Origin of the sequence: Streptococcus sp. WM07 (genome assembly GCF_004570525.1) — a bacterium.
Classification (GTDB): domain Bacteria; phylum Bacillota; class Bacilli; order Lactobacillales; family Streptococcaceae; genus Streptococcus.
In genome coordinates this window covers 57,672-115,342 of the sequence record NZ_SPPZ01000001.1, presented here as the reverse complement: position 1 = coordinate 115,342, position 57,671 = coordinate 57,672, and the positions used below count along the sequence as shown (strand labels likewise).

The 57,671-nt window shown below is 38.4% G+C and carries 55 protein-coding genes and 1 pseudogene (2 of these 56 cut by a window edge); 46 read left to right on the top strand and 10 right to left on the bottom strand.

The window, feature by feature from the left end; translation table 11 throughout:
- From E4T71_RS00560 to E4T71_RS00545, 4 genes are all read left to right on the top strand, one after another.
- On the top strand, positions 1-1,098 hold the 3' portion of the coding sequence (locus E4T71_RS00560; RefSeq protein WP_135035283.1) for an SbcC/MukB-like Walker B domain-containing protein. Its footprint begins 2,007 nt before the window's first position; the window shows 1,098 of its 3,105 coding nt (coding positions 2,008-3,105); its start codon lies off the left edge, out of view; it ends in the stop codon at positions 1,096-1,098.
- Positions 1,099-1,208: 110 nt separating this feature from the next.
- Positions 1,209-2,579 carry a H2O-forming NADH oxidase gene (gene nox, locus E4T71_RS00555; protein ID WP_135035280.1) on the top strand — a complete coding sequence of 457 codons (1,371 nt, stop codon included), beginning with the start codon at positions 1,209-1,211 and terminating at the stop codon, positions 2,577-2,579.
- Between the two features lie 240 nt (positions 2,580-2,819).
- On the top strand, positions 2,820-3,803 hold the full coding sequence (guaC, locus tag E4T71_RS00550) for a GMP reductase (protein ID WP_135035277.1): 984 nt from the start codon (positions 2,820-2,822) through the stop codon (positions 3,801-3,803).
- A 113-nt stretch (positions 3,804-3,916) separates the two neighbouring features.
- The gene (locus E4T71_RS00545; RefSeq protein ID WP_135035274.1) at positions 3,917-5,257 is read left to right on the top strand and encodes an MATE family efflux transporter; all 1,341 of its coding nucleotides are present in this window, start codon (positions 3,917-3,919) and stop codon (positions 5,255-5,257) included.
- Positions 5,258-5,332: 75 nt separating this feature from the next.
- On the opposite strand, the gene E4T71_RS00540 is transcribed toward E4T71_RS00545, so the two are convergent.
- Complete coding sequence (locus E4T71_RS00540) at positions 5,333-5,518, bottom strand: 4-oxalocrotonate tautomerase (RefSeq protein ID WP_135035271.1); 186 nt, start codon at positions 5,516-5,518, stop codon at positions 5,333-5,335.
- Positions 5,519-5,852: 334 nt separating this feature from the next.
- Between E4T71_RS00540 and E4T71_RS00535 the strand changes: the two genes are divergently transcribed.
- The 15 genes from E4T71_RS00535 (at position 5,853) to E4T71_RS00465 (ending at position 19,528) form a co-directional block, all read left to right on the top strand.
- Complete coding sequence (locus tag E4T71_RS00535; protein ID WP_135035267.1) at positions 5,853-6,440, top strand: thymidine kinase; 588 nt, start codon at positions 5,853-5,855, stop codon at positions 6,438-6,440.
- Between the two features lie 2 nt (positions 6,441-6,442).
- Positions 6,443-7,522, top strand: a complete 1,080-nt coding sequence (gene prfA, locus E4T71_RS00530; protein WP_135035264.1) for a peptide chain release factor 1 — start codon at positions 6,443-6,445, stop codon at positions 7,520-7,522.
- Positions 7,523-8,368: a peptide chain release factor N(5)-glutamine methyltransferase gene (gene prmC / locus E4T71_RS00525; RefSeq protein ID WP_135035260.1), complete on the top strand. Its 846-nt coding sequence runs from the start codon at positions 7,523-7,525 to the stop codon at positions 8,366-8,368.
- A complete protein-coding gene (locus E4T71_RS00520) occupies positions 8,349-8,948 on the top strand; it encodes an L-threonylcarbamoyladenylate synthase (protein ID WP_135035257.1) in 600 nt (199 codons plus the stop codon). The genes prmC and E4T71_RS00520 overlap by 20 nt, the downstream gene beginning before the upstream one ends.
- Entirely contained in the window at positions 8,945-10,201 is a 1,257-nt protein-coding gene (glyA, locus tag E4T71_RS00515) for a serine hydroxymethyltransferase (protein WP_135035254.1), read from the top strand. Before E4T71_RS00520 ends, glyA begins: the two co-directional genes overlap by 4 nt.
- A 1-nt stretch (position 10,202) precedes the next feature.
- Entirely contained in the window at positions 10,203-11,174 is a 972-nt protein-coding gene (locus tag E4T71_RS00510; RefSeq protein ID WP_135035251.1) for a nucleoid-associated protein, read from the top strand.
- Positions 11,174-11,779: a lysozyme family protein gene (locus tag E4T71_RS00505; protein WP_135035248.1), complete on the top strand. Its 606-nt coding sequence runs from the start codon at positions 11,174-11,176 to the stop codon at positions 11,777-11,779. The genes E4T71_RS00510 and E4T71_RS00505 overlap by 1 nt, the downstream gene beginning before the upstream one ends.
- A gap of 64 nt (positions 11,780-11,843) precedes the next feature.
- Positions 11,844-12,344 (top strand): dihydrofolate reductase, encoded by a 501-nt coding sequence (locus tag E4T71_RS00500; protein WP_135035245.1) that lies wholly within the window; start codon positions 11,844-11,846, stop codon positions 12,342-12,344.
- Positions 12,345-12,538: 194 nt separating this feature from the next.
- Positions 12,539-13,771 carry an ATP-dependent Clp protease ATP-binding subunit ClpX gene (clpX, locus tag E4T71_RS00495; RefSeq protein WP_135035242.1) on the top strand — a complete coding sequence of 411 codons (1,233 nt, stop codon included), beginning with the start codon at positions 12,539-12,541 and terminating at the stop codon, positions 13,769-13,771.
- 348 nt (positions 13,772-14,119) lie between these two features.
- Entirely contained in the window at positions 14,120-14,707 is a 588-nt protein-coding gene (gene yihA, locus E4T71_RS00490) for a ribosome biogenesis GTP-binding protein YihA/YsxC (protein WP_135035239.1), read from the top strand.
- A 137-nt stretch (positions 14,708-14,844) separates the two neighbouring features.
- Positions 14,845-15,750 carry a UDP-N-acetylmuramate dehydrogenase gene (murB, locus tag E4T71_RS00485; RefSeq protein WP_135035311.1) on the top strand — a complete coding sequence of 302 codons (906 nt, stop codon included), beginning with the start codon at positions 14,845-14,847 and terminating at the stop codon, positions 15,748-15,750.
- Positions 15,747-16,904 (top strand): ABC transporter ATP-binding protein, encoded by a 1,158-nt coding sequence (locus E4T71_RS00480; protein WP_135035236.1) that lies wholly within the window; start codon positions 15,747-15,749, stop codon positions 16,902-16,904. The genes murB and E4T71_RS00480 overlap by 4 nt, the downstream gene beginning before the upstream one ends.
- The gene (locus E4T71_RS00475) at positions 16,885-17,691 is read left to right on the top strand and encodes an ABC transporter permease (RefSeq protein WP_135035233.1); all 807 of its coding nucleotides are present in this window, start codon (positions 16,885-16,887) and stop codon (positions 17,689-17,691) included. Before E4T71_RS00480 ends, E4T71_RS00475 begins: the two co-directional genes overlap by 20 nt.
- Entirely contained in the window at positions 17,688-18,461 is a 774-nt protein-coding gene (locus E4T71_RS00470) for an ABC transporter permease (RefSeq protein ID WP_135035230.1), read from the top strand. Before E4T71_RS00475 ends, E4T71_RS00470 begins: the two co-directional genes overlap by 4 nt.
- Positions 18,458-19,528, top strand: coding sequence for a PotD/PotF family extracellular solute-binding protein (locus E4T71_RS00465; RefSeq protein ID WP_135035227.1), 1,071 nt, complete (start codon positions 18,458-18,460; stop codon positions 19,526-19,528). Before E4T71_RS00470 ends, E4T71_RS00465 begins: the two co-directional genes overlap by 4 nt.
- A gap of 154 nt (positions 19,529-19,682) precedes the next feature.
- On the opposite strand, the gene E4T71_RS00460 is transcribed toward E4T71_RS00465, so the two are convergent.
- A complete protein-coding gene (locus tag E4T71_RS00460; RefSeq protein WP_135035224.1) occupies positions 19,683-20,663 on the bottom strand; it encodes an L-lactate dehydrogenase in 981 nt (326 codons plus the stop codon).
- A 240-nt stretch (positions 20,664-20,903) separates the two neighbouring features.
- Here E4T71_RS00460 and lctO point away from each other — a divergent pair, with 240 nt between their 5' ends.
- The 6 genes from lctO to radC all read left to right on the top strand — a co-directional run bounded on the left by lctO (position 20,904) and on the right by radC (position 28,435).
- A complete protein-coding gene (lctO, locus tag E4T71_RS00455; RefSeq protein WP_135035221.1) occupies positions 20,904-22,040 on the top strand; it encodes an L-lactate oxidase in 1,137 nt (378 codons plus the stop codon).
- Positions 22,041-22,213: 173 nt separating this feature from the next.
- Positions 22,214-22,687, top strand: a complete 474-nt coding sequence (gene tnpA, locus E4T71_RS00450) for an IS200/IS605 family transposase (RefSeq protein WP_135035218.1) — start codon at positions 22,214-22,216, stop codon at positions 22,685-22,687.
- 310 nt (positions 22,688-22,997) lie between these two features.
- A complete protein-coding gene (gene gyrA, locus E4T71_RS00445; RefSeq protein ID WP_135035215.1) occupies positions 22,998-25,451 on the top strand; it encodes a DNA gyrase subunit A in 2,454 nt (817 codons plus the stop codon).
- Entirely contained in the window at positions 25,438-26,172 is a 735-nt protein-coding gene (locus E4T71_RS00440; protein WP_135035212.1) for a class A sortase, read from the top strand. The genes gyrA and E4T71_RS00440 overlap by 14 nt, the downstream gene beginning before the upstream one ends.
- A gap of 59 nt (positions 26,173-26,231) precedes the next feature.
- Complete coding sequence (locus tag E4T71_RS00435) at positions 26,232-27,644, top strand: HlyD family secretion protein (RefSeq protein WP_135035209.1); 1,413 nt, start codon at positions 26,232-26,234, stop codon at positions 27,642-27,644.
- A 110-nt stretch (positions 27,645-27,754) separates the two neighbouring features.
- On the top strand, positions 27,755-28,435 hold the full coding sequence (gene radC, locus E4T71_RS00430) for a DNA repair protein RadC (RefSeq protein WP_135035206.1): 681 nt from the start codon (positions 27,755-27,757) through the stop codon (positions 28,433-28,435).
- A 42-nt stretch (positions 28,436-28,477) separates the two neighbouring features.
- Here radC and E4T71_RS00425 read toward each other — a convergent pair whose 3' ends face one another.
- The 7 genes from E4T71_RS00425 to E4T71_RS00395 form a co-directional block, all read right to left on the bottom strand.
- Positions 28,478-29,131, bottom strand: a complete 654-nt coding sequence (locus E4T71_RS00425) for a redox-sensing transcriptional repressor Rex (RefSeq protein WP_135035203.1) — start codon at positions 29,129-29,131, stop codon at positions 28,478-28,480.
- Between the two features lie 146 nt (positions 29,132-29,277).
- Positions 29,278-31,053 carry a pyruvate oxidase gene (gene spxB / locus E4T71_RS00420; protein ID WP_135035199.1) on the bottom strand — a complete coding sequence of 592 codons (1,776 nt, stop codon included), beginning with the start codon at positions 31,051-31,053 and terminating at the stop codon, positions 29,278-29,280.
- Positions 31,054-31,322: 269 nt separating this feature from the next.
- Positions 31,323-31,538, bottom strand: a complete 216-nt coding sequence (locus E4T71_RS00415; RefSeq protein WP_135035197.1) for a DUF4649 family protein — start codon at positions 31,536-31,538, stop codon at positions 31,323-31,325.
- Between the two features lie 70 nt (positions 31,539-31,608).
- Positions 31,609-31,956 (bottom strand): cysteine desulfurase, encoded by a 348-nt coding sequence (locus E4T71_RS00410; protein WP_135035194.1) that lies wholly within the window; start codon positions 31,954-31,956, stop codon positions 31,609-31,611.
- Positions 31,956-33,071, bottom strand: coding sequence for a cysteine desulfurase family protein (locus E4T71_RS00405; protein ID WP_135035191.1), 1,116 nt, complete (start codon positions 33,069-33,071; stop codon positions 31,956-31,958). The genes E4T71_RS00410 and E4T71_RS00405 overlap by 1 nt, the downstream gene beginning before the upstream one ends.
- Positions 33,068-34,045 carry a ribose-phosphate diphosphokinase gene (locus E4T71_RS00400; RefSeq protein ID WP_135035188.1) on the bottom strand — a complete coding sequence of 326 codons (978 nt, stop codon included), beginning with the start codon at positions 34,043-34,045 and terminating at the stop codon, positions 33,068-33,070. Before E4T71_RS00400 ends, E4T71_RS00405 begins: the two co-directional genes overlap by 4 nt.
- A 66-nt stretch (positions 34,046-34,111) precedes the next feature.
- Entirely contained in the window at positions 34,112-34,672 is a 561-nt protein-coding gene (locus tag E4T71_RS00395; RefSeq protein WP_135035185.1) for a CYTH domain-containing protein, read from the bottom strand.
- A 111-nt stretch (positions 34,673-34,783) separates the two neighbouring features.
- Here E4T71_RS00395 and E4T71_RS00390 point away from each other — a divergent pair, with 111 nt between their 5' ends.
- From E4T71_RS00390 to E4T71_RS00370, 5 genes are all read left to right on the top strand, one after another.
- Entirely contained in the window at positions 34,784-35,455 is a 672-nt protein-coding gene (locus E4T71_RS00390) for a GTP pyrophosphokinase family protein (protein WP_135035182.1), read from the top strand.
- Positions 35,439-36,263 (top strand): NAD kinase, encoded by an 825-nt coding sequence (locus E4T71_RS00385; RefSeq protein WP_167758448.1) that lies wholly within the window; start codon positions 35,439-35,441, stop codon positions 36,261-36,263. The genes E4T71_RS00390 and E4T71_RS00385 overlap by 17 nt, the downstream gene beginning before the upstream one ends.
- Entirely contained in the window at positions 36,260-37,150 is an 891-nt protein-coding gene (locus tag E4T71_RS00380; protein WP_135035176.1) for an RluA family pseudouridine synthase, read from the top strand. Before E4T71_RS00385 ends, E4T71_RS00380 begins: the two co-directional genes overlap by 4 nt.
- Positions 37,151-37,160: 10 nt before the next feature.
- Positions 37,161-38,135, top strand: a complete 975-nt coding sequence (pta, locus tag E4T71_RS00375) for a phosphate acetyltransferase (RefSeq protein ID WP_135035173.1) — start codon at positions 37,161-37,163, stop codon at positions 38,133-38,135.
- 240 nt (positions 38,136-38,375) lie between these two features.
- On the top strand, positions 38,376-39,074 hold the full coding sequence (locus E4T71_RS00370) for an XRE family transcriptional regulator (RefSeq protein ID WP_135035170.1): 699 nt from the start codon (positions 38,376-38,378) through the stop codon (positions 39,072-39,074).
- 196 nt (positions 39,075-39,270) lie between these two features.
- Here E4T71_RS00370 and queG read toward each other — a convergent pair whose 3' ends face one another.
- On the bottom strand, positions 39,271-40,404 hold the full coding sequence (gene queG, locus E4T71_RS00365) for a tRNA epoxyqueuosine(34) reductase QueG (RefSeq protein WP_135035167.1): 1,134 nt from the start codon (positions 40,402-40,404) through the stop codon (positions 39,271-39,273).
- 276 nt (positions 40,405-40,680) lie between these two features.
- Between queG and E4T71_RS00360 the strand changes: the two genes are divergently transcribed.
- From E4T71_RS00360 to E4T71_RS00285, 16 genes and pseudogenes are all read left to right on the top strand, one after another.
- The gene (locus E4T71_RS00360) at positions 40,681-41,814 is read left to right on the top strand and encodes an aldehyde dehydrogenase family protein (protein ID WP_135035164.1); all 1,134 of its coding nucleotides are present in this window, start codon (positions 40,681-40,683) and stop codon (positions 41,812-41,814) included.
- A gap of 396 nt (positions 41,815-42,210) precedes the next feature.
- Positions 42,211-42,990, top strand: a complete 780-nt coding sequence (locus E4T71_RS00355; RefSeq protein ID WP_306766713.1) for a MurR/RpiR family transcriptional regulator — start codon at positions 42,211-42,213, stop codon at positions 42,988-42,990.
- Between the two features lie 14 nt (positions 42,991-43,004).
- A complete protein-coding gene (locus E4T71_RS00350) occupies positions 43,005-43,724 on the top strand; it encodes an N-acetylmannosamine-6-phosphate 2-epimerase (RefSeq protein WP_135035161.1) in 720 nt (239 codons plus the stop codon).
- Positions 43,721-44,638: a dihydrodipicolinate synthase family protein gene (locus E4T71_RS00345; RefSeq protein WP_135035158.1), complete on the top strand. Its 918-nt coding sequence runs from the start codon at positions 43,721-43,723 to the stop codon at positions 44,636-44,638. The genes E4T71_RS00350 and E4T71_RS00345 overlap by 4 nt, the downstream gene beginning before the upstream one ends.
- Positions 44,639-44,682: 44 nt before the next feature.
- Positions 44,683-46,224 (top strand): annotated as a pseudogene (locus E4T71_RS00340) (sodium:solute symporter).
- A gap of 17 nt (positions 46,225-46,241) precedes the next feature.
- Entirely contained in the window at positions 46,242-46,715 is a 474-nt protein-coding gene (locus tag E4T71_RS00335; protein ID WP_135035155.1) for a YhcH/YjgK/YiaL family protein, read from the top strand.
- The gene (locus E4T71_RS00330; RefSeq protein WP_135035152.1) at positions 46,702-48,942 is read left to right on the top strand and encodes an exo-alpha-sialidase; all 2,241 of its coding nucleotides are present in this window, start codon (positions 46,702-46,704) and stop codon (positions 48,940-48,942) included. Before E4T71_RS00335 ends, E4T71_RS00330 begins: the two co-directional genes overlap by 14 nt.
- A 15-nt stretch (positions 48,943-48,957) precedes the next feature.
- Positions 48,958-50,067, top strand: coding sequence for a Gfo/Idh/MocA family protein (locus E4T71_RS00325; protein WP_135035149.1), 1,110 nt, complete (start codon positions 48,958-48,960; stop codon positions 50,065-50,067).
- Between the two features lie 114 nt (positions 50,068-50,181).
- Positions 50,182-51,072 (top strand): ROK family protein, encoded by an 891-nt coding sequence (locus E4T71_RS00320; protein ID WP_135035146.1) that lies wholly within the window; start codon positions 50,182-50,184, stop codon positions 51,070-51,072.
- A gap of 17 nt (positions 51,073-51,089) precedes the next feature.
- Positions 51,090-51,413, top strand: a complete 324-nt coding sequence (locus E4T71_RS00315; RefSeq protein WP_135035143.1) for a hypothetical protein — start codon at positions 51,090-51,092, stop codon at positions 51,411-51,413.
- On the top strand, positions 51,403-53,406 hold the full coding sequence (locus E4T71_RS00310; RefSeq protein ID WP_135035140.1) for a V-type ATP synthase subunit I: 2,004 nt from the start codon (positions 51,403-51,405) through the stop codon (positions 53,404-53,406). Before E4T71_RS00315 ends, E4T71_RS00310 begins: the two co-directional genes overlap by 11 nt.
- Positions 53,407-53,886, top strand: coding sequence for a V-type ATP synthase subunit K (locus E4T71_RS00305; RefSeq protein WP_135035137.1), 480 nt, complete (start codon positions 53,407-53,409; stop codon positions 53,884-53,886).
- Positions 53,887-53,913: 27 nt separating this feature from the next.
- A complete protein-coding gene (locus tag E4T71_RS00300; RefSeq protein WP_135035134.1) occupies positions 53,914-54,495 on the top strand; it encodes a hypothetical protein in 582 nt (193 codons plus the stop codon).
- Between the two features lie 40 nt (positions 54,496-54,535).
- Entirely contained in the window at positions 54,536-55,540 is a 1,005-nt protein-coding gene (locus E4T71_RS00295) for a V-type ATPase subunit (protein ID WP_135035131.1), read from the top strand.
- Positions 55,530-55,850: a V-type ATP synthase subunit F gene (locus tag E4T71_RS00290; protein ID WP_135035128.1), complete on the top strand. Its 321-nt coding sequence runs from the start codon at positions 55,530-55,532 to the stop codon at positions 55,848-55,850. The genes E4T71_RS00295 and E4T71_RS00290 overlap by 11 nt, the downstream gene beginning before the upstream one ends.
- Before the next feature lie 47 nt (positions 55,851-55,897).
- Positions 55,898-57,671, top strand: the 5' portion of a protein-coding gene (locus E4T71_RS00285) for a V-type ATP synthase subunit A (RefSeq protein WP_135035125.1). 8 nt of this gene lie beyond the right edge of the window; only the first 1,774 of its 1,782 coding nucleotides appear in the window; the start codon lies at positions 55,898-55,900; its stop codon lies beyond the right edge, outside the window.

The window sequence follows — 57,671 nt, the reverse complement described above, 5'->3', positions numbered from 1 at the left end:
TTCGGGAATCAGAGTCTTAGCGAACTTGAAGTGAAGCTGGAAACACAAAAAACTACGTTGAAAAACTTTCAAATAGCTAAGGAGAATCTTTCTCGCATAGAACTCAGGCTCGTAGCTCAGAGACAAGCTTATAAAACGAAAGTTAACCAACAGGCTGAGAATAGCCATCTTTACAAAGAAGCTAGCTCTAAGAACAATAAGGCCTTAGAACAATTACGGAATGAGGTCTTGCCTGAAGTAGAGATGCCTGAATTTTTGGTGGTTCTCCAAGAAATTTCCAAACGTGGCAAACTACGCCAGCAACTTACACAATTTGAAACCCAGCTTCAAGGGGTGAGACTTGAGATCAGTCGTTTGAAGGCAAATGAGCCTAAAATTATTCAAATGGATAATCCTCAGGAACGAGAAATCTTGCTTGCAACGTTAGAGTCAGCAGTCACACAAAAAAAAGAGAGTCTGGTTCTGATTCAGAGTCGAATCGATCATGCTCTAGCTATCGAGAAACAATTGGAGGAGCTAAACCAGGATCAGGTTGCAAGCAATTTACTATATAGCCAATTGGATCAATTAGTTCAGGTACTTAGTGGTCAGACTGAGAGTCGCCTGGATATCAAAGCCTATGTTCTACAGCATTATTTTAATCAAATTGTAGAAGTTGCTAATGACCGTTATTACCATGATTTTTCCCAGGGGCGCTACCAATTTGTACTTAAAAACCAGAAATCTTCTGGGCGAAGTCTAGCTGGTCTGGATTTAGATGTCTTGGATCAAGAAGTTGGACAATTAAGACCCGTTTCGACACTTTCGGGTGGCGAAAGTTTTCTAGCGAGTATGGCCCTAGCTTTAGCTACATCTGATGTGATTCAAGAAAGTCAAGGAGGGATTGAATTAGAAGCTCTCTTTATCGATGAAGGTTTTGGAAGTCTCGATCAGGAAACGCTTTTGGTTACATTAGATGTGTTGGAGAGTCTAGGACGTGACGGTCGTATGATCGGGTTAATATCTCACGTAGAGGTGATGAAACAGGGGATTTCGAAACAGATACTCGTAGAAAAACGTGGATCTGGTCGGAGTTCTGTTCAGCAAGTCTCTCTATAATTTCTGAAATTTTTCATGGTTTTTTTCAAAAACTGATTAGGAAATATTTGAAAACGCTGTCAGATTGTGTTATACTGAAGTAGAAAAAAATTAAAGGTAGGACTCGAACTATGAGTAAAATTGTTGTAATTGGTGCTAACCACGCTGGTACAGCTTGTATTAATACAATGTTAGACAACTTTGGTGATGAAAACGAAGTTGTTGTATTTGACCAAAACTCTAATATCTCATTCCTCGGATGTGGAATGGCTCTTTGGATTGGTCAACAAATCGATGGTCCAGAGGGACTTTTCTATTCAAATAAGGAAACCCTTGAAGCTAAGGGAGCTCGAATCTACATGGAATCTCCAGTTCTCTCAGTTGATTATGACAAAAAAGAAGTAACTGCACTTGTAGATGGCAAAGAGCATGTAGAATCCTATGAAAAATTAATCTTTGCGACTGGTTCTCAACCAATTATCCCACCGATTAAAGGAGTTGAATTGGTAGAGGGAACACGCGAATTTAAAGCGACTCTTGAAAACCTTCAATTTGTAAAACTTTATCAAAACTCTGCAGAAGTTATTGAACGCTTGGAAAATAAAGACATCAAACGTGTTGCTGTTGTAGGTGCAGGTTATATTGGTGTTGAGTTGGCAGAAGCTTTTGAGCGTGTTGGTAAAGAAGTGGTCTTGATTGACATTGCTGAAACTTCTCTCAATGGTTATTATGACCGTGAACTTTCAGATATGATGAACAAGAATTTGGAAGATCATGGAATTCGTTTGGCCTATGGTCAAAAAGTTCAAGCCGTTGAGGGTGACGGTAAGGTAGAACGAATTGTTACTGATAAAGAAACATTTGATGTTGACATGGTTATCTTGGCAGTTGGTTTCCGTCCGAATACAGAACTTGGGGCTGGTAAAATTGAATTGTTTAAGAATGGAGCTTTCCTTGTTGATAAGAAACAAGAAACGAGCATTCCTGGAGTATACGCAATTGGGGACTGTGCTACAATCTATGACAATTCTCTTGGTAAACCAAGCTACATCGCACTTGCGTCAAATGCGGTTCGTTCAGGTATCGTAGGTGCCTTTAATGCGACAGGTCATGAATTGGAAGGAATTGGTGTCCAAGGTTCAAACGGGATTTCTATCTACGACCTTAAAATGGTTTCAACTGGTCTAACCCTTGAAAAAGCGAAAGCAGCGGGATTTGATGCTGTTGAAACAGGTTTCAACGATCTTCAAAAACCTGAATTCATCAAACATGACAATCATGAAGTAGCTATCAAGATTGTCTATGATCGTACAACTCGTCAAATTCTTGGAGCTCAAATGGCTTCTAAAGAAGATATGTCTATGGGAATTCACATGTTCTCTTTGGCTATCCAAGAGCATGTAACTATTGATAAGTTGGCTTTGACTGATATCTTCTTCCTTCCTCACTTTAACAAGCCATATAACTACATCGCAATGGCTGCTCTTACAGCAGATAAATAAGCGAGATTAAAAAACGAGGACGGTTACCAATGAGAGGTGTATCCTTTCAGCTGTCCATAAAGACTAGGGGCGATGCTTCTAGTCTTTTTTAAAGCGAAATCTAAAAACGAACTTTAGCGTTTATAATCTAGTAGTTTATTGACAATTTTCGGACAATTCTGTATAATAATTTCGGAAAGGTCGGTTTTACATTTAGTTAGAGAAAATCTAACTAGATAAATAATTTGTTGAGGTAAAGTCATGTTAAACGAATTTCCCATTTTTGATTATGAAGATATTCAGTTAATTCCGAATAAGTGCATTATTGCTAGCCGTTCGGAGGCCAATACAGAGGTTACCTTTGGTAAACATACTTTCAAGTTACCAGTGGTTCCAGCTAATATGCAAACCATTGTAGACGAGGAACTTGCTGAACAATTAGCACGTGAAGGTTATTTTTATATCATGCACCGATTTGATGAAGAAGCTCGCCTACTGTTCATTAAAAAAATGAAAGAGCAGGGACTGATTTCTTCGATTTCTGTAGGTGTCAAAGATTACGAATATGACTTTGTCAGTCAGTTAAAAGAGAATGTTCCTGATTATATCACCATTGATATTGCTCATGGACATGCTGAAAGTGTTATCAAGATGATTCAACATATCAAAAAGGAATTGCCGGAAACCTTTGTTATCGCTGGAAATGTAGGGACACCAGAAGCTGTTCGGGAATTGGAGAATGCAGGTGCAGATGCTACCAAGGTAGGGATTGGCCCTGGTAAGGTCTGTATCACTAAGGTTAAAACTGGATTTGGTACAGGGGGCTGGCAATTAGCAGCATTACGCTGGTGTGCAAAAGCGGCTCGGAAACCGATTATTGCGGACGGAGGGATCCGTACTCACGGTGATATTGCTAAATCCATTCGTTTTGGTGCCAGCATGGTCATGATTGGGTCTCTCTTTGCAGGTCATTCGGAGAGTCCTGGTAAATTAATTGAAGAAGATGGACAAGCCTTCAAAGAGTACTATGGATCTGCATCTCAATTCCAAAAAGGGGACTATAAAAATGTTGAAGGGAAGAAGATTCTCTTACCTGCCAAAGGTTCTATTTTTTCAACTTTGAAAGAAATGCAGGAAGACCTTCAGAGTTCTATCTCTTATGCAGGTGGGCGAGATCTGGAAAGTCTTCGAAAAGTAGATTATGTTATTGTGAAAAATTCTATTTGGAATGGTGATAGTTTGTAGGAGAGGATCCAAGTCCTAAGTTGGCTTGGATTTTTTTCTTTACGAGCCTGCCAAAGGGGGATTTTTGGTATACTAGTAGTGATCTTGAAAAATGTTTGAATGGAGACGAAAACATGCATCAAACCTATACGAATTCTGAAAAAATGAGAGTCTTTTTTCAAATCTTTTTACCTATTCTGATTTATCAAGTCGCGAATTTTTCAGCCTCCTTTATTGATACCATGATGACAGGCCAGTATGGGACCCTGGATTTAGCAGGGGTCGCCATGGCAACGAGTATCTGGCATCCGATGTTTACACTGGTTACTGGGATTCTTTCAGCTATTGTCCCTATTATTGGCTACCATTTAGGGAAAGGACATCAGGAGAAAGTTGCTAGGGATGTTTGGCAGTTTATTTATTTGTCCTTTTGCTTAGCGATTATTCTTTTTCTGATTATTGGATTTGGCGCTCCTCTTTTATTAGAAAACCTAGGATTACAGGCAGAAGTTCTAGTGGTTGGAAAAAACTATCTTTACTTCATGTTATTAGGAATTTTGCCACTGTTACTTTTTAGTGTATGCCGTTCCTTTTTTGATGCTCTGGGTTTAACAAAATTGTCGATGTACCTGATGTTGCTTCTCTTGCCTTTTAACACCTTTTTTAATTACCTGTTAATCTATGGCATTGGTCCAATTCCTGAGTTTGGGGGAGCAGGAGCGGGGCTTGGGACTTCTATGGCTTACTGGGCTCTACTGCTCGTAATTCTTGGTGTTATGTTTTGGCATCCTAAAATTAGAACATATCGTGTCTTTAAACCACAAGGTTTGCATGTTCCTGGATTTATGGAAGGTTGGAAACTCGGTTTACCAATTGGGGGTGCAGTTTTTGCAGAGTCAGCTATTTTTGCGGCGGTTGGCTTTTTTATGGCTCGTTTTTCTTCAGAGGTTACTGCAAGTCATCAGGCTGCTATGAATTTTTCTAATATGATGTATGCTTTTCCCTTGAGTGTGTCTATGACTATGGCCATTATTATTTCTTATGAAAAAGGTGCAAAACGTTTAGACGATGTTTTGGCCTATAGTCGAATTGGTCGACTCATGGCTATTCTGTTTGCGACGGTAACCCTACTGTTTCTATACATTTTCCGTGATCAGGTGGCAGCTCTTTATGGGAAAGAACCGGAATTTATTAGACTAACCAGTCAATTCCTGGTCTATGCCCTCTTTTTCCAATTTGCGGATGCTCTTTTATCACCGATCCAGGGGATTTTACGGGGCTATAAGGATACAACCTATCCCTTTGTTATTGGAATTATTAGCTATTGGATAATAGCTCTTCCCCTAGGTTATTTTTTAGATATTTGGACGAGTTTTGGACCCGATAGTTACTGGATTGGCCTCAATATTGGATTGTGGGTGTGTGCCTTCCTCTTGCAGTGGAGAATGATGTCCGTTCAAAAAAATGAAAAGTGACTAGCTTGAATGCAAACAAAAACGACAGTTTCAATATCAAAGACTGTCGTTTTTGTAATGAATATAGAATCCTTATTAGAACTTGGTTTTCATTTGTCCTTGAGGATAGTAAGTTCCTTCAGGAAGATCTTGAATAAAGACATGAATAGCTTCTTTTGGAGCTCCTGTATGTCTCATAACAGATTCTGTGACTTCTGCAGCAAGGGCTTGTTTTTGCTCGAGAGAGCGTCCTTCAAAGAGTTCGATTTTTACAAATGGCATAATATTCCTCCCTAAAATCCATTGTACCATAATGAGACTGGGGAAAAGACTGTAAATTTGGTCTGATTTTGTGTTACAATAGACAAAAATTTATGGAACGGTTCCGTTGATTTTCTAAGGCCAGCCACTCCAATTTAGGGGTGTTTTTTGGTTTTCTAGGGGGAACTAGGGGGCAAAAAATTGGGAAAGTTTAGAAACGTTTGGCAAACAATTAAAAAATGAGCTTTCTGAAACCCCGTATTTTGGTAAGATTTGGTATAAAATCAGACAGATTGCAACTTGACAGGGGATTTGTGTTACAATGGGTAGGAAATAAATTTTAGAAAGTTGAAACATGGCGCAACTTTATTTTAAGTATGGGACAATGAATTCCGGGAAAACAATTGAAATTCTCAAAGTAGCCCATAATTATGAAGAACAGGGGAAGCGGGTGCTGATTATGACCTCCGCCCTGGATACGCGAGATGGAGTTGGAATGGTCTCAAGTCGAATTGGAATGAGACGCGAAGCTCTAGCTATCGATGATGATTTTGATGTCTTTGGTTTTATTCAAGAAGAACAAAATCAAGAGGAACTTTTTTGTGTTCTCATTGACGAAGCTCAATTCTTAAAACGACATCATGTTTTTGCTTTGGCAAGAGTTGTAGATGAGTTAGACATCCCTGTTATGGCCTTTGGTTTAAAGAATGATTTCCGAAATGAATTGTTTGAAGGGTCTAAATATCTGTTACTTTTCGCAGATAAGATTGAGGAGATTAAAACTATCTGCCATTATTGTTCTAAAAAAGCAACAATGGTCCTTCGGATGCAAGACGGAAAGCCTATGTATGATGGTGAACAAATTCAAATTGGCGGAAATGAAACCTATGTATCCGTTTGTAGAAGGCATTATTTTAATCCCGAATTAGAAGGAGTTAGCTAAGAATGAATATTTATGATCAATTACAAGCGGTGGAAGATCGCTACGAGGAATTGGGAGAACTCTTAAGTGATCCACAAGTCGTCAGTGATACTAAACGCTTTATGGAACTTTCGCGAGAAGAGGCTTCAACACGTGAGACAGTGGCCGTATATCGGGAGTACAAGCGTATCTTGCAATCTATTACGGATGCAGAAGAGATGATTAAAGATGCAGCAGGTGATGCTGAATTGGAAGAAATGGCTAAAATGGAGTTGAAAGAATCCAAACAAGCCAAGGAAGAATATGAGGATCAGTTAAAAATATTATTACTTCCAAAAGATCCAAACGATGATAAAAATATTATCTTGGAAATCCGTGGTGCAGCTGGTGGAGATGAGGCGGCGCTCTTTGCAGGGGATCTCTTGACCATGTACCAGAAATATGCTGAAACCCAGGGATGGCGCTTTGAAGTCATGGAAACATCTATGAATGGTGTTGGGGGATTCAAAGAAGTTGTGGCTATGGTATCAGGTCAGTCTGTTTATTCAAAGCTTAAATATGAATCAGGTGCCCATCGGGTTCAGCGAGTTCCTGTGACGGAAAGTCAAGGACGCGTTCATACTTCAACGGCAACTGTACTTGTGATGCCTGAAGTTGAAGAAGTAGAATATGATATTGATCCAAAGGATTTACGGGTCGATATTTATCATGCATCGGGAGCAGGGGGGCAAAACGTCAACAAGGTTGCAACAGCTGTTCGGATTGTTCATCTCCCTACTAATATTAAAGTTGAGATGCAGGAAGAGAGAACCCAGCAAAAGAATCGCGATAAAGCTATGAAAATTATCCGTGCGCGGGTTGCTGATCATTTTGCACAAATTGCTCAAGATGAACAGGATGCTGAGCGTAAGTCTACGATTGGTACAGGTGACCGGTCCGAACGGATTCGAACCTATAATTTCCCGCAAAATCGAGTGACAGACCACCGAATTGGTTTGACCCTTCAAAAACTAGATAGTATTTTATCGGGGAAATTGGATGAAGTAGTAGATGCTCTTGTTTTGTACGATCAAACCCAGAAATTAGAGGCCTTAAATAACTAGATGAAATATAGCCAACGATTCCAAGAATTTCACAAGCAACTGACCCAAGTTGGTGAGGAACCCGAAGCCTTTGACTTTTTAATTCGAAAACTGTTTGATTTTACCTTCACGGATTTTGTTTTCTTTTTACAAAAAGAGGAAGAGGCTGAGGTGCTTACCCAGCTGAAATCCTACCATAAGCGCTTGATGGCTCATGAACCGGTTCAATATATCCTTGGTTCAACAGATTTTTGTGACCTTGACTTTGTAGTCGATAAAAGAGTTTTAATTCCTAGACCTGAAACGGAAGAATTGGTTGGTTTAATTTTAGATGAAAATCCGGCTGAAGATTTAAAAATTGTAGATATAGGAACCGGTAGTGGGGCGATTGCTCTATCCTTGGCCAAGCAACGACCAACATGGCAGGTCTGGGCAACAGATATTTCCCATCAAGCTTTAGAAGTTGCAGACTTAAACCGGAAAAGACTCGATTTGGACAAGCAAGTATCCCTAATTCAGAGTAATCTTTTGGAAGATGTGACCGGTTCTTTTGATATTTTGGTTTCTAATCCTCCCTATATCTCTTGGGAAGATCAAGATGAAGTGGGAGCAAATGTTCTCCAATCAGAACCCCATCTAGCTCTCTTTGCAGATGAAGATGGTCTGGCTTTATATAGACAATTAGCAGCAGAGGCAGGAGCCTATTTAAACTCAAATGGAAAGATTTATCTTGAGATTGGCTATAAACAAGGGAAAGCTGTTCAATATCTCTTTCAAGAAACTTTTCCTAAAGCGCGTGTGCGAGTGCTTGCAGATCAATTTGGACAGGATCGGATGGTGGTAGTAGATGGAAATCTTAAAGGCTGAATTGGAGGCAGGACGAGCCGTCATTCTTCCAACAGAAACAGTTTATGGAGTATTTGCCAAGGCTTTGGATCAAGAAGCTGTAGAGTTGGTCTATACTCTAAAGCAAAGACCACGAGATAAAGCCATGAATCTCAATATTGCAAACATCGATCAAGTAAAAAAGTATGCAAAGGAGATTCCCGCTTATTTTGAAGAATTAGCAGCTCATTTTTGGCCTGGCCCTCTGACGATTTTACTAAAAGCTAGTGAGGATGTGCCATTTTGGATTAATTCGGGTTTACCTAGTGTCGGATTTCGAATGCCAGCCCATCCTCTAACCCTACAATTAATTCAAGAACAAGGTCCATTGATTGGTCCCTCTGCTAATTTGAGTGGTTTGCAAAGTGGTCAAGTTTTTAAGCAAATTCAAGAAGACATTTGTATTCCAGGTTATGCAGATGATTCTTTTCTGACGGGAGTAGATTCTACCATTCTTGATTTATCACAAGAGCAGGCCTGTATTTTGAGACAAGGCGTTATTACTAAAGAAGACTTAAAAGCTGTTGTTCCTCAACTGGAATTTAAAGAGGTGGAAAAATGATTTTTGAAAACAATGATTATCGGAACTATGACCCAGAACTTTGGGCAGCTATGGATGCGGAAGCCAAACGTCAAGAAGAGAACATTGAACTCATTGCTTCTGAAAATGTCGTTTCTAAAGCTGTAATGGCAGCTCAAGGATCACTATTGACAAATAAATATGCGGAAGGTTATCCAGGACGTCGCTATTATGGAGGAACTGAAGCAGTAGATGTGGTTGAAAATTTGGCGATTGAACGAGCTAAGGAAATCTTTGGAGCTACTTTTGCGAATGTCCAACCCCATTCAGGTTCTCAAGCTAATGCGGCAGCTTATATGGCTCTAGTAGAACCAGGTGATACGATTCTTGGAATGGATTTATCAGCAGGTGGTCATTTAACCCATGGTTCACCGGTGAGCTTTTCGGGTAAAACCTATAACTTTATTGCTTATAATGTTGATCCAGAAACAGAGTTGCTTTCCTACGATGAGCTGGAGATGTTGGCTAAGAAACACCAACCAAAACTGATTGTTGCAGGAGCTTCAGCCTATTCCCGAATTCTTGATTTTGAACGTCTGCGTCAAATTGCAGATGTTGTAGATGCTTATCTCATGGTGGACATGGCTCATATTGCAGGTTTGGTAGCAGCTGGTCTCCATCCCAATCCAATGCCCTTTGCTCATGTTGTGACCTCTACAACCCATAAAACTCTTCGTGGCCCTCGTGGTGGTCTCATCCTAACGAATGATGAGGAACTCGCTAAGAAAATTAATTCTGCTATTTTCCCAGGACTCCAAGGTGGCCCCCTAGAGCATGTCATTGCAGCCAAGGCTGCAGCCTTTAAAGAGGTTTTAGATCCTGCTTTTAAAGAGTATATGCAGCAAGTATTGAACAATACGCAAGCAATGGTAGAAGTCTTTCTTCAAGATGAAGATTTTCGTGTGATATCAGGAGGCTCTGATAACCATCTCTTTATGGTGGATGTGACGAATGTTGTTGAGAATGGAAAAATTGCTCAACAACTTTTGGATGATGTTCATATTACGTTGAATAAAAATTCAATTCCTTATGAACAGTTGTCTCCTTTTAAAACATCTGGTATTAGGATTGGGACTCCAGCCATCACTGCTCGTGGTTTTAAAGAAGAAGAATCACGAAAAGTAGCTCACTTAATTATTAAAACTTTAAAATCAAATGGCAATCCAGCTGAATTAGAAGAAGTTAAAAAAGGGGTGGCTGAACTGACAAGTGCTTTCCCATTATACAAGGACTAGTATGGATATTTATATTAAGGAAGTGATTATTCATCAATTCTCTCCTCAAAGTTTAGACCTTCAATTTTCTCAAGAATGTCTAGAATTGTCGCCTCGTATTGATGAATACCTTCGGAAAAAGATCGAAAAAGTTTACTCAGATGATGCTAAAAAAGGTGCTTTCGACTCTGAAAACACCTTTTTCAGTCATATCCAGGATGATTTGATGGACAGCTCTAAAGCTATCAGTCAGCTCTGGTTAGATGCTTTTAAGGAAGCTGAAAATCAAAAGATGAATGACCTGATTTTTATCAACTTTGATAAAGAGGGTCAACCTCACTTCGCTTTTTTACGCTTAGTACTGCGAGATTCCTTAACGGATTTGGGGCAAGAAGAAAATCGGATTCAACTAACTCAAAACCATCTTCCAGGATTTGGGGCTAGCCCAGATGAGGGATTGGTTGTAAATCGGCTAACTGGCCAGTACTTTTTATTGGAAAAACGAATTAAGGCTCAGGGAAGTTTCCTTCATTATTTTTCAGAAAAATTATTAGAGGTGGATTTGGCACCGTCACCTAAGAAATCTATCCAGACAATCGAAAAAACGGCTCAAAAAATTGCAGAAAGTTTTCAAGCTGATGATTTTCAGTTCCAATCAAAACTAAAGTCCTCTCTACATAAAAACTTAGAGGAGAAGCAGGAGTTACGGCCGGAAGATATTGCGAATGATTTATTTCAAGATAATTTAACGGCTCGTCTGACCTTTCTAGATCAAGTGAAAGAAGAGGTGCCTGAAAAAATCCAATTTCAAGAAATTGATAGTCAGCGGCAATTAAAACGGCTAGAAAATCAAAAACTATCTCTTTCTAATGGGATTCAGTTAATTGTGCCGAATCCGGTGTATGAAGATTCTGAATCCGTAGAGTTTATGATGAATGAGGATGGAACCTATTCGATTCTCATCAAAAATATTGATGCCATTGAGAGTCTCTAATGATAAAGCGAATATTTAGTTTGTTGCTACTTTCATTCTTATTCTTGGGAATATGGAAAGGGTGGCAAACCGTACAAACAGTTGCGAAAGTAAGTTCCTACCAACCATTAGTGGAAGAAGCCTTGAAGAAAGAACATTCGACCCTAGATTCGGATTTAATCCTTGCCATTATTTATACTGAAACTAAGGGACAGGGGCAAGATATCATGCAGGCGAGTGAGAGTTTGACTGGTGAGGTGGACTCTCTGACAAATCCACAAGAAAGTATTGAACATGGAGTTAAAACGTTAAACCGTTATTATCTGTATAGTCAATCATTAGGAGTTGATGAGTGGACCTTTGTTCAAGCCTATAATTTTGGTCAAGCCTATATCGATTATGTGGCAGAGAATGGACAGAAGACTAGTCTTGATCTAGCACAGGTCTACTCGCGGGATATCGTTGCACCAAGTTTAGGGAATCATAGTGGTGAAACTTACGCCTATTGGACTCCGATTTCCATTTTCCATGGACATGAACTCTACCGAAATGGCGGCAATTACTTTTATGCAAATCAAGTTCGTCTCAATCTTGATCTGATTCGTTTTTTTAAGCGCTTGACTTAGCTTGATTTACCCATTTTTAGAAAGCTTTTGATACAATAAAAACATGGAGTAAGGGAGAAGAATAGTGACCAAAAAAATAAAGGCAATTTGGGCGCAGGATCAGATGGGGTTGATCGGCCGAGATGGCCAGCTTCCCTGGCGAATCCCAGAGGAATTGGCACATTTTAAATCCACGACGATGGGCCAAGCTATTTTGATGGGCCGTGTTACTTTTGATGGCATGGGGCAGCGTGTATTACCAGGTCGTATAAGTCTAATACTAACAAGAGATAAGAGCTATCGAGTCGATCATCCGGATGTTCTCGTTTTTCATTCTGTTGAGGATGTTCTAGACTGGTATCAAAATCAAGAGCGAGAACTATTCATCATTGGAGGCCGTGAAGTTTTCTGTGTCTTTGAAGATTATCTGGATGAGTTGATTGTTTCAAAGATTCAAGGAATTTTCGAAGGAGATGTTTATTTCCCGACAGAATTTTCTTGGGAGTCTTTTAAGTTGTTAGAGGAATTAGAGCAGGAGACAACTACCACTCCCTTTACTATATCTAAATACAGGAGGATAACATAAGAGATGGAACGCAGTCTATTTGGCCTTTTTACTGCCCTACTCGGAATTGTTTGTGTTTTGTGTGCCTTGCAATCTTTTCAAAAACGACGCTATGGTTTAACAGCATTTTTTATGTTAAACGCCTTTACTAATTTAGTGAATACCATTCACGCAATTTATAATACTTTATTTTAATCTAGGAGTTAGATTTATATATGTCGAAATCGAGATCAAACGAAGTAATGATTTATTGTTCATTCTGTGGTAAGAATCAAGATGAAGTTAAAAAAATCATTGCTGGAAATAATGCATTCATTTGTAATGAGTGCGTTGAATTAGCTCAAGAAATTATTCGCGAAGAGCTAGCTGAAGAAGTTTTAGCAGATTTATCTGAGGTGCCAAAACCACAGGAACTATTAGCTATTTTAAACCACTATGTCATTGGACAAGATCGAGCAAAACGGGCTTTAGCAGTTGCTGTCTATAACCATTACAAACGGATTAATTTTCATGACAATAGAGATGATGAAACGGATGTTGAGTTGCAAAAATCCAATATCCTCATGATTGGTCCTACAGGGTCTGGTAAGACTTTCCTCGCTCAAACCTTGGCAAGAAGTTTGAATGTTCCATTTGCTATAGCTGATGCGACTGCTTTAACTGAAGCTGGATATGTGGGAGAAGATGTTGAGAATATTCTTCTAAAGTTACTCCAGGCAGCCGATTTCAATATTGAACGAGCTGAGCGTGGAATTATCTATGTTGATGAGATTGATAAGATTGCTAAGAAGAGTGAGAATGTTTCCATCACCCGAGATGTATCAGGGGAAGGGGTTCAGCAAGCCCTTCTAAAAATTATTGAAGGTACCGTTGCGAGTGTACCCCCTCAAGGTGGACGTAAGCATCCGCAACAAGAGATGATTCAAGTTGATACAAAAAATATTCTCTTTATTGTCGGTGGAGCTTTTGATGGTATTGAAGAAATTGTGAAACAACGTCTTGGAGAAAAGATTATTGGTTTTGGTCACAATAATAAGGCTATCGATGAAAATGGTTCTTACATGCAAGAAATTGTTTCAGAGGATATCCAAAAATTTGGAATTATTCCCGAGTTGATTGGACGTCTACCTGTCTTTGCAGCTTTGGAACCTTTGGAAGTGCAAGATTTGGTAAGAATTCTCAAGGAACCAAAAAATGCTTTGGTTAGACAGTACCAGACCCTTCTCTCATACGATGATGTTGAGCTAGAATTTGAAGATGAGGCCCTTGAAGAGATTGCCCGCTTAGCCATTAATCGTAAAACAGGTGCTCGTGGACTTCGCTCCATTATTGAAGAAACTATGATGGATGTCATGTTTGAAGTACCTAGTGAGGAGAATGTTAGGACCGTAAGGATTACCAAAGAAGCTGTTCTTGGTTTGGAAAAACCAATTTTGGAAACAGCTTAATACAGGAAGGTGAATCGAATAGGGCAGAATAATGCTATGCTACAAAGTCTTATTCGACTCGTTCTTCTGACTTATTACCTTAGAATTTTTGAAAAATAGATGGTAGGTAGATAAGAATACCAACAAATTATGGTGCCAAGGTTATTTTATGAATTAAACTAAGAAGAGGCTGGGCTCAAATCCCAACCTTCTCTTTTTATATCGTAAAACCCTTTGGCGCAGTGGCTAATTGATACATTTGTTCGTGTTTGACACTTCAAATGTTGCCTAATCAACTGTAGGGGAGATGGACTCTTTAGTACTCTCACTTTGAGTTCTTTTCAATCCCCTTTTGTTAAGGAGAAGAAAATGGAATTGAATACACACAATGCAGATTTGCTATTGAGTGCTACAAATAAGAGTCACTATCCTCAAGATCATATTCCTGAAATTGCCATGGCTGGTCGCTCCAATGTCGGTAAGTCTAGCTTTATTAACGGGATACTCAATCGTAAAAACTTAGCCCGAACTTCTAGTAAGCCAGGAAAAACTCAATTATTGAATTTTTTTAATATCGACGATCAGCTACGCTTTGTAGACGTCCCTGGTTACGGCTATGCTAAAGTTTCAAAGAAGGAACGGGAAAAATGGGGAAAAATGATTGAAGAGTACCTAACAAGTCGTGAAAATCTTCAAGCTGTAGTTAGCCTCGTTGACTTTAGGCATGCTCCTTCACAAGATGATGTGCAAATGTACGATTTTCTTAAATATTATGAAATTCCTGTTATCTTGGTGGCTACCAAAGTTGATAAGATTCCCAAAAGTCGTTGGAACAAACATGAAAAAATGATTAAAGATAAGCTAGACTTTGACCCTAGTGATGATTTTGTTTTATTTTCATCTGAAACTAAGTATGGGATCGAACAAGCCTGGGACGCCATTTTATCTAAAATTTAGAACGATTGTATTGAGGTGGAGCCGAAAATCCCACCTCTTTTTAGTGGAACCGAAATTGCTAGTCGATTTGCTAATCGGAGCAATTTTTAGGAGAAAAGATGGTATAATGAAAGATGATTAAAACAAAGGATGAGAAGATGATGAGTAGAGAGATGATTCAACAAGAATTAGAGGGAATAGATATTCGCTTTAATCATCCCTTAAAGGAATTTACTTATACTAAGGTAGGTGGACCTGTTGATTATTTGGTCTTTCCACGTAACAAGTATGAGGTATTACGAATCGTGAAATTGGCTAATCGAGAAAACATTCCATGGATGGTTTTGGGAAACTCTAGCAATATTATCATTCGAGATGGTGGAGTTCGAGGATTTGTGATTATGTTCAACCATCTGAATCACATTTCGGTTGATGGTTACATGATTGAAGCAGAGGCTGGAGCAAATCTAATTCAAACAACACATGTTGCCTTACATCATAGCTTGTCAGGTTTTGAATTTGCTTGTGGAATTCCAGGTAGCGTTGGTGGAGCTGTTTTCATGAATGCCGGAGCTTATGGCGGTGAGATTGGTCATGTTTTAGAGTCTTGTACGATTTTGACCAAAGCAGGGGAAATCAAAAAATTAGAAAACAGAGATATGCGTTTTGGCTATCGCCATTCAGCTATTCAAGCGACTGGGGATATTGTAATCTCAGCGAAGTTTTCTCTCAAGCCAGGAGATCATCAGTCGATTGAACAAGAAATGAAGCGCTTGACACATTTAAGAGAGTTGAAACAACCCTTGGAATATCCAAGTTGTGGTTCTGTATTTAAACGTCCACCTGGGCATTTTGCAGGTCAATTAATCTCAGAAGCTCATTTAAAAGGACATCGAATTGGTGGTGTAGAAGTATCAACCAAACATGCTGGTTTCATGGTTAATCGCTATGATGGGACAGCCGCTGATTATGAGCAACTGATTCAAGAAGTTATCGAACGGGTAGAAGAACATGCAGGTGTACACTTAGAGCCTGAGGTTAGAATTATTGGAGACTACGAGTGAAACAACCAATCATCAAATTTCGGCATGTATCCAAAGTCTATGAGGATACGGGAACCCAGGTTTTAAAAGATATTAATTTTGAACTCGAAGAAGGGAAGTTTTACACCCTACTTGGAGCATCAGGTTCGGGAAAATCAACCATTCTGAATATGATTGCCGGTTTATTAGATCCATCATCAGGAGATATCTTCTTAGATGGGAATCGTCTCAACGGTGTTCCTATCAATCAGAGGGATGTTCATACTGTATTCCAGTCATATGCCTTATTTCCGCATATGAACGTGTTTGATAATGTCGCCTTCCCGCTTAAGGTTCGTAAAGTTGATAAGGAAGAAGTTGCTGAACGCGTTCGTCAGGTTTTGAAAATGGTTCAATTATCTGGCTATGAAAAACGCTCGATTCAAAAACTATCTGGGGGGCAGAGACAACGAGTTGCGATTGCACGTGCGATTATCAATCAGCCTCGTGTCGTTTTACTGGATGAACCTCTGTCTGCTCTTGATTTAAAATTGCGAACAGATATGCAATACGAACTGCGTGAGTTACAACAACGTTTGGGGATTACCTTTGTCTTTGTCACCCATGATCAAGAAGAGGCCTTGGCCATGAGCGACTGGATTTTTGTGATGAATGAGGGAGAAATCGTTCAGTCTGGTACTCCTGTAGATATCTATGATGAACCTATCAACCATTTTGTAGCGAGCTTTATTGGAGAATCCAATATTCTTCCAGGAACGATGATTGAAGATTATTTGGTTGAATTTAATGGGCAACGATTTGAAGCAGTTGATGGAGGGATGCGCCCTCGTGAATCAGTTGAGGTTGTCATTCGACCAGAAGATTTACGCATCACCTTACCAGACGAAGGTAAACTTCAGGTAACGGTTGATACGCAAGTATTCCGTGGTGTTCATTATGAAATTATTGCCTACGATGAACTTGGTAATGAGTGGATGATTCATTCAACTCGAAAAGCCATTGTGGGAGAAGTCATTGGCTTAGATTTTGAGCCCGAAGATATTCATATTATGCGGTTAAATGAGACCGAGGAAGAATTCGATGCTCGTATTGAAGAGTACGTTGACATGGATGAACAAGAAGCTGGCCTTATCCATGCGATTGAGGAGGAGCGAGATGAAGACAAGAATAACTAATCTCTTTTCGATTCCCTACATTCTGTGGATTTTATTATTTGTCCTCGCACCCTTAGCTTTAATTGTATTTCAATCTTTTTTTACAATTGACGGCTCCTTCTCCCTGGATAATTTTAAAACGTTTTTCCAAGCTGATAATGCAACCTATTTGAGGATGGGATTCAACTCTATTTTTTATGCTAGTTTGATTACGTTACTAACACTTGTAATTAGTTATCCCATGGCTTATTTTTTAACTCAGCTCAAGCATAAGGAACTTTGGTTGTTGCTCATCATACTGCCAACTTGGATTAATCTTCTTTTAAAAGCCTACGCCTTTCTAGGAATTTTTAGCCAAGATGGTGCAGTCAATCAGTTTTTAACATTTATAGGGATTGGCCCGCAACAATTACTCTTTACGGATTTCTCGTTTTTGATAGTCAGCTCTTACATTGAGTTACCTTTTATGATTTTGCCGATTTTTCATGCTCTGGATGAGTTGGATAAATCGGTGATCAATGCTTCTTATGATCTCGGTGGTAGCCGTTGGCAAACTTTTTGGTGGGTAATTTTCCCTATGTCTATGAAAGGAGTTCGTTCAGGCGTTCAAGCGGTTTTCATTCCTAGTCTTAGCCTCTTTATGCTGACTCGTTTGATTGGAGGGAATCGTGTTATTACGCTAGGAACGGCCATCGAGCAACATTTTCTGATCACAGAAAATTGGGGAATGGGATCAACAATCGGAGTTGTTCTAATTTTAGCTATGCTTTTAACAATGTGGTTGACGAGAGAGAGGAAAGAAGTATGAAAAAACTAGCTAACCTCTATTTGTTCATCGTTTTTGCTCTCTTATATCTCCCAATCTTCTATTTGATTTTTTATGCCTTTAATGCAGGTGGAGATATGAATGATTTCACAGGGTTTACCTGGGAACATTTTGCAACTCTCTTTTCAGATGAACGCCTTATTTTGATTTTAGCTCAAACCTTTTTTTTGGCTTTTTTATCCTCGAGTATTGCTACAGTCATTGGTACTTTTGGAGCTATTCTCTTACATAAAGCCAAGAAGCCGATGCAAGGAAGTCTTTTAGGATTCAATAATATCCTTATTGTAGCACCGGATGTTATGACAGGAGCAAGCTTCTTGATTCTCTTTACTCTAATTGGATTTCAGCTTGGTTTTGTTTCAGTGTTACTAAGTCATGTAGCTTTTTCCATTCCAATTGTAGTACTGATGGTTTTGCCTCGTTTGCAAGAGATGAATCAGGATATGATTCATGCCGCCTATGATTTAGGGGCATCGGAAGCTCAAGTTTTACGGGAAATTCTTTTTCCCTATTTGACACCAGCTATTATTGCGGCCTATTTCATGGCCTTTACTTATTCCTTAGATGATTTTGCGGTGACTTTCTTTGTGACAGGAAATGGCTTTACAACTTTGGCTGTTGAAATCTATTCCCGTGCTAGACGGGGAATTTCCTTAGAGATTAACGCTTTATCTACATTGGTTTTTCTGTTTAGTATTTTATTGGTTATTGGTTTTTATTTCATTTCTAGGCAAAAGGAGGAGGAGCAATGAAGCAACTAATCAGCTTTTTAGTTGGAATTGGCTTAATTCTTCTTACCCTAGGGGCAATGATTCTCCATTTGCAACCTAAGGATAGTCAAGATCAAAAAAGTACTTTAGTTATCTACAATTGGGGAGATTACATCGATCCAGATTTGCTTAAGCGTTTTACAAAAGAAACGGGAATTCGCGTTCAGTATGAAACCTTCGATTCCAATGAGGCCATGTATACGAAAGTTAAACAAGGCGGAACGACTTATGATATCGCGATTCCGAGTGAGTATATGATTCAAAAAATGATTCAGGAAGGCTTACTGGAGAAATTAGATTCTAGTAAAATTAAAGGACTCGAACATATTGATCCGTCCTTCCTAAACCAAAGTTTTGATCCTCAGAATACTTATTCCATCCCTTATTTTTGGGGAACTTTAGGAATTGTTTACAATGATCAGATCATTAAGGAACCCCCACAGCATTGGGTTGATTTGTGGAATCCAAACTATAAAAATCAAATTATGCTTATTGATGGCGCTCGAGAAGTCATGGGGCTTAGCCTTAATTCTCTTGGTTTTTCCATCAATAGTCAGAAAATGGAGGAATTACAACAAGCAACCGATCATCTGTATCAGTTGACACCTAATATTAAAGCCATTGTTGCTGATGAAATGAAACTATACATGATTCAGAATAATGCTGGAATTGGAGTGACCTTTTCAGGCGAAGCACGACAAATGTTAGATGAAAATGAGCATCTCCACTATGTGGTTCCTCCAGAAGGCTCCAATCTTTGGTTTGATAATATTGTTATTCCGCATACAGTGAAAAATCGCGAGGCTGCTTACGCCTTTATCAATTTTATGTTACAACCGGATGTGGCCTTACAAAATGCAAAATACATTGGCTACTCAACCCCTAATCTGACAGCCCAGGCTGAATTACCAGATGAATTACGTTTAAATCAAGCATTTTATCCATCAGAGGAAGCCAAGCAAAATTTAGAAGTTTACCAAAATCTAGGTCCTAAGTGGTTGGGGATCTATAATGATCTTTTCCTACAATTTAAAATGTATCCCAAATAATATTTTGAGAACACTAAGATAAGCGATTGAAAACTAAATTGCTTTTCATAATTTCTAGATAAACCCCCTCAATGAGTTCTGTTCATTGAGGGGGTTTCGAATCTAAAGGTAAGAAATAAAAAACGACCATACTAAGTATGATCGTCATTAAAAATTAGTTACGAACTGCAGATGCAAATTCTTCTTTCGTAAATGCTTCATCAATGATTGCTTTCAATTGTTTAGCAGAAGCTTGCATTTGTTGCAATTCACGGTCATTTAATGGAATGTTTACTGGACGAACAATACCATGTGCACCAACAATCGCTGGTTGACCGATGAAGACATCGTCAATACCGTATTGACCAGCTTGGTAAGTTGAAAGTGGTAGTACGGCATTTTCATCATCCAAGATTGCTTTTGTAATACGAGCTAAGGCAACAGCAATACCATAGAAGGTAGCACCTTTTTTCTCGATGATTGAGTAAGCAGCATCACGAACAGATACGAAGAGGTCAACAAGGCCTTGCTCATCGATATCACGGTTATCTTGCAACCATTGCTCCAATTTCACACCTGCAACGTTAGCGTGTGACCAAACAGCAAATTCAGAATCTCCGTGCTCACCCATGATGTAGGCATGGACAGAGCGAGCATCGATACCGATTTTTTCAGCAAGTGCTTGACGGAAACGAGCAGAATCCAAAGAAGTTCCTGAACCAATAACACGTTCTTTAGGGAAACCTGAGAATTTCCAAGTTGAATAGGTTAGGATATCTACTGGGTTAGCAGCGACCAAGAAGATTCCATTAAAGCCAGAATCTACGATTTGGCTAACGACTTCTTTGTTGATACGCAAGTTTTTCTCAACCAAGTCCAAGCGAGTTTCACCCGGTTTTTGAGGAGCACCAGCAGTCAAAACAACAAGGTCAGCATCATGCGCATCTGCATAATCAGCAGCGTAGATTTTCTTAGGCGAAGTGAAAGCCAAAGCATGGCTTAAGTCTTCCGCATCTCCTTGAGTCTTTTCTTTAAAGATATCTACAATACCTAATTCTTGTGCAATACCTTGAGTAACCAATGCGAAAGCGTATGATGAACCTACAGCACCGTCACCAACAAGGATAACCTTTTTGTGTTGTTTAGTAGCAGTCATTATCTAAACATCTCCTTTTCTTTTTAAAGAGAGTTATCTCTCTCACAATGTTCATTCTACCACCCTAAAAGCATTTTGTCGATAGGAATAGAAAATGTAAACGTTTAAATACTTATTTTTTGTGAAAAATGAGCAGAATTATTGGAAGCGGATACAAAAAATGTTATAATGTAATAGAGGTTAGTTAAGAAAACTAACTAACTCCATAAAAAAGCTGATTCAAATTAAGGAGGATTTGCTATGGTTTTCAAAACAAGTAATGCAGAAGGGCCTATTGATTTTATTAACACTTATGACTTAGAACCAATGGCTCAAAAGGTTATTCCTAAAGCGGCATTTGGCTATATCGCCAGTGGAGCAGAAGATACATTTACTCTTCGGGAAAATATCCGGGCATTTAACCATAAGCTAATTGTACCCCATACGTTGATGAATGTTGAAAATCCATCAACTGAAGTAGAGATTTACGGAGATAAATTGACTTCTCCAATTATCCTGGCGCCTGTTGCGGCACATAAACTTGCTAATGAGCAAGGTGAGGTTGCTACAGCAAAAGGTGTTCATGAGTTCGGATCTCTTTATACAACTAGTTCTTATTCAACAACAGACCTACCTGAGATTACCCAAGCATTGAATGGTAGTCCACAGTGGTTCCAATTCTACTTCAGTAAAGATGACGGTATTAACCGTCACATTATGGACCGTGTAAAAGAACAAGGCTATAAAGCGATTGTACTAACCGCAGATGCTACAGTAGGCGGAAACCGTGAGGTGGATAAACGTAACGGATTTGTATTCCCAGTTGGTATGCCAATTGTTGAAGAGTACCTTCCAGATGGTGCTGGTAAGACAATGGACTTTGTCTACGAATCAGCTAAACAAAAATTATCTCCTCGTGACGTTGAATTCATTGCAGAATATTCAGGTCTTCCTGTCTATGTAAAAGGACCTCAATGTAAAGAAGATGTGGAACGTTCTCTTGGTGCTGGAGCTTCTGGTATTTGGGTAACTAACCATGGAGGACGCCAAATTGATGGTGGACCAGCAGCGTTTGATTCTCTTCAAGAAGTTGCAGAAGCTGTTGACAAACGTGTTCCAATTGTATTTGACTCTGGTGTTCGCCGTGGTCAGCATGTCTTTAAAGCATTGGCATCAGGTGCAGATCTTGTTGCAATTGGACGTCCGGTTATTTACGGATTGAGCCTTGGAGGAAGTGTTGGTGTTCGTCAAGTCTTTGAACACTTGAATAGTGAATTGAAGACTGTTATGCAATTAGCTGGGGCACAGACTATTGAGGATGTGAAGAAAACAAACTTGCGTCATAACCCATACAACCCAAGTTTCCCAGTAGATTCACGTGATCTGAAATTGTATTAATCTTTGAGGCGGCTGTAAAACAGCCGCTTTTTTATTGTGGCTTCTAGCCAGTTTTTCTCGAAGAGAAAAACAAGAAAACCACCAGCTATGCTGGTGGCTGACAAGGCTTTGAGCTTCCATTTCTTTTTCCTGATATAATCTAATTGTTCAGGTTAGATAAAGGGGGAAAAGAAATGGCTAAAACCAGTTACAGTCTATCACATACCAAATGGATGTGCAAATATCATATAGTTTTCACACCTAAATACCGTAGAAAAGCTATCTATTATAAGGTTAGACAAGATTTAATTGAAATTTTCCGTCATTTGTGTAAATATCGAGGTGTTGAAATTATAGAAGGACACATGATGCCAGATCATGTTCATATGCTTGTACTAATCCCACCTAAACTTGCAATATCTGATTTCATGGGTTATTTGAAGAGTAAAAGTGCTTTAATGATTTTTGATAGACATGCTAATTTGAAATATAAGTATGGAAATCGTAAGTTTTTAGCGAGAGGTTATTACGTTAGCACAGTCGGATTAAATGAAAAGACCGTAGCGAAATACATTCGAGAACAAGAGAAAAATGATATTGCTCTCGATAAGCTGAGTGTAAAAGAATATGAGGATTCATTTTCAGATGGCGGATTCAGAACACGTTAAAAGCCCGTTGTTACGGGCAATAGTCAAGTAATACAAGCTCTAACCTGAACGAAGTTCAGCGAACGCCTTTAGGCGTCGCTGGAGAGAAACGGCTTACAGCCGGTGTACAAGCCACCCGTTTTCACGGGTGGTTTTGACTTCAGGACTATCAGAAATCTCAGTCAATTGTTGTGAATGGTTGAGATTTTTGCTTATCCCGACTACATCCTTTTATTTTTAGGTCATCAGCCTGAATCCAAAGCGGAACGTGCTTTTTTAGCTTTTTTTTGCTATAATTGTAGGTACTATTGTGTAGAGAAAGGCATTGGAAATGCAGGATAAACACCTTGTTGATGTAAATTTAACGAAAGAAATGAAGTCGAGCTTTATCGACTATGCCATGAGTGTTATCGTGTCTCGGGCTTTACCAGATGTTCGAGACGGGTTGAAACCTGTTCATCGCCGTATTCTTTACGGAATGTATGATCTGGGAGTAAGCCCTGATAAACCTCATAAGAAATCTGCTCGGATTACCGGGGATGTTATGGGTAAATACCATCCACACGGAGATTCCTCTATTTATGAGGCTATGGTACGGATGGCTCAGTGGTGGTCTTATCGGCATATGCTAGTCGATGGTCATGGAAACTTTGGGTCCATGGATGGTGATGGTGCAGCTGCCCAGCGTTATACTGAAGCCCGTATGAGTAAGATTGCTTTAGAACTACTACGGGATATTAATAAGGATACTGTTAATTTCGTTCCTAACTATGATGGTAGTGAGCAGGAACCGGCCATTCTTCCCTCTCGTTTCCCAAATCTTCTTGTTAATGGAGCCACGGGAATTGCAGTCGGTATGGCTACTAATATTCCTCCTCACAACCTAGGTGAATCTATTGATGCTGTTAAGTTGCTAATGGATAATCCGGAAGTCACAACACGGGAATTGATGGAAGTTTTGCCTGGTCCTGATTTTCCAACAGGTGCCCTTGTCATGGGACGTTCAGGTATTCATCGAGCTTATGAGACTGGTAAGGGATCAATTGTTCTTCGATCTCGGACAGAGATAGAAGAAACAAATTCTGGCAGGGAACGGATTGTTGTTACAGAATTTCCTTATATGGTCAATAAAGCCAAAGTTCAAGAACATATTGTGAAGCTCGTTCAAGAGAAACGAATTGATGGGATTACCGCTGTCCGAGACGAGTCCAACCGTGAAGGTGTTCGCTTTGTCATTGAGATTCGAAGAGATGCATCTGCAACAGTTATTTTGAATAACCTTTTCAAATTGACTCAAATGCAGACCAACTTCTCTTTTAATATGCTGGCCATTCACAATGGTGTACCCAAAATTCTCTCTCTTCGTGAAATACTTGGTGCTTATATTGAGCATCAGACAGATGTTGTAGTTCGTCGGACTCGTTTTGATAAGGAAAAAGCAGAAGCTCGAGCGCACATCTTAGCAGGTCTTTTAATTGCATTAGATCATATTGATGAAGTCATCCAGATTATTCGGAATAGCGAAACAGATGCCCAAGCTCAAACTGAGTTAATAGAGCGTTTCAACCTGTCAGAGCGGCAAAGTCAAGCTATCCTAGATATGCGTCTTCGCCGATTGACAGGCTTAGAACGAGATAAAATTCAATCGGAATATGACCAGCTCTTAGAATTAATTGCAGATCTAGCAGATATCCTAGCTAAACCAGAACGTGTGAAGCAAATTATTCAAGAAGAGTTAGATGAAATCAAACAAAAATATGCTGATCCTCGTAGAACTGAACTGATGGTCGGAGAAGTTCTTAGCCTAGAAGATGAAGACTTAATTGAAGAAAGTGCCGTACTCGTTACCCTCTCTAATAAGGGCTATATCAAACGCTTAGACCAATCTGAGTTTACTGCACAGAAACGGGGCGGTCGTGGTGTTCAAGGTACGGGTGTCAAAGATGATGATTTTGTTAGCCAATTAGTATCTACTAGCACACACGACTATCTTCTCTTCTTCACCAATCGAGGACGAGTGTATCGCCTTAAAGGCTACGAAATCCCTGAATATGGTCGTACGGCTAAAGGTTTACCAATTATTAACCTCTTGAAATTAGATGAAGGGGAAAGTATTCAAACCTTGATAAATGTAACGAAGGAACAGGAAGATCATGGCTTTTTCTTCTTCACAACCAAGTTCGGTGTGGTAAAACGAGTTCCAATTTCCGCCTTCCAGAACATTCGTCAAAATGGTTTGTTAGCTTTAAAACTCCGTGATGAGGATGAATTGATTAACGTTCTTCTTACCGATGGAGAATCAGACATTCTGATTGGTACACGCTATGGCTATGCCGTTCGTTTTAAGGAAAGTAGCTTGCGTCCGCTCAGTCGAGGTGCTGCAGGGGTGAAAGGGGTTAGTCTCCGAGACCAGGATCAAGTGGTTGGAGCTAGCATTGTAACGGATGAAGATGATCTAGTGGTCATTACAGAGCTTGGTTACGGAAAACGGACCCCCGCTAAAGATTTCCCAACCAAAAATCGTGGTGGTAAAGGAATGATTTTGGCGAAAATTACCGAGAAAAATGGTCCACTAGTTGGTCTTAGAACGGTCCATGAAGAGCACGATTTAATGGTGATGACGGATAAAGGAGTTGTTATTCGAACTCATGTGGCAGATATTAGTCGAATTGGTCGTGCAGCTCAAGGAGTTAAGATTATGCGTTTGACAGATGACTCCCGTATTGTAACCTTTACAAATATAGATGCAGAAATGAAAGAAGATATAGAAGATGGCGAAGAATAAAAAGAAAACGAGAAATTGGCCACGTTACCTACTTGCAGGAATTCTCTTTATTGTGGCTCTGAGCTTAATTTTTAATAGCTCTATCCGAAATATGGTCATGGTTTACCATACAAATCAGTACCAAGTAGCTAAAGTTTCTAAAGAAAAAATTGAAGAAAACAAAGCGGCAGAAGCGAATTTTGATTTCCAAAGTGTTGAGGCTCTATCAACCGAGAGAGTTTTAGAAGCACAAATGAATCAACAGGACTTGCCGGTTATTGGAGGAATTGCCATTCCAGATTTGAACTTGAACCTTCCGATTTTCAAAGGTTTAGCTAATGAAGTTCTCTATTATGGTGCTGGTACCATGAAAGAAAATCAAGTAATGGGGAAAGGCAATTATTCTCTAGCTAGTCACCATGTTTTTGGAATTACTGGAGCTAATCAAATGCTCTTTTCACCCCTAGAACATGCTCAAAATGGGATGAAAATTTACTTAACAGATAAAGACAAGGTTTATACCTATACTGTTAAGAGTGTTGAGACGGTTACACCAGATCGAATTGATGTAATCCAAGATACTGAGGGAATGAATGAACTCACTTTGGTTACCTGTGAAGATGCTGCAGCAACCTATCGAACCATTGTTAAAGCTGATTTAACAGAAGAATCTGATTTTAACAGCACTGATCCAGAAGTCTTAAAGGCTTTTGAAAGTCAATATAATCAAATGCAATTGTAATCGTCCAAGGTTTGGGACATCATGTTCCAAACCTTTTTCTAATAGAAAGGAAGAGAATTGTGAGTTCAGATTATCAGACCAAGATTGTCGAACGACACCGTAAGGAACGGCGAAATCTGGGAATCCTTTTCGGTATATTAGCACTCTTACTGACTCTCTTTCTCAGTTTAGATTTTTTTGAAAAGGGAAAAAATAGTTTTATCGCACCGCTTATTTCTTTTTTTCAACCTAAAGAACCTCCCAAACCGCGCTTTAGTAAGGGAAATCAAGTTCTCTACAAGGATGGAGAAGAGGAAATCATTGGTCAAATTGTCAACAGTACCGAGGATAAAGAAGAAGGCTTTATCTATGAAATTGAGCTGGAGCTAGGCCGTATCAAAGATAACATACCGGAAGATCAACTGGAAGCAGTAGCTACACTCTATCAATTGGGAGACGACGTAGATCTAGCACCGTCTTCGACACTTCAGGGAAGTGGGCAAATCACTAAAATTAATCGAATCAATCATCAAATTATTTATGGAGCTTCTGTTGAGCAACTGGGGCGAGTTTATGATATTAAAGAAGATGAATTGAAAACGACTCTTCAAGTTGGTTTAAAAGCAGAAAATAGTCGAGAAGAGAATAATAAAATTTTCCGACAGGCATTGGAAGAAAGTCAATCAAACGGCTTCACAATCTTGGAGTTTCCAGAAGGTGAATTTGAAATGGGTGTTGATGATCCAGCCAAGGATTATTTTACTCTCCCATCCAATATCGAATTACGAGGAAACAACACGACCTTAGTTGTGGATGGTGGAATGTTCTGGTTTGGTTTCGCAACTGGACCAGGAGCAACAGATGGTTTGACCAATTTTATCATGGAGGAGTTGCACATTCGGGCTAAGGATCTTCAGAATGGGAACCAATTTATGTTAATGGCGAATCATGGGTATAATTGGACTATTCGGAATAATCAATTTACCTTAGTTCACAAGATGAGTAGTCACATTTTCGACTTAGGAGGAGTTCAGTATGCTGAGTTCATTGGCAATACTTTCTCTGGTTATGCTCCCAATCTAACAGATACTCAAGCTTTACCTGAAAATGCTGATTTTCATCGTTTTTATGCAGAGGCTATTCAACTAGATGCAAGTAATAATAGTGGGGTTTGGGATGGCTCCTATTTACGAAATACAGATCCTAATTATTCTACTAATAATGTTGAAACTATCCTATCTAATGGTATTGTTATTCGAAACAATCAATTCATACCTTATAAAGATGCTTCTGGTAAGGTAATAGCTTATGGTGCCACACTTGGTCAACATTCTTCCAAAGTTGGTTATGTAACTATTTCGGGAAATCTCTTCGAATCAACATTATCGACACGTTTTGGACCTTTAGAAAATCATCAATGGGTATTAAAACCAATCCATTTCCCTCCTGATACGACAACAGTAACAGAGTATGATAATCGGATTGAATCCTAAAAATAGATAAAAAATGGGGACTATGGATATTTTACACAATACCGATAGTACCCATTTTTTGATTATTTGACTCTCCATCTATTTCGAATAAATAGATGGAGGTGGCAAACATGTACGAGATTAAACATATAAACTCATCTCTTTTACCCAGAGAGAGATTAGTAGAAGAAGGACCTGAAAAATTAAGTAATCAAGAATTACTTGCGATTCTTCTAAGAACAGGACTTAAAGGACAATCATCGCTAGAAGTTGCTCAGATTTTACTGAAACACATCCAAAGTTTAGCTGAATTACGCTATCTAACGCTGCGTGAACTTCAGGAAATACCTGGGGTAGGTATCGTTAAAGCTATTGAATTAAAAGCTATGGTGGAGCTTGGTAAGCGGATTGACCAAGCCAAACTCAAAAAAGAACAAGCTATTTTATCTAGTCATCAATTAGGTCTTCGTCTCGTTAAAGAATTGGGTTCTTTAAGACAGGAGCATCTACTAGCTATCTATCTAGATACACGAAATCAGATTTTAGAAGAGCGAACAATTTTTATAGGATCCGTGAGTAGGAGCTTAGCTGAACCTAGGGAGATTCTGCATTATGCAGTTAAGCATATGGCAAGTTCTCTCATTATCGTTCACAATCATCCGTCAGGTTCACTCAGACCAAGTCCCAACGATGATCATGTTACGCAAGTTCTATCAGAGGCAGCAGGAACTCTAGGGATACAGCTTTTAGATCATTTGATTATTACCCAAGAATCGTATTTTTCCTATCGTGAAGAAGAGCGCTTGCCTTAATATAGTTAAAATCGAGAGAATCTCATTCTCTCGATTTTTTGGCTATATGGAATCATTTTCAGATCTATTCATAAAATAAAGGAGGGTTTGTAATTCACTTGTTAAATCGACATATTGAACAACCACATCTTTAGGAATAGAAAGATTAACGGGGGAAAAGCTTAGTATCCCTTTAATACCAGTAGCAACCAATTGATTAGCAACTTCTTGAGCTTTCACACTTGGTACCGTCAAAATAGCTGTCTTCACTCCAGAATCCGCTAGTTTTTCTTGAAGCTGGGAAATCGGATAGATAGGAATCCCATCTTCTGTAACAGTACTAACAGCTTCATGTTCATCTCTATCAAAAGCCATGACAATTTTCATTTTATTGCGTTCTTCAAAACGATAGTGAAGTAGAGCTTTTCCCATATTTCCAACTCCGACTAGGGCAACATAAGTAATGTTATTATCGTTTAAAAGATCAGCAAAGAAGGTCATTAGTTTTTTGACATCGTAGCCAAAACCACGCCTCCCCAATTCTCCAAAGTATGAAAAATCGCGTCGAACAGTAGCAGCATCAATCCCAATAGCTTCAGCAATTTGTTTGGAACTAGCTTTTTCAATTTTTTCAGTATTAAAACGCTTAAAAATACGGTAGTAAAGAGATAAACGTTTGGCAGTTGCACGTGGAATTGATTGATTTCTCACTTCCATAGTCCATATCCCTTCCTTTCTCCTGAGTTTGTGAATTAATTATATTATAAGGGAAATAGTGATAAAAATCAATGAATCCACTTACAAAAGTAGGAGAAGAAACAAGAAAAGGTTGAGACCAAAGTCTCAACCTCCATTAGCAGCAATTATTTGTAATTGCGAGATTCCAAACCTTCTTCTTCAAGGAAGAGACGGAATGGCACAAGCTCTTCAGCTTCGTATTTCTCTTTGTAAGCTGCAATTTCTTCAGCAGAGTAAACTTTTGGATCCAAACGAAGTTCTGGAGCTTCAACTGGAATTGGACGATCTTGAGTGATGCGAGCATCAATCACAACAGTCTTACCAGCTTTGTTCAATTCTACAGCTTCTTTCATAACAGCATCGATATCTTCGATACGATCAACACGGAAACCAACAGCACCTTGTGCTTCAGCAATCATCTTGTAGTCTGGGTTTGTGAAGTCTACACCAAACAAGTGTTTGTTTGTATCTTCGTATTTGTTCTTGATGAAAGCATACTCAGCATTAGAGAAGACAACGTTGATAACTGGAAGATTGTATTGAACGTTTGTAATCACGTCTGGGTAGCACATACCGAAGGCACCATCACCCATGATGTTCCAAACTTGGCGGTCTGGGTTATCTTTCTTAGCGGCAATACCACCAGGAAGTGCGATACCCATTGTTGCAAAGAGTGGAGAAGTACGCCACATATTTTTAGGGCTCATGTGAAGGTGACGAGTAGAAGTTTGTGTAGAGTTACCGACGTCAATAGAGTAGATCGCATCTTGATCAGCAAATTTGTTGATAGCATTGTAGACTTGGTACAATTGAAGTTCGCCTTCAGTTTTGCCTTCCAATTTGTTCATGTAGTCACGCCAGTTTTGGTTGTTTTTCACAACAGCTCTCCACCATGGTGTAGATTCAACTGGATTAACTTTCTCAAGAATTGCTTGAGCAGCTTCTTTAACATCACCAAGGATAGATGCATCAAGTGCATGACGTTTACCAAGTTTGTATGGATCGATATCTACTTGGATGAACTTCTCAATGTTCTTGAAAGTATTGTAAACTTCTGAGAATGGGAAGTTGCTTCCTAGGAAGAGAACAGTGTCTGCTTCAAAGATAACTTCATTGGCAGATTTCCAACCTACACGGTAAGCAGAACCAGTCAAACCTTCATAATCCCATTCAAAGGCTTCAAAGTTTTTACCAGTTGTTACGATAGGAGCTTTAATTTTACGGGAAAGTTCAGTGATCACATCACCTGCACCAACACCACCAAAACCAGCATAGATTACTGGACGTTTTGCATTGTTAAGGATTTCAACCGCTTTATCAACTTCAGCTTGGTTCAAAGCTGGAGCAACAAAAGTACGGTCGTAAGTACCTGATCCATAGTAAGAATCTGCATCGATTTCTTCAAAACCAAAGTTAACTGGGATTTCAACTACAGCAGGACCTTTTTTAGCAATTGCAGCACGGCAAGCTTCGTCAATGACTTTTGGTAATTGAGCAGCATAAGCTACACGCTTGTTATAAACTGCTACACCATTGTACATTGGGTTTTGATTCAACTCTTGGAAAGCATCCATGTTCAATTCAGTAACTGGACGAGAACCAAGGATTGCCAACATTGGAGTTGCATCCATTGCAGCATCGTAGATACCGTTAATCAAGTGAGTCGCACCTGGTCCACCAGATCCAACACAGACCCCAATAGAGCCACCGAATTTAGCTTGCATAAGAGCTGCAAGAGCACCAGTTTCTTCATGGCGTACTTGCAAGAATTGAATGTCTTTATCTTCTGCAAGTGCATCCATCAAGGAACTCAAGGTACCAGAAGGGATACCGTAAATTGTATCAACGCCCCAAGTTTTCAAGACGTTAAGCATAGCAGCAGAAGCAGTGATTTTAGTCATAGTGACAAATCTCCTTTTGAAATAGTAATCATAAACTAATTAATGGAAACGCTTAACTAGTATTACAAACAAATTATATCACACTTCTATCGAGAAAGACAATAATCTGCTCACAATTATGAGAATTATTCTAAAAATAAAAAAGACGATAGATTCTTTTCATGAAATTTTCGATTTCCAAATGATTGTTTACTGTTATCGTATAAGAAAATGGAGTTCATCTCATTGGAAATAATAGGATGAACTCCATTTTAGATTTTTAAATACGACTAATTTTTAGGGAAATCGTCGCTACTTATAAAGCGATAAACATCTCCCAGGGTTCCTTGGAAAAGAAGATCTTGACCATTGAAAGTAAAAGATGTCACCTTCAAATAATCTGGGATGGCTAAACATCCTGAAAATTGGCGGGTTAGGTCACTATATTTTTCAAAGGTTAAACTACGATCAACCTTATAGGAATCTGTGTAATGAAGTTCGTACATAAATCATTCTCTCCTTTTTTCGTCTTACCTTAATTGTAACACAAAAATTTACAAGAAGGAGAAGAGATGCTCAGACCTCTTCTTTAGAGAAGACATTACGGTCGACTAAACTGTCCATGAGGAAAAAGAATTTTTCTCGATAAATAGGGCTGACCTTGTCTTGAAAAATATTAACTTGGTGGAGGCCGGAAGCATCGGTAATAGTTAGACGAAAGGCAGATAAATCCTCTTTTATAGCAATTTTAACGAGAAATCCTTGTCCACTATTAGGAACTTCTTCTAAGAGACGTTGCAATTCATAATTGCCAACCTTGTTTTGAGTAAAGGTTGTATCACGTAGGGTATATTTCTTAATTCTTTTATCAATATGGTAGCGATAAGGAGAGTTTGGTAAATGAACACTAGTTGAAAAGGCCATCATGATCCTCCAATTATTTTCTTGAGTGTTTGAGTAAAGGTTAGAACATCTTCCAAACTTGTCTCATCTGAGAGACTAACACGAATACTATGATTGATTCGTTCTGTTTGGTCTGGATAATAGGCTTCAATGACATGACTGGGTTCTAAGGTTCCCGCAGTGCAAGCAGAACCACCAGATACTGCAATCCCAGCCAAATCTAGTTGCATTAGCAAGCTATCTTTTCCAACTTGTGGAATCATAAGGCTAAGGACATGTGGTAATTGTGGCCCTGTCTCATTCAGAAACACCGACTCAGGTAAGTTTGCTAGAAGGGTTGTTCTAAGCTCTTGAACGTGCTCCTCTTTTTTCTCCCAATTTTCCAAACTTTCATCTAAGGCGGTAGCCATAGCAACAATACCAGGAAGATTTTCTGTTCCGGCGCGATGTTTATTTTCTTGAGTTCCTCCAAGAATTAAGCTCTTTAACTTGGGCATACTATTGTAGAGGAAACCGACTCCCTTAGGCCCATGAAACTTGTGAGCGGAGCCCGTCAAAAAGTCTATCCCAAGCTCTTGAGGATGAATGGGCCTTTTTCCCATCCATTGAACCGCATCTACATGAAAGGCAGCTGGATGTTCTTGAAGGATTTGTCCGACTTGAGCGATGGGAAGTAGCGAACCTGTCTCATTGTTGGCAGCCATCATAGAGACTAAAAGGGTATCCTCTCGTAAGACCGTGCGGAAATCTTCTATTCTACAATGACCATCTTTAGGTTGGAGGTAGGTAACTTCAAATCCGTGCTCCTTTTCAAGTTTATGAAAAACTTCTAAAACAGAATGGTGCTCAATAGCGGTAGTAATTAAGTGTTTTCCTTGATGTTGGTGGCTTAAAGCATAGGACAGAATAGCTAGATTATTGGATTCTGTACCGCCAGAAGTGAAGATAATTTGATCCGCTGAAACCTTCAAGTGGCCTGCAATCGATTCACGTGCTTGACGTAAATATTTGCGAGCATCCCTACCCAAGCCATGAGTGCTAGACGGATTGCCATAATGTTCTTGCATGATTTCCACCATGATAGCCAGGGCAGTTGAGCTGATTTTAGTGGTTGCAGCATTGTCTAAATAAATCATTTTGTTTCTTCTTTATGAAAATTAAATAGGGGACTAACAGGTTTACGTTCCTGAATTCGAACAATGGCATCCCCAATTAAGTTACTCGCCGATAAACGCAAGGTATTATCTGGGATAGCCTGTTTGGTTGCTACAGAATCGGTTACAACAATTTCTTTAATATTAGCCTGGTTCAAAAGCTCGGTTGCTTGACCAGCAAATAATCCGTGGCTCGCTGCAGCATAGATCTCAGTAGCTCCTTCATCTGTTAGAATTTTCGCAGCTTCAGAGAAGGTCTTACCAGTATTTAGGATATCATCAATCATGATGACACGTTTCCCAGCAACATCTCCAATGACATATCCTTCTTCTCGATCAGAATCATCTTGAGCATAGTCAATAATAGCGATTGGTAAATCCAAAAGTTCTGCTAGTTGGCGTGCTCGTTTTACTCCAGAGTTTTTAGGGCTAACAACCACCACATCATCTTGGCACAAACCTTTATCAAAATAGTGTTGCGCAAAAAGGGGTACGGTGAAAAGATTGTCTACAGGGATGTTAAAGAAACCTTGTACTTGCACCGCATGTAAATCCAAGGTCAACAGACGGGTAACACCTGCTTTCACTAACATATTCGCAACTAGCTTAGCAGTGATGGGTTCTCGTGGAGCAGCAGTGCGGTCTTGGCGTGCATAACCAAAATAAGGCATCACAACATTAATGGAATTAGCACTAGCTCGTTTACAAGCATCAATCATAATTAAGAGCTCCATTAGGTGGTTGTTTACAGGATAGCTAGTAGATTGAATAATGTAAATATCAAAACCACGAACACTTTCCTCGATGTTAATTTGAATCTCACCATCCGAGAATTGACGAGAAGAGAGTTTTCCTAATGGAACTCCGGTTTCTTTGGAGATAAGTTCTGCAATTTCTGGATTCGAATTTAATGAAAAAATTTTCATTTGTTGTTTGTCGGTTTGTGTCGCAATCATGGATGGGGTGAACTCCTTTTATTATTTCTTTCTATTTTATCAAATTTTGTCTAAAGATTCAGCCTTCTATAATCTAGCAGAAAAGCGGGCAACTTTTGTTGGAGTCTTGCGTTGTTCAATCTGGTGCTCTGCTAAGAAGTTTTTAAAATCTTCATAACCTTGAGCAGGATTCGTAACTTCTAACTCCAATTCATAATCAATTTGATCAAAGTAGCAGCTCTTATCAAGTGCTAGAAGTCCAATCGGTAATTCTACTTCTATTCTTTCGGTTTGAAGACTTCCTAAAATTTGTAACTGGTCAAGATCAATGCCTTCTTCTTGAATTAAATCTAAAATAGAACCCTCGGGAAGATGCAACTGGTCTGGAAAATGAGGCCAGATATCACTTGGAAGTTCTTGGTTATATTCCATGTTGCCAATAGCTTGAAGAACTTTCAAGGTTAATTCCCCGCCTTCATCAAAAGTTCTCACGCGCAAGGACATCCCCTGTTCTCTTAACATCCAATTAGGGCTATCAATATAGTAGTTCGTTTGATGGATTGGACTGATTTCAGGAAAAAGGGAGCGTAACTGGTCATATTCTGTTTTTTTCAGTAAATTTTTGAATTCAATTTCTAGGTGTTGCATTTTTATGTCTCACTTTCATCCTATTAATGGAAAGGTTTTCAAGAATGTGTTAAAATAAGATTGTGTCTATTGTATTAAAAAAGACTAGGAAGTACAAGGAGAGGGGCGAAAATGGAACCAAATTGGGAAGATTTATTAGATCCATACATTCAAGCCGTGGGAGAATTGAAAATCAAGCTGAGGGGAATTCGGAAACAATACCGGAAGCAAAATCTTCATTCTCCCATTGAGTTTGTAACCGGCCGTGTGAAGCCCATTGAGAGTATTAAAGAAAAGATGGTAATACGAGCTATTGCAATGGAACGTCTGGAGCAAGATATGCAAGATATAGCTGGATTACGAATCATGGTGCAATTTGTAGACGATGTTTATGAAATCTTAGAGGTTTTACGCCGCCGCAAAGACATGCGGATTATCCAAGAAAGAGATTATATTAATCACCGCAAATCGAGCGGTTATCGCTCCTACCATGTTGTTATTGAATACCCAGTTGATACTATCCATGGTTACCGAACTATTTTAGCAGAAATTCAAATCCGCACATTGGCGATGAATTTCTGGGCGACTATTGAACATTCCTTGAATTATAAATACAAGGGCAACTTCCCAGAGGAAATTAAAAATCGTTTAGAAAGAGCGGCTCGGATGGCCTATCAGCTAGATGAAGAAATGGGACAAATTCGAGATGATATTCAAGATGCCCAAGCGCTCTTCGATCCCATGCATCGTAAATTATATGACGGAGTAGGTAATAGTGATGACACTGATGAAGAATACCGTTAGACGAATCGCGATTATCGCCAACCAACGCTCTCGTAGTCAGGAAGTTTTCCATGAATTAAGTCAGAAACTACGTTCCTATAAGCAATTTGAATTAACACGAAAGAATCCAGACATTGTCATTTCTATCGGTGGAGATGGAATGTTACTTTCTGCTTTTCATCGCTACAAGCATCAGTTAGATAAAGTCCGTTTTATTGGAGTCCATACAGGTCATCTAGGATTTTATACAGACTATCGAGACTTTGAACTAGACCTTTTAGTGCAAAATCTTCTTCTCGATCAAGGAGCACAGATTTCTTATCCTTTGCTTCAAATTAAAATTCACCATAAAGGAGGAGAAGTAAAGGAACATTTGGCTTTAAATGAAGTGACTGTTAGACGGACAGACCGGACTATGGTAGCAGATTTACACTTGAACCAAGTGCTCTTTGAGCGATTTCGAGGGGATGGAATCTGTATTTCAACGCCAACTGGCTCCACAGCTTACAATAAGTCTCTGGGGGGAAGTGTCTTGCATCCGACAATTGAAGCTCTCCAGGTTACTGAAGTTGCTAGTCTCAATAATCGGGTTTACCGTACGTTAGGATCCTCAATTATTGTTCCTCGTAAGGATAAAATCGAAATTCTCCCTCTGTCGGATGCAGCCCATACCTTATTAGTCGATAACCATATTTATCAATTGGAGCAGGTAACCAAGTTCGAGTGCCAAATCTATCATCGTAAGATTTCTTTTATGGCCTCATCTAAACATACCAGTTTCTGGGAACGAGTAAGAGACTCCTTCATTGGAGAGGTGGAGGACGAATGAGATTTCAATTTATTGTTGATGAGCATGTCAAGGTGAAGACCTTTGTCAAACGCCATGATATTTCTAAGGGACTTCTGGCGAAAGTTAAATACCGTGGTGGTCAAATTTTAGTAAATGGGAAGCCCCAATTTGCGACATATCTCTTAGATATTGGTGATGAACTTATCATTGATATCCCAGCTGAACCCCCCTTCGAAAAATTAGAAGCTATTTCTAAAAAGTTAGATATTGTCTATGAAGATCAGCATTTCCTAGTTCTCAATAAACCAGCGGGTGTGGCTAGTATTCCTAGTGTTAATCATTCTAATACGATGGCTAATTTTGTGAAAGGATACTATCAGGAACAAGGCTATGAAAATCAGCAAGTCCATATTGTGACTCGGCTAGATCGTGATACCTCAGGACTCATGCTGTTTGCAAAACATGGCTATGCCCACGCTCGTCTAGACAAACAACTTCAGGCTCGGACCATCGAGAAAAAATATTTAGCACTTGTTAGGGGAGAATCTCCTCTTCCTCAACAAGGAGAAATTGTTGCCCCTATCGCTCGTAACCCAGATAGCATTATCACTCGATGCGTAGCACCTGACGGGAAGTATGCTCGTACTTCCTATCAGGTTTTGGCAGACCGTGCTCCAATCTATTTGGTAGATATCCAATTACATACTGGACGAACCCATCAAATTCGTGTTCATTTCTCACATCAAGGTTATCCCTTGTTAGGAGATGATCTCTATGGGGGGAGTTTGACGGACGGTATTCAACGCCAAGCGCTCCATTGCCATTCCTTACGCTTTTTCAATCCCTTTTCAGAGGAAGAACTCTTTTTACGTGCTCCTCTTCCAACTGATTTCCAAAAGGTCCTCGGAGACCTTCCCAAACCTTAAGGAGGTTACTATGAAAATTTTTGATAGCATTCGCCAATCCCTTCAGGGAAAAAACGTTAAGATTGTCCTTCCAGAAGGAGAAGAACCTCGTATTTTACAAGCAACCAAACGAATTGTAACGGATACAGATATCACTCCAGTTCTATTGGGAAGCCCAGAAAGAATTAAGCTATATTTGGAAATTGAAGGAATTACCAAGGGATTTGAAGTGATTAATCCTAAGGACTATGCTGAACTGGATGAATTAGTTGACAGCTTAGTGGAACGTCGTCAAGGGAAACTCAATGAATTAGATGCTCGCACCCTCCTAATGGAAGATGTCAACTATTTTGGTGTGATGTTAGTACATACAGGGCGTGCGCATGGTATGGTATCTGGAGCTATTCATTCAACGGCAGACACTGTTCGCCCAGCCCTTCAAATTATTAAAACCAAACCAGGTATTAAACGGACTTCTGGTTCCTTTCTCATGGTTCGTGGGGAAGAACGCTATCTTTTTGCGGATTGTGCTATTAACATTGAACCAGAAGCAGACGTGTTAGCAGAAATAGCAGTCAATTCAGCTGAGACTGCTAAAGCTTTTGGTATTGATCCAAAGATTGCTATGCTCAGTTACTCTACAAAGGGAAGTGGGTCCGGTCCCAAGGTCAATAAGGTGGTCACTGCAACTAAGCTTGCCCAAGAGTTAGCCCCTGATTTATTGATTGATGGGGAATTGCAATTTGATGCTGCCTATGATCCTGAGACAGCCAAGCTCAAAGCTCCTAATAGTCCCGTTGCAGGACAGGCAACCGTTTTTGTCTTCCCAAGTATTGAGTCAGGAAATATTTGCTATAAGATGGTTGAACGACTCGGCGGCTTTAGTGCGGTCGGTCCAATCTTACAAGGATTGAATCACCCGGTAAACGACCTCTCTCGTGGAGCTAGTATTAAAGATGTCTACAAATTAACGCTTATTACTGCTAGTCAAGCCCTCTATCATTAATGATAGCCAAGGATTAAACGAAGAAGAGCCGTATCCAGTTTTAAACGGTTCTATCAATTGGAATAAATCTGCAGACATCCGATTAGATTTTAAAATAATATACCTTGCTAAAGCTTCTTTGGGGCATTGCTTCAAAGAAGCTTTTTGGCGTCAAATCATTTCTATTTTTCAGGTAATGGATAGACATTATTCAACTTTTACGCTATAATGTGTTTTATAAAACACTAAGGAGGGGTTGTTATGTTTTCTGGTAAACGATTAAGGGATTTACGTGAAAAGCAAGGAAAAACCCAGGCAGATGTTGCTTTAGTTTTGGAAATTAATCGAGCTTCTTATGCTAGTTGGGAGTTGGGAAGAGCCAAGCCGAATCAAGCGAATTTAGAAAAACTAAGTGTGCTTTTTGGGGTAGATACTACCTATTTTGAATCGGAATACGCCATTGTTCATCCCTATCTACAGCTTGATACTAGCAACAAGCTGAAAGCCGAGAAATACGTTGAGGATTTATTAGAGACACAAATAGCAGCAGAAGCTAGGTCCAAAGTAGTGCCTCTATTTGCAGTTCAAGTATTAGACCAGGTTCCCTTATCCGCTGGTTTCGGGGAAACTTACTACGATGAACAGTCCTACCAGACAGTTTATACAGATCAGGAGTATTCCTATGACTTCGCATCCTTTATCCAAGGTGATTCTATGGAACCTCAATATTTTGATGGGGAAGTAGCCTTGTTTGATGATGACGGATTTGATTATGATGGAGCTGTCTATGCTATCTCCTTAAATGGACGGGCTTATATCAAACGAGTCTATCGTGAAGTGGAAGGCTATCGAATTGTTTCTTTTAACTCAGAGTACGCGGATATGTTTGCTGGTCCTGAGGATGATTTTCGGATTGTTGGTAAGGTTATTGGTCACTTTCGACCTATCGAAGAAATATAGTAGGTAAATAATCAAATAACTAGGGTTATTAAATTATCGTTAGAATGCTCGTAGCCCTATAACTAGCCTTAGAACTATGAGATTTGTTTATGGCAGTGGTTCATATGTCATCTAATCGAATACTTAGCCTCCCATTAAAAACAGCAGCCGCTCTAAAATCCAGAGTGGGTCCTGTTTTTAATTTGTAGGATACAGTTTATGACCGAATAGAACTTGTCTGCCATTTTTCTAATAGTCTTGTCTGTTCCAGTTGCCCATCAGCATCCAATCCTTTCAAATCTTCAATAAAAGCAATGATTTCTGGATTTGGCTTAGGAACAATTTGGCCAAGGGCCCAGATGGCTGTAGCGACGTGGATTTTATTCTGGGATGTGTCGATGATTTCAAGTAGTTTTGGAACAGCAGATCGATCACGACTATTGGCTAGAGCAATAATTGCATTTCGCTGGAGAATATTTTTTCCACGCCAAGAACCAGCTACTTGACCGAATTTTTCTTTAAATTGTCCATTGCTCAACTCAAGGAAGGGAAGGAGTTGAGGGTGAGCGAGCTCAGGATCAATATCCGTGTGTACTTGATTAAGAATGCCCTTGTTATAAGGACAAGAAATTTGACAGATGTCGCAACCATAAATAACCGATTTGATTTTCTTGCGAAACTCCAAATCCATCATACCCTTATCTTGGGTTTGAAAGGATAAGCAGCGTTTGGCATTCATACTGCCGTCTCCAATCAGACAAGATGTCGGGCAAGAGGTCAAACAGCGGGTACAATCACCACAACCATTTGGAACGGGTTGATCAGGTTCAATTTCTAGATTGGTAATGAGCTCACCTAAGAAAACATAAGAGCCATATTCTTCTGTAATTAGTAGTCCATTTTTTCCGATAAAGCCTAGGCCTGCGCGTTGAGCAACTGCGGTATCGACAAGAGCCCCAGTATCAACCATCGTTTTGTATTCTAGCTGAGTATCCAATTGACGAATGGCTTGTGCCAATGCTTCCATTTTTTCTTGTAGGAGGAAGTGATAGTCTCGTCCCCAGGAAGAAGGAGTGAACTTACCTCGTTTAAATTCGGATTTTTTAGCTGGCTGTGGTAATTTATGGGGATAAGCTAGAGCAATGGAGATGATAGTCTTGGCTGACTTCAAACTGAGTTTCGGATCTAACCGTTCTTCTAGGATTTTATGTTCAAATCCTGATGATCGCTCTTCTTCTTGGGCTAAACGCAAAGATTTTTCTAAATAATTGAAATCATCAGCTGTAGTAAAACCGATTTTCGAAATCCCAATTTGTCTAGCTAGCGCTTTAATCTCTTCCTTTATATTCATAGGCTCATTATACTTTAAATTTTCCAAAAACAAAAACAAACATCCTTATATTTATGTTAAAAATAAATTGTTAAAATTTCACAAAATATTTGCTAAGCGGTTACAAAAGAATCCCAGAAAATTCTGGGAACCTGGTCTCAAGAAAAAATTGATAATCTGGTCAAAGCTGTCGCAGAAGCAACCTATGCTAAACGAGAAGAATTGGCTAAAATGGCTAATAAAGAAACCGGCTAGGGAAAATGGCAGGATAAGGTTGCCAAGAATACGCTGGCTTCTATGGGAGGATATGAGGAATACAAGGACTTAAAGACTGTCGGAATTCTTCATCGAGACGAGGAAAAGAAAGTAATGGAAGCAGCAGTACCAGTTGGGGTTATTGCAGCCTTGATTCCATCTACCAATCCAACTTCTACAGTCATTTTCAAGGCTATGATCGCCTTAAAAACGGCCAACTCTATCATTTTCTCCCCACATCCAAGTCCTGCTAAATGTATTCAAGCGACTGTTGATGTGATTCGTCAAACCTTAAAAGAATTTGAAGCACCAGAGAACGCCGTTAACTATTTGGAATATGCTTCTCTTGAAGCAACTCAAGAATTGATGGATAACCGATACACCAAGATGATTTTGGCAACTGGTGGCAAAACCATGGTCAAGGCAGCCTATTCCTCTGGGACACCAGCCATTGGTGTGGGACCTGGTAATGTGCCTTGCTACATTGAGAAAACAGCCAATATTCCTTTGACCGTTAAACGGATTATTGGTTCTAAAACTTTTGATAATGGTGTTATTTGTGCTTCAGAACAATCCGTTATCGTGGACGAAGCTATTGCTGAGGCCGTAAAAGAAGAATTTTTCCAACAAGGGGCTTATTTCATAACGGGAGAAGATGCAGCCAAATTTGGCAAGTTGATGATTCAAGGCAACGGACTAATGAATCCAGCCATGGTCGGAAAAGATGCACAAACCCTTGGGAAAATTGCCGGAGTAGACATCCCTGACAATGCCACAGTCATTATCCATGAAGAAACTCAAGTTGGTCGGGATTATCCATACTCAACTGAAAAACTCTGTCCAGTCTTAGCTTTCTACACTGTCAAAGATTGGGAAGAAGGCTTGGCTTTAAGCCGTAAAGTTCTCGAATTAAAAGGACTCGGTCACACACTGTCGCTCCATACAGAAGACGATCAAGTAGTTGAAAATTTCTTCCTACACAGTCCAGTATCTCGTGTCCTCGTCAATGTTGGATCGGCCTTGGGAGCAGTAGGTGCAACAACCGGATTCCTACCATCCATGATGTTAGGCTGTGGCGCTATCGGAAATGGCTCCACTTCAGATAATATTGGACCTAAAAATCTTATCAATATTCGCTACCTAGCATATGGGGATAAGGAAATTGGAGATTTATAGAGAGGTTGGACTTAAAGTGATACGTCTCGTGCCAAGTAGTCAGTTAAAATAAATAAAATGTAAGGAATCAGATCGCTTTGGATTAAGCGGTCTGGTTTTTCTTACTATGACGGGCACGTTCTATATCTGAGTTGAAAGAACCCGCTACCAGTGAGCTCAATAGCTATTCTCAAAACTAACTATCGTGAAGCAACGAGAAGTACGAGGTCATTTAGATACCCCCAAAAATTTTTTATAGATAAAAGTCGTGAAACAAGGAACAAAAAATACTTTAAAAACTAAGAAAAGTCTTCATTTTTGAAACATATTTCTATTTTAATATAATGTATTGAAATAAATAACAGAAGTTGATACAATCATAATGTAAACGTTTACTTATTGTGTGGAGGTCTTAAAATGGCAATCCAAAAAGAATTGATTCCTTTGATAGAGGCTAATCTAACAAAGATGACTGCGACAGAAAGAGAGATTGCAACTTATTTTTTAGAACATAGAACTATCAAATCTCTCACGATTGACTTTTTCTGTGAGACACTTCATGTATCTAAAGCCAGTCTGACACGCTTTTCAAAAAAATGTGGTTTCAGCGGTTTTAGAGAGTTTCTTTATCAATATAAAGAGATGACCAAAAATCAAGAAGTAATGGTCTATAAGGATTGGACACAAAATGTCTTATCAGATTATGAGGAGATGTTACGAAAAAATTATTCGGTACTAGATGAATCTAAATTAGAACGGATTCAACAGTTAATCGAGTCGTCCTCTAAGATTTATTTTTATGCCAAAGGGAGTTCTGCTTTGGCACTACATGAGATGAAAGTGCGTTTCATGAGATTAGGAATCATGGGTGAGGTCATGGATGATGAGGATATGATGTTGTGGACAAGTCTTCTAGTAGATGAATCTTGTTTAATAATTGCAGCTTCAATCTCAGGTCAAACTCAGTCAATTATTCGGGCTTTGAAGAGAGCAAAACAAAATGGTGCTAAGACAGTTTTGATGACTACCAAAAATATAGAAGATATTGAACTTTGTGATGAACTTTTATTATTAGCTTCAACTCAAAATTTATCTTATGGTAATAAAATCTCTCCTCAATTTCCGATATTACTAATGACAGATTGCTTATTTTCTTATTTTTTAAAGGAGAATCCACTACGACCAGACTATTATTAAAAAGGAGGAATAATATGGCAAACAGTTGGACAAGAGATAGTTTTTTAGATCAGATTAGAGGAGGAATTATTGTTTCTTGTCAAGCTCTATCAGGCGAAGCCCTTTATGAGGAACGATTTAGCTTGATGCCATACATGGCAAAAGCAGCCGAAGAAGCTGGAGCTGTGGGGATTCGAGCGAATTCTGTTCGTGATATTGAAGCTATTAGTCAAGTAACAGATTTACCGATTATTGGCTTAATTAAGCGTGATTATCCCCCAGAAGAACCCTATATCACAGCCACCATGAAAGAGGTTGAAGAGCTTGTTGCTTGTCAGACGCCTGTAATTGCTTTCGATGCTACAAAAAGGATACGGCATGATGGGCTTACAATTACTGATTTCATTAAGAAACTTAAGGATAGATATCCCGATCAACTTTTTATGGCAGACATTAGTACAATTGATGAGGGAATTGCCGCCATTGAGGCAGGAGCTGATTTTGTTGGTACAACCTTATCAGGATATACGACCTATAGTCCACAACTAGAAGGGCCAGATTTTAATTTAATGAAGAGTCTAGCACATGCAAATCTTCCAGTCATAGCAGAAGGGCGTATTCATACTCCAGAGCAGCTGAAAAAAGTTTATGAACTAGGTGTAACAAGTGTTGTGATTGGTGGTGCTATCACAAGACCGAAGGAAATTGCTACACGATTTATAAATGTGATTCGATCAAAAGGAGAAGACAAATGAGAGATTTATCAAAGTATGAAGGTGTTATTCCAGCATTTTATGCTTGCTATGATGAAAATGGAGAAGTTAGTCCTGAACGCGTAAAAGAATTAGTTCGTTATTATATTGACAAAGGCGTTCGTGGAATTTATGTCAATGGTTCCTCAGGAGAGTGCATTTACCAAAGTGTTGACGATCGTAAGCAGATTATCGAAGCTGTTATGGAGGTTGCAAAAGGGAAGTTAACAGTAATTAATCATGTAGCTTGTAATAATACGAAAGATAGTATTGAATTAGCGAAACATTCAGAAGCAGTAGGCGTAGATGCAATTGCTGCTATACCTCCGATTTATTTTAAATTACCAGAATATTCCATTGCTACTTATTGGAACTCAATGAGTAAAGCTGCTCCAAATACTGATTTTATTATCTATAATATCCCACAATTAGCTGGTGTTGCATTGACGAATAATCTTTATGCTGAAATGCGGCAGAATCCTCGTGTCATTGGTGTGAAAAATTCATCAATGCCAGTTCAAGATATTCAAATGTTTGTAGCTGCTGGGGGAGATGATTACATCGTATTTAATGGCCCAGATGAGCAATTTTTAGCTGGTCGAGTGATGGGAGCTAAAGCAGGTATTGGAGGAACCTACGGTGTTATGCCTGATCTTTTCTTAAAACTAGATCAGTTAATTAAAGATGGAGACTTGAATAAAGCAAAACAACTACAGTACTCAATCAATGAGATTATCTATAAAATGGTTTCTGGACGCGCTAATATGTATGCGGTTGCAAAAGAGATACTTCGCTTAAATGAGCAGTTAGATATCGGTTCAGTCCGGGAACCACTAGAACCATTAGGTGAGAACGACCAACAAATTGCTAAGGAAGCGGCGGCATTAATCAACAATGCTAGGAAAATATTTTTATAATGGTTAACTTAACTTAAGCTATTATAGAAAAATGGAGATTGATTATGAGTACAACAGGTTTTACCACTATAGATTTAGTGATTTTGATAGTTTATTTAGGGGCTGTGCTTGTAGCGGGTCTGTACTTCTCAAAAAAAGAGATGACAGGTAAGGAGTTTTTTAAAGGGGACGGCTCTGTTCCATGGTATGTGACCTCAGTGTCTCTTTTTGCTACAATGTTAAGTCCGATTTCCTTTTTAGGATTAGCAGGAAATTCATATGCGGGTAGTTGGATTTTATGGTTTGCACAGCTAGGGATGTTGATAGCAATTCCTTTAGCGATTAAATTTGTCCTTCCCATTTTTGCACGTATGGATATTGACACTGCATACGATTATCTAGAAAGACGCTTTGATGCCAAACCTCTTCGAATTATCTCAGCTGTACTATTTATTGTTTATCAGCTTGGTCGTATGTCTATCATTATGTATTTACCATCATTAGGATTAGCAGCTTTGACAGGTATTGATATCAACATTCTAATTATTTTAATGGGAGTTGTTGCAATTATTTATTCTTATACAGGTGGAATAAAATCAGTATTGTGGACAGACTTTATCCAAGGAATTGTTCTTATTGGTGGTGTATTTATAACCTTGTTTGTTCTATTAAAGGATATTAATGGTGGATTTGGAGCAATTGCCCATGAATTAGCTAACGGAAAATTCATTGCTCCTACTGAAAAGATTTTTGATCCGAATATTCTTTCAGGCTCCATTTTCTTGATTGTTCTTGGTTCAGGATTAACAATTTTCTCATCCTATGCTTCTTCCCAAGATTTAGTTCAACGTTTTACAACTACTCAGAATATTAAGAAGTTAAATAAGATGTTGTTTACAAATGGTATTTTATAATTGGGAATTGCGACAGTTTTCTACCTTATCGGAACAGGTTTATATGTATTCTATAAAGTGCAACATGCAGGTAATGGTGTTGATGATGTTGCTCAAGATCAAATCTTCATGTATTTCATTGCCTATCAGTTGCCAGTTGGAGTAACAGGTATTATTTTGGCAGCTATTTATGCAGCTGCGCAGTCAACAATTTCAACAGGGCTTAATTCTGTTGCAACATCTTGGACTCTTGATATTCAAGAAGTAGTAGCTAAAGATATGTCGGATAAACGTCGTACTCGTATTGCTCAAATCGTATCTTTAATTGTTGGTATCTTCTCTATTGTAGTGTCAATTGTTATGGCTCATTCTGATATTAAATCAGCTTACGAGTGGTTTAATGGCTTTATGGGACTTGTCCTTGGTTTACTTGGAGGAATCTTTGTTTTAGGTTTCCTTTCCAAAAAAGCTAATAAATATGGAGCTTATGTGGCATTAGTTGTATCAACTGTAATTATGGTCTTTATTAAGTATGTGTTACCAGCTGAAGCTGTGAATTTTTGGGCTTATTCATTAATTTCTATTGTTATTTCACTTATAGTCGGCTATATTGTGTCAATTATGACTGGCAACAAAGTGTCAGCTCCGAAATATACAACAATTTATGATATCCCAGAAATTTTATCTGATAGTAGTTGGGAACAACGCCATTAAGATAAAAGGAGAAAAGTATGATTATTGCACAACAATCTGATTTCAAGAAATATGTCAGACTTAATCCTCATTTTAAAACGGTGTGTGAATTTTTAGAGAACACGGATTTACAGACTCTTACTGATGGCCGGATAGATATTGACGGGGATAATGTATTTGCAAATTGTATGACTTATATCGCAGATGGTATTTTGGGGCAGCAGTTTGAAACACATAAAAAATATTTAGATATCCATATTGTGATTGAAAATATGGAGGCAATGGCTGTAACCACTATCGAAGATTCAACATTAAAACAGTCTTTTAATGTTCAAGATGATATTGGTTTCTATAATAGTAATTTTTACCAAACAGTAATCTTGACAGAACATAATTTATTAGTCACTTTTGAAGAAGATTTTCATCAGCCGAAAGGTAGAGTCAATGATGAGCCTGTTAAAAAATTGGTTATAAAGGTACTCAATGAAGGAGTATGCTATGAAAGTGAATAAACATTTTACAAGTTTTGCAGTAGCAGCTTTATTAGCTTTTACTTTAACGAATCAAGTTTTTGCAGATGAAACACCCGATGGGACTCTTGAAAATCCAGGATCTATAAATGAATCTACTGTAACCATGACAGAATTTTCCGATACTGATCAACACTTCACAACTGATGGGGAACTTGGGGTTACAGAAACATCGGAAAGTACTCATGCAGTCGCTTCAACTAGTGAAGGGGGATCGATAGAAACGAAACTTCCTTTCCCAGCATTTGAAACTTCTGATGTGACCTTAGAGGGGCAAGGTTTAGATGTTACAAATCAAGTGAAGGATAAATTACAAAATAATAATTTTACGCTTGTTATTACCTATGAACAAACTAAAAATGATGGTGTTCAAGCTTTATTTGGAATTTCTAATGGACAATCTGGACATCAAAATAGTTATGTAGATATTTTTGTAAGGGATAATGGTGAAGTTGGGATGGAAGCGCGTGATACTTCCTCTCGTACAAATCACCTAGTGTCTAGACCAGCATCTGTTTGGGGAAAATATAATAATACTCCAGTTTCAAATACAGCTGCTCTAGTTGTGGATTCAACTCATAATACCTATTCTTTGTACGCAAATGGAACAAAAGTTGTAGAAAAACAGACTAATCCATACTTAAGATTAGATGAAATAAAGGGAATTGATTCCTTTATTATTGGTGGGGTTAGACGATCTGGAAAAATTGACTTTGGTTTTAAGGGACTTATCCAAAACATTAAGTTATATAATCAAGCCCTTGAAAGTGCTGTTGTCGAAAAAATGACTAAGAATTCAGTTTTTTCACGACATATCTACACAGCAAATGATAATACCGGATCAAACTATTTCAGAATTCCTGTACTCTATACCTTGAATAATGGTCGTATTTTATCTAGTATTGACGCTAGGTATGGTGGGACACATGATTTCCTTAACAAAATTAATATTGCTACAAGCTATAGTGACGATAATGGTCTAACTTGGACTACCCCTAAATTAACACTTGCTTTTGATGATTTTGCGAATGCTCCTCTTGAGTGGCCTCGGGAACCACAGATGCGTGATTTACAAATCAGTGGTGGTGCAACCTATATCGACTCTGTTATTGTTGAAAAAACAGATCATCAGGTTCTGATGTTTGCTGATGTCATGCCTGCAGGTGTTAGTTTCCGTGAAGCGACACGGTCAGACTCTGGCTATAAAGAAATTAATGGTAAAGCTTATCTTAAATTGAAGAAAGCTGGAGATACAGGCTATTATTATACTGTACGTGAAAATGGTATCGTTTATGATGATAGGACAAATCAACCAACGGAATATCGGGTGGAAGACGATTTTTCAATAACAGAAAATGGAAACGCTTTAAAAGTGGAGCAGTATTCTGCTAATTTTGCAAATAATGTTAAGACTGAGTATAAAAATGGTACGATGGTCAACATGACAATTTTCTATAAAGATGCTCTTTTTAAAGTTGTACCTACAAACTATATTGCTTATATTACAAGTGAAGATGCAGGAGAAAGTTGGTCAAGTCCAACACTTTTACCACCAATCTTAGGATTAAATAGAAATGCTCCTTATTTGGGACCAGGTAGAGGAATTATTGATTCCAAGACTGGGAGAATTTTGATTACTTCTTACACAGGTAAAGAATCCGTATTTATTTATAGTGATGATAATGGCAAAACTTGGGAAGCTAAAGTCGTTCCTCTTCCATCTAACTGGTCTGCTGAAGCTCAAATTGTCGAATTGAGTCCAGGAGTTCTTCAAACTTATATGAGAACTAATAATGGTAAAATTGCCTACATAACCAGTAAAGATTCAGGAAATACATGGGGAGCACCGGAATATTTAGATTTTGTATCAAATCCTAGTTATGGTACACAATTATCTATTATTAATTATAGTCAAAAAATAGATGGTAAAAAGGCTGTTATCCTCAGTACTCCAAACTCTCCTCATGGAAGAAGACATGGACAAATATTCATCGGATTGATTGGAGAGGATCAGACTATTGAGTGGCGTTACCGTCATGATGTTGATTTTAGTCAATATGGATTTTCATATTCAACATTAACAGAACTCCCTAATCATGATATTGGTTTGATGTTCGAAAAATTCGATTCATGGTCTCGTAATGAGCTACATATGAAGAATGTTGTTCCCTACATTAGTTTTAGTATCGCAGACTTAAAAAAGAAATAGTACAGGAGAAAAAATATGATTAAGTATGGAATTGTTGGAGCAGGTTATTTTGGAGCAGATTTGGCACGTTCTATGAACAAAATTGAGGATGCAGAGATTGTCGCTATTTTTGATCCAAATCATGGTGAAGAAGTTGCTGAGGAGTTACAAGCAGATGTCTGCAGTAGTTTAGATGAACTAGTTGAACGTAAGGATATTGATTGTGTTATCGTGGCTTCACCAAGCTATCTTCATCGAGAACCTGTTGTTAAAGCAGCAGAGCATGGAAAACATGTTTTTTGCGAAAAACCTATTGCACTAAATTATGAAGATTGTAAAGCAATGGTTGAAGCTTGTGAAGCCAATAATGTTATCTTTATGGCTGGTCATATCATGAATTTCTTTAATGGTGTTCATCATGCAAAAGAATTGATTACACAAGGAAAAATTGGAAAAGTTCTTTATTGTCATGCAGCACGAACAGGTTGGGAAGAACAACAGCCGACTGTGTCTTGGAAAAAACTACGATCACAATCTGGAGGACACCTTTACCATCATATCCATGAGCTTGATTGTATTCAATTTATCATGGGGGGAATGCCTGAAAAAGTGACCATGGTAGGAGGTAATGTTTACCATAAAGGAGAAAACTTTGGGGATGAAGATGATATGTTGATTGTAAACCTTGAGTATTCAGACGATCGTTATGCTGTCTTAGAATATGGTAATGCCTTTCGTTGGGGTGAACATTATGTTCTAATTGAAGGTACTGAAGGTGCTATTAAACTTGATTTATACAATACAGGAGGAACACTGCGTGTTAAGGGAGAGGGAGAATCACACTTCCTAGTCCATGAGACGCAGGAGGAAGATGACGATCGGACAGATATTTATACTGGTCGTGGTATGGATGGAGCTATCGCTTATGGTAAACCAGGGGTTCGTACACCATTGTGGTTACAAACTTGTATCGATAAAGAGATGGCTTATTTACACGATATTATTAAAGGGAGTGAGATTACAGAAGAGTACGCTAAATTGTTGAATGGCGTTGCAGCACTTGAATCTATTGCTACTGCAGATGCATGTACTTTGTCTCTTACAGAAGACCGTAAAGTCGCACTTTCTGAAATTACAAATAGCTAGTCCCTGTATCAGCTCACAGTAGTTAAACGATTACAAGCGGATAAGGAAATAGAGCGAGGGATTAGATAGCTATCTAATCCCTCTTATTAGTTGTATGAAGAAAGGATAGAGCCTATGAAAACATTAATTGGAATCGATATTGGAGGTACTGCGATTAAGGCGGATCTCTACAATGAGAAAGGCGATAGTCTCAATGTTTTTAAAGAGGTAAGCACACAAATTGATCATAATAAAGGAACTAATAATATTTTAGGTCAGATTTGTGACTTGATAACGGACTATTGCAAAAATTATGAGATTAAAGGTGTTGGAATTTCTTCTGCAGGGGTTATTAACAGTGAAACAGGTGAAGTAGTTTATGCAGGTTATACAATACCAGGGTATATTGGAACTGACTTTAAAAAAACAATTAGAGAAAAATTTGCTCTACCTGTCTCTGTCGAAAATGATGTTAATAGTGCAGCTCTTGGTGAATCCTGGTTAGGTACTGCTAAGGGAATGAAAAATGTGGTTATGATTACTGTTGGAACAGGTATTGGAGCAGGAGTCATTATCAATGACCAAATTGTTAACGGTCATAGATTCACGGCAGGTGAGATAGGTTACTTACGTGTTGCTGGGCATGATTGGCAAAAACTAGCTTCTACTACAGCTCTAGTAGAGATGTATGAGAAAAAGAGTGGTAAAACAAAACAAGATGGACGCTTGTTCTTTACAGCAGTTAAGAATGGGGATCCCCTTGCTTTAGAAACTTTAGATATTTTTATTGATTATTTAACAGAAGGACTTTTATCGATTTCATACTTATTAAATCCAGATGGTATTGTTCTGGGAGGAGGTATTTTTTCAGAACCAGATTTCCTATTAGCAAGTATTCAAAAATCACTTTTTGAAAAAGTTCAAGATGAACGTTTTTTACCAAAGCATATTCTAGCAGCTTCTCTCGGAAATGCTGCGGGTAGAATCGGTGCAATAAGGCATTTTCTAAATCAACATAGCTTATAAGTCAAGGGGGTGATTTTGTGGCAGAATCTATTTTTGAGACAATGAAAACGATTGAAGAAGAAGCTACACAGATTGCAAGCGAATATGAGGAAGCTATTCGACAATCTGAAGAGAAGTCAGAAAAGATCCTCCACCAACTGGTAGATGAATTTCAGAGTGATTGTCGAAAAGAGTATGAAATATTGGAACGGAATCTACATCGCCAAAAAGAAGAATTAAAGAGCACAGTGACTGAGCACATAGCTACAAATCATAAGATTATTCAAGATATTTCTGAATATAGGAGAAAAGAATTTGTCCAACAAATCGTAAGCAGGGTGGTAGAGTATTATGGCGATTAGTCAGATGAAAAAGATAGCTATATTGTTTAGCAAAGAACACTTAGACGAGCTCATTGACTGTTTACAAAGTTTACAAATTGTAGAAATTCAGGATCTTAGACAAATAGAGTCATGGCAAAAAGTATTTGACAACAATCAAGTAAAAACACCTAAAATAACGATGAACAATTCTCCCTTATATGAAGATGTTCAAGAACTTCACGATAATCAAGTTCTAGACTATCTGGATAGTCAAGAAAGTTATCTAGAAAAATTAAGTGAACAGCTGAGTTTGTACTTACCTCATCAAAGTACAGTACAACGCTTGAGAACAAAACCTAGAGAATTAACTTTTTCAGAATTAAAAGAGTTAGGAGAAAGCGGACATGTAAAAACTCTAGCACAAGAGCTTAGCTTGAAATTGCATCGTTTAGAAGAGATTGAGAATGAATTAGAATGTCAGAAAGCTACAATAGAAAAATTAGAACCTTGGGAAACTTTAGATACTCTACCAACGGAATTAGCTAAATTTCATTTTTTAAAAGCGAAGATAGGGATACTTTCGCGGACTTCAGATGATTATTTATATAAGAAATTAACGTCTGAGACAGGAATTCAAATCCAGGAATTATTTGTCACGGATAAAGAATACGGACTTCTTTGCTTCTATGATAATAATCAAGATGATATTTTAAACGATATGAATTTTGTAGAATTTGACTATTCTGAGGATATCTTACCAAGAGATAAGATTAAACAATTAAAAATGGAAGCTCAGATACTAACTTCTGAAAAGGAATTGATACAAAATCAATTAATTGATGAGCATATAGCGATTAGTGATATAAAATGCCAAATAGATTATATTCGCACCCAAGTATCCAAACAAATAACTAAGACATATCTAGCTAGTAATACATACCTTACAGGATTACAAGGGTGGGTTGAAGAGCAATATTTTCAATTTTTACAGGCGACTTTATTTGAACGTTTTGGACAATCAATGTTGCTTATAGAAGTTGATTCGAGAGTAGAAGATGAGGCTCAGATTCCGATTAAGTTAGAAAACAAATCTCTAATTGAGCCGTTTGAATTATTGACAGAAATGTATGCTTTACCTGGATATTATGAAAAAGATCCAACACCGATATTGGCTCCATTTTATTTTACATTTTTTGGAATGATGGTTGCAGATTTGGGATATGGCATACTTCTATATATTCTAACCTTCGGATTATTAAAAATTTTTTATTTGTCTAAATCAGTGACTCGTTTTTTAAAATTTTTTAATATTTTAAGTATTTCAGTAGGAATCTGGGGGATTATTTATGGTTCTTTTTTCGGCTATGAATTACCATTCCATCTAATTTCGACCACCACGGATGTTATGACAATTTTAATATTATCCGTAGTTTTTGGCTTTATGACGGTTGTTAGCGGTCTATTCCTTGGAGGTATACAAAAGATCCGGAAAAGAGAGTATGGAGATGCTTATACTTCGGGCTTTGCTTGGTGTTTCATATTAGTTGGACTACTATTCGTAGCAATAGGCTCTTTGATTAGACAATATGATGCTTTAGCTATTATTGGAAAATGGTTAGCTATCTGTAATGCTGGAACAATTATTATCGTATCTATAATACAAGCAAGGGGAATTAGAGGAATTGGAAAAGGAATTTTTAATCTTTATAATATCTCGTCTTATGTAGGTGATTTAGTTAGTTTTACACGTCTAATGGCATTGGGTCTATCAGGAGCTAGTATAGGCTCAGCTTTTAATCTTATTGTCGGTCTATTTCCAGGAATTTCTAAGTTTACAGTAGGTATTTTAATTTTTGCAGTTCTTCATACCATAAATATCTTCTTGTCATTGCTATCTGGATATGTGCATGGAGCACGTTTAATTTTTGTAGAACTATTTGGTAAATTCTATGAAGGTCGTGGTCGAGCCTTCTCACCTTTAAAGACATCGGAAAAATATATTCATCTCAAACAACAATCGGAGGAACATTAAATGGAACAATTAGCACAATACTTCTCAACTTATGGAGGATTTTTCTTTGCTGCTTTAGGTATATTCATCGCAGTTGGATTTAGTGGAATAGGGTCAGCATTGGGAGTTGGTAAAGCAGGTCAATCAGCCGCAGCTCTGTTAAAAGAACAACCTGAGAAGTTTGCTTCTGCTCTTATTTTACAATTACTTCCAGGAACGCAAGGACTATATGGTTTTGTTATAGGTATCTTAATCTGGTTACAATTAAATGTAAGTATGGCTGTTGAAACAGGAATTGGTTATTTGTTTGCCTCACTTCCAATTGCATTAGTTGGTTATTTTTCAGCGAAACATCAAGGAAATGTTGCAGTAGGTGCAATGCAAATTTTAGCAAAACGCCCTAAAGAATTTATGAAAGGGGCCATTTTAGCTGCAATGGTTGAGACTTACGCAATTTTAGCATTTGTTGTATCTTTCATCTTAACATTGAAAGTTGGCTAATATAGGATTGATAGAAGAGGTGATAATGTGTCTGACATTGAGGGATTGCGAAAATCTATTTTAGAGAAAGCCCAACAAAGAGGGCAACAGGCATTACAAGAGCATCAAGCGATCATTAAAGTACAGTTTGAAAAGAAAAAATCTGACTTGATGGCTAAAATCACAGCTGAATGGCAACTGAAACAAAAAATACTCAAACAACAACAGCAGGTTGAATGTCAGCAGCTCAAAAATGAAGAAAGGCAATCAATGCTAGCTGCTAAACAAGCTATTTTACAAGAGTTATTCGAGGATGCCTATCAAACTATGTGTAATTGGTCAGTAGAAGAGGAGTTAACCTTTGTAAGTTCTGTCTTACAGAAGTATGCAGATCAATCTGTCACTGTCTTTTTTGGAGATATAAGTTTACAAAAAATATCGGAAAGAGCATTTGAGAGCTTGAAACTCAAATATCCAAAAATACAATTTAGTCATCAAGCTATTCCTCATGAAGCTGGTTTTCTAGTGACAACTGGGAGGATTGATGATACCTATTTGTATCGTGAATTAATTACTTCTATTTATGAGAAGGATCATTCAAGAATTGCTCACGCTATATTTCCAAATTGATAACAGATTAACGAGACGAAAGGAGGTTGAGTGAAAATAAATGAATACTAAGGACTTTTCAGAAATTAATATTACTATTTCGGTAAAAGAACAGGATTTTCTAACCCAAGAAACCTTTCATAAACTCTTACAAGCAGAATCTATGAACACTATTGCTAGTTTATTAGCAGGTAGTGTATATGATTTACAAATGAGTGATTTAGAATGTTTAGAAACCACTGAGAATAAGTTGAGGACAGCTTTAATCAGAGAGTATCGGTGGGCTTTTGAAGAAAGTCCTGATAGAGATCTAGTATCTATCTTTGCATTATTTTATGTCTATCATAATTTAAAAATATTGTTAAAAGCAAAAATGTTAGGTCAAGATCTTTCGCCCTTACTTATCCCAATTGGTTCCGAAGGACAGGATGAACTGGCTCATCTAGTACAGACACTGCATTCAGATGTTTTAGAGTCTGATATAGTTGAGGAAATAGGTACTATCTGGTCAATGTATTTAACCTATCAGAATAGCTATATACTAGAAGTAGGTGTTGATCTAGCATATTTTAAACACCTTAAAAAATTGTCATTAAAGTTACCCCGCCTATTTCAAGAAATAGTTGTAATACTAATTGATTTTTATAACATTATTAGTGTAAAACGAGCTTTCAACCAAGGGAAAACCTCAAATGCAATTTATCAAATATTATCCGATGAGGGAAGTCTACCAGCTAGATCTATTATAAAAATGATTGAAAATGATGAATTAATTAATTGGTTTCAACAACTCAACAGCTATATCGACGAAGAACTACTTTTTTTTGAAGATAAGATTCGTCAATCGACGATTTCTATAGTCGAGCTAGAATACCTTTCTGATATGTTTATTGCTAAATATCTAGAAAATCAAATAGAAGAACTAGATGGTCCAATTCCATTAGCTCGCTATTTACTCAGACGAGAATTTGAAGTAAAAAATTTACGTCTAATTATATCTAGCCATCATAATCATATCGATATAGATAGAGTAGCAGAAAGGATGAGACCTATGTATGGACGATAAACAATACAAAATTGCAGTGGTAGGTCAACGTGATTCGATTCTCCTTTTTCGGTTCATTGGTTTTGAAATTTTTCCTGTCAAGAATCCTAAAGAAGCACGCGATAGGGTTAGACAATTAGTACAAAATAATTATGGAATTATCTATATTACAGAAGATCTTATGCATGATATAGCAGATGTTGTGGAATATTATAATCAACAGTTTTTGCCTGCTATTATTCCAATACCAACGCAAGAGGGGAGTCTAGGTCTAGCTCTTAATTATGTAGAAACATATGTTGAAAGAGCTGTCGGTCAAAATATTTTATAACAGATATTATATAGGCTAGCTATATATTTTTAGTAAGGAGGATAACATTGAGTCAAGGGAAGATCGTAACGGTTTCTGGTCCTCTAGTTGTAGCAGAGGGAATGCATGAAGCTAATATACAAGATATTTGTCAAGTTGGTCATTTAGGGCTGATTGGTGAAATTATTGAAATGAGGCGCGATAAAGCTTCCATCCAAGTCTATGAAGAAACATCCGGTCTTGCTCCAGGAGAGCCTGTAATAACAACAGGTACCCCCCTATCTGTAGAGCTAGGACCAGGGTTAATCTCCGAGATGTTTGATGGAATTCAACGTCCATTGGAACGATTTAGAGCACAGACACAAGATGATTTTTTAGTAAGAGGAGTATCTGTTGCAAGCCTTGATCGTGAGAAATTATGGTGTTTTGAACCGAGTGTATCTGTGGGGGCGAGTGTATCTGCTGGTGACATACTAGGAACTGTTGAGGAAACTACGGTTATTATGCATAAAATCATGGTTCCATATGGAATTTCAGGGACATTGAGAAGCATTAAGGCTGGAAATTTTACAGTTGATGATGTGATTTATGAGATTGATTTGGATACTGGCGGAGTATATGAAGGAACCCTCATGCAAAAATGGGCTGTCCGTAAAGCTAGGCCTGTTGGTAAGCGTCTCATACCTAAAGAACCATTGATTACAGGACAACGTGTCATTGATACCTTTTTTCCAGTGACTAAAGGTGGAGCAGCAGCAGTACCTGGTCCATTTGGAGCTGGAAAAACAGTTGTACAACATCAGATCGCTAAATTTGCAAATGTAGATATTGTAATCTATGTAGGTTGTGGAGAACGTGGAAATGAGATGACAGATGTTTTAAATGAATTTCCAGAATTAATTGATCCTAATACGGGACACTCTATTATGCAACGGACAGTACTGATTGCAAATACTTCTAATATGCCTGTTGCCGCTCGAGAAGCCTCTATTTATACAGGGATCACAATTGCTGAATATTTCAGAGATATGGGATATTCTGTAGCGATTATGGCAGATTCAACATCTCGGTGGGCTGAAGCGCTTCGTGAAATGTCAGGACGTCTAGAAGAGATGCCAGGTGATGAAGGTTATCCAGCTTATCTAGGTAGCCGGATTGCTGAATATTATGAACGAGCTGGATATGTACAAGCTTTAGGTTTTCCAAAACGCGAGGGAAGTATTACAGCTATTGGTGCAGTTTCTCCCCCTGGTGGGGATATCTCAGAACCTGTTACCCAAAATACATTACGAATTGTTAAAGTTTTTTGGGGATTGGATGCTCCTTTAGCACAACGCCGACATTTTCCTGCTATTAATTGGTTGACTTCTTACTCTCTCTACAGGGATAGTATTGGAAACTATATTGATGATGGGAAACAAATCCAGTGGTCTAGTAAAGTAAAGCGTGCTATGAATTATTTGCAGCGAGAATCTAGTTTAGAAGAAATTGTACGTCTTGTTGGATTAGATGCTTTATCTGAAAAAGAGCGTCTAACGATGGAAATTGCAAAACAAATTCGTGAAGATTTTCTACAACAAAATGCCTTTGATACTGTTGATACATTTACGTCATTTGATAAACAAAATGCTATGTTGACAAATATTCTAACGTTTTCAGATCAGGCAATTCGCGCTTTGGAACTGGGTACTTACTTTAATGAATTGATGACAGGAACAATAGAGCTTAGAGATAAAATGGCTAGAAGCAAATATATTGGAGAAGATCGACTAGTAGATATCACAGCGTTAGCGGATCTAATAACAACAACAATCCAAAAAATTGTTGAAAAAGGAGGGGTAT

Coding starts and splice junctions, on each gene's coding strand:
- nox (WP_135035280.1), top strand. CDS start 1,209: ATGAGTAAAATTGTTGTAATTGGTGCTAACCACGCTGGTACAGCTTGT.
- guaC (WP_135035277.1), top strand. CDS start 2,820: ATGTTAAACGAATTTCCCATTTTTGATTATGAAGATATTCAGTTAATT.
- E4T71_RS00545 (WP_135035274.1), top strand. CDS start 3,917: ATGCATCAAACCTATACGAATTCTGAAAAAATGAGAGTCTTTTTTCAA.
- E4T71_RS00540 (WP_135035271.1), bottom strand. CDS start 5,518: ATGCCATTTGTAAAAATCGAACTCTTTGAAGGACGCTCTCTCGAGCAA.
- E4T71_RS00535 (WP_135035267.1), top strand. CDS start 5,853: ATGGCGCAACTTTATTTTAAGTATGGGACAATGAATTCCGGGAAAACA.
- prfA (WP_135035264.1), top strand. CDS start 6,443: ATGAATATTTATGATCAATTACAAGCGGTGGAAGATCGCTACGAGGAA.
- prmC (WP_135035260.1), top strand. CDS start 7,523: ATGAAATATAGCCAACGATTCCAAGAATTTCACAAGCAACTGACCCAA.
- E4T71_RS00520 (WP_135035257.1), top strand. CDS start 8,349: ATGGAAATCTTAAAGGCTGAATTGGAGGCAGGACGAGCCGTCATTCTT.
- glyA (WP_135035254.1), top strand. CDS start 8,945: ATGATTTTTGAAAACAATGATTATCGGAACTATGACCCAGAACTTTGG.
- E4T71_RS00510 (WP_135035251.1), top strand. CDS start 10,203: ATGGATATTTATATTAAGGAAGTGATTATTCATCAATTCTCTCCTCAA.
- E4T71_RS00505 (WP_135035248.1), top strand. CDS start 11,174: ATGATAAAGCGAATATTTAGTTTGTTGCTACTTTCATTCTTATTCTTG.
- clpX (WP_135035242.1), top strand. CDS start 12,539: ATGTCGAAATCGAGATCAAACGAAGTAATGATTTATTGTTCATTCTGT.
- yihA (WP_135035239.1), top strand. CDS start 14,120: ATGGAATTGAATACACACAATGCAGATTTGCTATTGAGTGCTACAAAT.
- murB (WP_135035311.1), top strand. CDS start 14,845: ATGATGAGTAGAGAGATGATTCAACAAGAATTAGAGGGAATAGATATT.
- E4T71_RS00475 (WP_135035233.1), top strand. CDS start 16,885: ATGAAGACAAGAATAACTAATCTCTTTTCGATTCCCTACATTCTGTGG.
- E4T71_RS00470 (WP_135035230.1), top strand. CDS start 17,688: ATGAAAAAACTAGCTAACCTCTATTTGTTCATCGTTTTTGCTCTCTTA.
- E4T71_RS00465 (WP_135035227.1), top strand. CDS start 18,458: ATGAAGCAACTAATCAGCTTTTTAGTTGGAATTGGCTTAATTCTTCTT.
- E4T71_RS00460 (WP_135035224.1), bottom strand. CDS start 20,663: ATGACTGCTACTAAACAACACAAAAAGGTTATCCTTGTTGGTGACGGT.
- lctO (WP_135035221.1), top strand. CDS start 20,904: ATGGTTTTCAAAACAAGTAATGCAGAAGGGCCTATTGATTTTATTAAC.
- tnpA (WP_135035218.1), top strand. CDS start 22,214: ATGGCTAAAACCAGTTACAGTCTATCACATACCAAATGGATGTGCAAA.
- gyrA (WP_135035215.1), top strand. CDS start 22,998: ATGCAGGATAAACACCTTGTTGATGTAAATTTAACGAAAGAAATGAAG.
- E4T71_RS00440 (WP_135035212.1), top strand. CDS start 25,438: ATGGCGAAGAATAAAAAGAAAACGAGAAATTGGCCACGTTACCTACTT.
- radC (WP_135035206.1), top strand. CDS start 27,755: ATGTACGAGATTAAACATATAAACTCATCTCTTTTACCCAGAGAGAGA.
- E4T71_RS00425 (WP_135035203.1), bottom strand. CDS start 29,131: ATGGAAGTGAGAAATCAATCAATTCCACGTGCAACTGCCAAACGTTTA.
- spxB (WP_135035199.1), bottom strand. CDS start 31,053: ATGACTAAAATCACTGCTTCTGCTGCTATGCTTAACGTCTTGAAAACT.
- E4T71_RS00415 (WP_135035197.1), bottom strand. CDS start 31,538: ATGTACGAACTTCATTACACAGATTCCTATAAGGTTGATCGTAGTTTA.
- E4T71_RS00410 (WP_135035194.1), bottom strand. CDS start 31,956: ATGGCCTTTTCAACTAGTGTTCATTTACCAAACTCTCCTTATCGCTAC.
- E4T71_RS00405 (WP_135035191.1), bottom strand. CDS start 33,071: ATGATTTATTTAGACAATGCTGCAACCACTAAAATCAGCTCAACTGCC.
- E4T71_RS00400 (WP_135035188.1), bottom strand. CDS start 34,045: ATGATTGCGACACAAACCGACAAACAACAAATGAAAATTTTTTCATTA.
- E4T71_RS00395 (WP_135035185.1), bottom strand. CDS start 34,672: ATGCAACACCTAGAAATTGAATTCAAAAATTTACTGAAAAAAACAGAA.
- E4T71_RS00390 (WP_135035182.1), top strand. CDS start 34,784: ATGGAACCAAATTGGGAAGATTTATTAGATCCATACATTCAAGCCGTG.
- E4T71_RS00385 (WP_167758448.1), top strand. CDS start 35,439: ATGAAGAATACCGTTAGACGAATCGCGATTATCGCCAACCAACGCTCT.
- E4T71_RS00380 (WP_135035176.1), top strand. CDS start 36,260: ATGAGATTTCAATTTATTGTTGATGAGCATGTCAAGGTGAAGACCTTT.
- pta (WP_135035173.1), top strand. CDS start 37,161: ATGAAAATTTTTGATAGCATTCGCCAATCCCTTCAGGGAAAAAACGTT.
- E4T71_RS00370 (WP_135035170.1), top strand. CDS start 38,376: ATGTTTTCTGGTAAACGATTAAGGGATTTACGTGAAAAGCAAGGAAAA.
- queG (WP_135035167.1), bottom strand. CDS start 40,404: ATGAATATAAAGGAAGAGATTAAAGCGCTAGCTAGACAAATTGGGATT.
- E4T71_RS00360 (WP_135035164.1), top strand. CDS start 40,681: ATGGGAGGATATGAGGAATACAAGGACTTAAAGACTGTCGGAATTCTT.
- E4T71_RS00355 (WP_306766713.1), top strand. CDS start 42,211: ATGGCAATCCAAAAAGAATTGATTCCTTTGATAGAGGCTAATCTAACA.
- E4T71_RS00350 (WP_135035161.1), top strand. CDS start 43,005: ATGGCAAACAGTTGGACAAGAGATAGTTTTTTAGATCAGATTAGAGGA.
- E4T71_RS00345 (WP_135035158.1), top strand. CDS start 43,721: ATGAGAGATTTATCAAAGTATGAAGGTGTTATTCCAGCATTTTATGCT.
- E4T71_RS00335 (WP_135035155.1), top strand. CDS start 46,242: ATGATTATTGCACAACAATCTGATTTCAAGAAATATGTCAGACTTAAT.
- E4T71_RS00330 (WP_135035152.1), top strand. CDS start 46,702: ATGAAAGTGAATAAACATTTTACAAGTTTTGCAGTAGCAGCTTTATTA.
- E4T71_RS00325 (WP_135035149.1), top strand. CDS start 48,958: ATGATTAAGTATGGAATTGTTGGAGCAGGTTATTTTGGAGCAGATTTG.
- E4T71_RS00320 (WP_135035146.1), top strand. CDS start 50,182: ATGAAAACATTAATTGGAATCGATATTGGAGGTACTGCGATTAAGGCG.
- E4T71_RS00310 (WP_135035140.1), top strand. CDS start 51,403: ATGGCGATTAGTCAGATGAAAAAGATAGCTATATTGTTTAGCAAAGAA.
- E4T71_RS00305 (WP_135035137.1), top strand. CDS start 53,407: ATGGAACAATTAGCACAATACTTCTCAACTTATGGAGGATTTTTCTTT.
- E4T71_RS00295 (WP_135035131.1), top strand. CDS start 54,536: ATGAATACTAAGGACTTTTCAGAAATTAATATTACTATTTCGGTAAAA.
- E4T71_RS00290 (WP_135035128.1), top strand. CDS start 55,530: ATGGACGATAAACAATACAAAATTGCAGTGGTAGGTCAACGTGATTCG.